The sequence below is a fragment of the Parvibaculum sp. genome (assembly GCF_045863935.1).
In the GTDB taxonomy this organism is placed as follows: Bacteria; Pseudomonadota; Alphaproteobacteria; order Parvibaculales; family Parvibaculaceae; genus Parvibaculum.
Window position 1 is genome coordinate 134026 of sequence record NZ_BTVP01000001.1, and the last position, 54281, is coordinate 188306.

The window sequence follows — 54281 nt, forward strand, 5'->3', positions numbered from 1 at the left end:
TCCACCATGATCGCCGCGATCCACGACTGGGTCTCCTCGCTCTCGCGGCACGGTTTCGAGCGCATCTATTTTTTCAACGGGCATGGCGGCAATGTCGCGACCATCGAGGCGGCCTTTTCGGAAATCTATGCCGACCGCTCGCTCGGCGCCGCCGCTTCCAATCGCGGCCCGGTGAAGTGCAGGCGCGCGAACTGGTGGGACTTCAAGCCCGTCATGGCGTTCTGCCAGCAGCGCTACGGCTCGGCGCATGGCGTCCATGCGACGCCGTCCGAGATCGCGGTCACGCAGTTCCTCCATCCCCACGCGATCAAAGACATCGGGATGTCGCCGAAGGTCGCGCCCTGGGGCCGCTACACGGACGCCGAAAGCTACCGCGCCGCCTTCCCCGATGGGCGCATCGGCTCGGACCCCTCTCTCGCCGACCCGGCGGATGGCGAGAAGCTCATCGCCCTTTCGGTCGAGGGCCTGATCGCGGATTTCCGGAAATTCGAGGCGGCGTAAGGGGTTAGCCAAGGGACTTGAAACGTTAATACGTTCGTTATAACGTTCTTCCGTCCTCTTTGACAGCCGGAGACCCTGGTCATGATTTCGCTCAAGCTTACGCAGATCGGCAATTCCGTCGGCGTCGCCCTGCCAAAGGCGGTGCTCGAGCGTCTGCATGCATCCAAGGGCGACAATCTCTTTCTCATCGAGACGCCGGATGGCTACATGCTGACGCCCTATGATCCGGCAATGGCGGAACAACTTGAAGCCGCCGAAGCCGTCATGCGTGAAGACCGGGATGTGCTAAAGGCGCTTGCGAAGTAACGGCGGATGGCCGATCGCCCCGAACCTGTTTGGCTGCTTCGCAATGCCGTTCTCGCTTTCCATTCACGCCAACTGGCGGAACATGGCGGCGGCGCGGGCATGCGTGACGAAGGGCTTCTCGATTCCGCGCTTAACAGGCCACTCAATAAATTCGCCTATGAAGAGCCCGACCTCTTCGATCTGGCAGCGGCCTACGCTTATGGCATCGCGACCAATCACCCCTTCGTGGATGGAAACAAGCGCACCGCCTATGTCGCGGCGCTGACCTTCCTTCGCCTGAACGGATACCGGCTCGACGCCAGCGCCACCGAAAAGTACGAAACCTTTATTCGGCTGGCTTCGGGCGAGATGAAAGAAATGGCGCTCTCCGACTGGTTCAGGCGGTGCAGCGGGAGGATATCGAAATGAAAGAGAAAATCCTCAGTACAAAGAGGGACGTTGCCGGTTGTTCGGGGTGCAGGCCGGAAGTTCTGGAATGTTTCTGCGAAAGTCTCCGGAGAAATGCGGCGCTTTATGAGCGGCTGGCGGGGAGTGCGCCCGCCTCCTAGCCCACATGCCTGCCCGTTCCGTCGCCGGCCGGAACCCAGTGGCGGGCGCGGTTCACCTTCATCTTCGCATCGACAGCTTCCAGAAGATCGAAGCCGAGCGTGGTGCCGAGCCGGTTGAGAAGAATGAGAACGTCTGCCGTCTCGCGCGCGGCCTCTTCGGTGTCGCCCTTCTCCAGCGCCTCGATGAGTTCCTCCATCTCGATGCTTGCGCGCCTTGCGAGCGCAGCGGGATCGCTCACCGGACCGAATGTCTCCTCGCCCCACAGGGCAATGGTCGACTGCGTTTCGCGCCGGCTTGTCATGAGCTTCCTCTTCTTTCGTCTGTATACGTCTTATACAGCAAGTTGACATCTGGACCACCCTCCCCCTCTTCGCGTCTTGCAGGCGCTCGCAAGGACGAAAGAAAGACGGGGATTACTTTTCTCGCCGCTTGTCCCGGCGAAAGCCGGGGTCACCCGCGTGCCACAGCGGGGACAACTCCGTCTCCCTTGTGCCACGGCGGGGATAAGTCGCGGCAATCGAGAGTGGTGACGGTGACAGGGAAAGAGACCGCGCCGTCTCTCTCATCGTCACCTCGAAGCGTCCGAAATCCATTCGTGACGTTTCGATGACATTTCGATGACAGTCGCCCCGCTTTATCCCCGGCGCCGGGGATTAAGCGGCGATCCGCACCATGCCGTCCTTCACCTCGACAGGCACCGCCTCCAGGCTCTTCCCCGCGCAAGGCCCGCTCGTGCAGAACCCGTCCTCGATGCGGAAAAGTGCTGCGTGATTGCCGCAGAGAATTTGTGTCTCGTCCTGCGTGAGAAACCTGTCCGGCCAGTTGTCGAGGCGTGTCGCGGCATGCGGGCAGCGATTGAGATAGGCGTAGACGGCGCCATCCTTCCGTATAAGGAAGATGTCGAGGCGCGATGTGCCTTCGCCCGACGCCAGTCCCTTCGCGCCCGGCTCGTCGATCTCGTCCAGCGCGCAGAGTGCCGTGCCCGGAAGTGGATCGCCGCGTTTCCTCACGGCGCCTTCTTCAGCCCGCCCATCTTGCAGACGAGTTTCCATTCCTCCTCGCGCACGGGCTGCACGGAGAGGCGCGAATTGTTGGCGAGCACCATCTCGTGAAGTGCTGGCTCCTTCTTCACATCGTCCAGCGTCACGGGCTTCGGCATGTCTTCCACCGCCTCGATCACGACAAGGCCGAACTTTCCCTTCTCGTCCGTCGGGTCGGGGCGGTGTTCGCCGATCACGCGCACGATGCCGACGATCCGTTTCTCATCCACCGAATGGTAGAAGAAACCGAGGTCGCCCTTTTTCATCGCCTTCATGTTGTTGTTCGCCTGGTAGTTGCGAACGCCGTTCCAGGGTTCGCCCTTCGCGCCCTTCTTTTTCTGGTCGTCCCATGACCAGGTGGAGGGTTCGGATTTGAAAAGCCAATAGGCCATCGCGTTTGTCTCCGCCTATTCCGGTGCGCCGAGGACCCACTTCCAGGCGCGAATCTCCGTGCTCTGGAAAAGGCCGGCCGTCTTGTAGGGATCGCTTGCGGCGAGCGTTTCCGCTTCGGCCTTGTCTGCGGCCTCAATGACGATGAGCGAACCGTTCATCACGCTCTGGTCGTCATTCGTGAAGGGCCCTGCGATCTTCAGGCGGCCGGTTTCCTTCCAGTATTTCAGATGCGCGTCGCGATTGGCGAGGCGCAGGTCCAGCGCGTCCGGTTTGTCGGTGCAGACGAGGCAGAAGAGCATTCGGTGTTTCCGTTTCTGGCGTCAGTTTTCGGCGCGGAAGGGGCGGGCGAGAAGCGCGGCGATCACATCGTCGACCGTCGCCTTCGCCGTCACGATAGCGGCGACCGCTTCGGCGATCGGCATTTCAATATCGTATTTTCGCGCAAGCGCAATGACGGCGGTTGCCGAGTGCACGCCTTCGCTCACCGAGTTGCGCGCGCCCATCACCTCCTCGAGCGTCTTGCCCTCGCCAAGCGCGATGCCGAGCGACATGTTGCGCGACTTCGGCGAGTTGCAGGTGAGGATCAGATCGCCGAGACCGGAGAGACCGGCGAGCGTTTCCATATGCGCGCCCATCGCAAGGCCGAGCCTGGCCAGTTCCGCGAAGCCGCGGGTGGTGAGTGCGGCGCGCGCGCTGTCGCCGAACTTCTTTCCCTCCACGATGCCGCAGCCGATCGCGAGCACGTTCTTCACCGCGCCGCCGATCTCCGCGCCGATGAGGTCGGATGAATAATAGGGGCGGAACGTCGGCAGGCCGATCGCGTTGCCGAGCGCTTCGGCCACCTCCTCGTCCTCGCAGGCAAGCGTCACCGCCGTCGGTAACCCACGCGCGACCTCGGCCGCAAAGCTCGGACCGGAGAGGACGGCGGGCATCGCCTGCGGCATCGCCTCGGCCAGAACCTCCGTAAGCAGATAATTGGTCGATTGCTCGACGCCCTTGGCGCAGAGCATGACGGGTTTTCCTTCCGCGACATCGGGCGCCAGTTTTTCAAGCACACCGCGCATGTGCTGCGCCGGCGTCACCATCAGGATCGCGTCCGCCTCCGCCGCCTCGCTCAAGTCTCCTGTCGCGCGCAGCTTCGGGTCGAGCGCGATGCCGGGCAGGAAGAGGCGGTTTTCATGGGCGCCATTGACGCTTTCCACGACTTCCGGCTCGCGCGCCCAGAGCACCGCTTCGCGTCCCGCCATGGCCGCGACCTGGGCCAGCGCGGTGCCCCAGGCGCCTGCGCCGACGACAGCTATCTTGTTGTATTTATTGCTCAAAATGGCTCTCCCCGGCGCTCTTGCGTGTGGCGGCAGCTAACGATTGAACGATTCGTTGAATATTTACTCCGCCGCCTTACAATCATGTGTATGACCACTCCAGACGATCCGCACCAGAAAATCATCGCGGCGGCCAAACGCCGCTTCACGCATTACGGCTATACCAAAACAACGATGGCCGAGCTTGCCGTCGATTGCGACATGTCGCCGGGCAATCTCTACCGCTATTTTGCGGGCAAGCTCGATATCGCCGAAGCGATCTGCCGCGAGGCTTCGATGCAGACGGCGGAGGATCTCTCGCGCATCCTGACGACACCGGGACGCAGCGCTTCGGAGCGGCTCCACGACTTCCTCTTCACCGATCTCCGGGAGACTTTCCACAAGCTCGAGGAAGATCCGAAAATTGTCGAGATGGCGCAGATCGTCACCGCCGAGCGCCCCGAATTTCACAATGAGGGGCTGGCGCGCGAACGCGAGGTGCTGTGCCGCATCGTCGAGCTCGGCAATCTTTCGGGCGAGTTCAGCGTGCCCGATCCCGATTTCGCGGCGGAGATGATCCAGGCGGCGACGCTCAAATTCAGCTACCCGCAGCTCTTCACCCGCCTGCCGCTACCCAAGCTCGAACGAGAGCTCGAAGGCGTCTATCAGATTATGGTGGCGGGGCTCAGGGCCGGCGCCGCGTGCTGCGACCCGGAAAAAGTCTCCGTCGAGGCTTGAGTCGTTCCAGACTCTTTCATTACCCCTTGGTCCCGTTGCATTGCATCAATGCGATGCTTGCGGCGCACTATCTATTAAGCCACTGATTTTACGTGAATAAGGGTGTCTTCGCGCTGGTTTGTGTTGCAGTGCGGCAACATAAATCCTGACGATTGAATATTTTTGATTTTGTTCATTGTTTTTCATTCAGGCGTCTCCTACATCCAGCCTGTCAGCGGGCGACCCCGGAAAAAAGCCCGCTCACCGGCATCAGGAGACGAGCCATGACCTATCTGAACAGCAAGCTGACGAACCGCGTCATCACCCTCGCCATCGCCGGCTACACGCTGGCCTTCGCCGCCCAGATCGCCGCCCAGTACGCGGCCTGATCCGGCAAAACGAACGTCACATCGGCGGCGCTGCCGCCCGGATGCGAGAAGGAAGATCGACATGACGCAGAAGCCGAATATCCGCCAGACCGCGGAGCGCGTCGTCGCCAAAGCCGCCGCCGCGCTGCTCGTGGCCTACACGCTCGTACTGATCGTGCAGACCTCGGGCGTCGCCCGCATCGTCTGACACACAGTTTTCCTCGACCGGGCCTTATCCCTCCCCTCAAGCAAGGCCCGGTGATCCCCGAGCCCTCCCCCCGGAGGGCGCTTGGCCCCGCCGCTTCCCCCAGCGGCGGGGTTCTTTTTTGGTCTCAGGCGAGGTGCTGCTTCGCGAAGCGGACGATATGCGCGATGGCCTCGCGGCCTTCCGGCAGCATGTCGGCATTGAGCTGCCAGACGTGCCAGACTTTCGGCCAGACCTCGATCGCGGTTTCGGCGCCCGCTGCCTTCAGCGATGCCGCCATACGGATTGAATCGTCCCGCAGCATTTCCTTCTCGCCGACCTGGAAAAGGGTGGGCGGAAAGCCCGTGACGTCGCCATAGAGCGGCGAGACGAACGGGTCGCGTTCGTCGAGGTCCGGGAAGTAGGCGGGCTTCAGGCTGTGGAAGATCTCCGGTACGAAAAGCGAATCGGCTTCGGCGTTGGTGCTGTAGGATTCGCCGCTCGCAGTCATATCCGTCGCGGGCGAAAGACAGATCAGCGCTACCGGCAGGTGCAGGCCCTCGGCCTTCAGCCGCAAGGCAAGGGCAAGCGTCAGATTGCCGCCAGCGGAATCGCCACCCACGAGGATCGATTTCGCGGGGACGCCCTTCTCAAGGAGGCCCCTATAGGCAGCCACGCAATCGTCGAGACCGGCAGGATAGGGGTGCTCGGGCGCCAGCCGGTAATCGATCGCATAGACGGGTATGCCGATGTCCTTTGCGAGCCGCCAGGTGAGCGGGCGGTGCGTGCGCGGCGAGCCTGCGACGAAGCCGCCGCCGTGAATATAAAGGAACGCCGCCCCTTCCCTGGCGCCCGGCGCTGAAAGTCTTTCCGCCGCGACGCCGCCAAGCGTCAGCTCTTCGAGCGCGATATCGGCAGGGAGCTTCGACATGCGCGGCTCCATCTGCAGCATGACCGGCCGCAGGAGCTGCACGTCGGGATTCTTGCGGAAGCGGCGTTTCACCTGCCAGCGCATCAGCAGGTTGAGCAGCGATAGCTGAAAACTCATTCGGGGAAGTCCTCTCAGGCCTTTACGCCGGCGCCCCGCGCAGGCGCCGCATCGGGATCGAGCGGCCAACGTGCGCGCGGACCGGCGTCGATTGGGTCCGTCAGTCCGAGCGCAAGCCTTTCCGCCCCCGCCCATGCGATCATCGCGCCATTATCCGTGCAGAGTTTGAGCGGCGGCACAACAAATTCGTATCCGCATGCGTGAGCCGACACCATCAATCGTTCGCGCAACAGCATGTTGGCTGCAACGCCGCCCGCGACGACGAGGCGGCGGTGGCCGGGCGGAATCGCCTCGCTGGCGAGCGCCATCGCGTTTTCGGTGCGCTCCGAGAGGACGTCCGCGACCGCGCATTGAAACGAGGCGGCGATGTCGGCCTTGTCCCGGTCCGTCAGGGTTCCAAGGCTTTCCGCCGCCTGGCGCACCGCGGTCTTGAGGCCGGAAAAGGAAAAATCGTAGCCGGGCCGGCCCTTCATGGGACGGGGCAGGGAAAAGCGCGACGGGTCGCCGTCGCGGGCCGCGCGCTCGACCGCCGGTCCGCCCGGATAACCGAGCCCCAGCAGCTTCGCGACCTTGTCGAAGGCTTCGCCCACCGCATCGTCGATGGTCGTGCCAAGACGGCGATACCGGCCAACGCCATCCACCACGAGAAGCTGGCTGTGGCCGCCGGAGACGAGCAGCAACAGATAGGGAAAGGGAAGGGCGTCCGTCATGCGGACGGTCAGCGCATGGCCTTCGAGATGGTTGAGCGCGATGAAGGGAAGCCCGCGTGCGGCGGCGATGCCCTTGGCGGTCATGAGGCCCACGATCACGCCGCCGATCAGCCCCGGCCCCGCCGTCGCCGCGATGCCGTCGAGGTCGTCCCAGCCGCACCCCGCTTCTTTCAGCGCCCGCGCGATGAGCCCGTCCAGATGTTCGACATGGGCGCGCGCCGCGATCTCCGGCACGACGCCGCCGAAGGGGGTGTGCTCCTCGATCTGCGAGAAGACGACATTGGAGAGAATTTCACCCGGCGTTTCGCGGCCACGCCAGCGCACGATGGCGGCGGCGGTCTCGTCGCAACTTGTCTCGATACCCAGAATGGTCAGAGGTTCTGCCACAGAAACGCTCGAAAAAAGGCCCGCACCCTCTCTCATCGGCGGGCCGAACGGGCTATAAGGAGCCCCGGCGGCTGAGAGCCGCCCGGGATATTCCGCTGGCATACAACCTTAGAGACCCTGCATGCAACGCCGCTACCGCATCGGCACACGAGGATCGAAGCTCGCCCTGATACAGGCAAACGAAGTTGCCCGCCGTATTGCGCTTGCGAGCCATGCGCCTGTCGAGGAGGTGACGGAGATTGTCGTCATCAGCACGGCGGGCGACCGGGTGCAGGACCGCGCCCTGTCGGAAATCGGCGGCAAGGGGCTCTTTACGCAGGAAATCGAAGAGCAACTGGCCGATGCGCGGATCGATGTCGCTGTCCATTCGATGAAGGACATGCCGACCGTGCTGCCCGATGGGCTTATTATCGATTGTCTGCTGGAGCGCGCCGATCCGCGCGATGCCTTCATTTCGCTGACTGCAGGGTCGCTCGCCGAATTGCCCGCAGGCGCGCGCGTCGGAACCTCCTCGCTCCGCCGCGCCGCGCAATTGCGGGCACGACGGCCTGACCTCGAAGTGGTGCCGTTCCGCGGCAATGTCGATACGCGGCTTCGAAAGCTCGGTGAGGGCGTTGCGGATGCAACCTTTCTCGCAGTGGCGGGCCTCACCCGCATGGGCCTTGCCGACAAGATCACCGCGCCGCTCTCGCCCGAAGACATGCTGCCTGCCGTTGCGCAGGGCGCGATCGGCGTCGAGCGCCGCATCGCCGATGACGAGGCCGCACATCTCCTGGCCAAGCTGCACCATGTGGAAACGGGGCTTCGCGTCGCGGCGGAGCGGGCGTGCCTCGCGGTTCTCGATGGTTCCTGCCGCACGCCAATTGCGGCTCTCGCCGAAATAACGGGCGAGCGCATGAGGCTTCGCGCGATGATCCTGACGCCCGACGGTGGAGAGATCCACGAGACGGAAAGGGAAGGCCTTGCCGCCGATGCGGTCGCCTTGGGCGAGGATGCTGGCGTGGAGCTCAAGGGGCGAGCCGGTCCCGATTTCTTCGATACGGTCTGATCTCGTGCGCCTGCTCGTCACGCGGCCGGAGGAAGACAGCACGCCGCTTGCCGATGCGCTGGCGGCGCTCGGCCATGAGGCGGTGATGGCGCCGCTGCTCACAATCCGCTTTCTGGACGATGCGCCTTTGCCGGAAGGGGCGTGGCAGGCGCTCCTCGTCACCAGCGCGAATGGCGCGCGGGCGCTGGGACGGCGCAAGAATGCGCAGCCGCTCCTGCAGCTTCCCGTCTTTGCCGTCGGCGCCGCAAGCGCCGATGCGGCACGGGCGGCAGGCTTCGTTCATGTCGAGACGGCGGGGGGCGATGTGGAGACGCTGGCCGAACACGTGGCCGAAGTTCTCGTTCCAGAGAAAGGACCGCTTCTCCATGTGGCGGGAAGCGTGGTCGCGGGCGATCTTGCGGCGCTGCTCGGCGCAAAAGGATTTCAGGTGGTGCGGGCCGTACTCTATGAGGCTGCGATGGCGCGCACTTTGCCCGACGTCGCCCGCGAGGCTCTCGAAGCGGGGAAGCTTGACGGGGTCATCCTCTATTCGCCACGGACAGCGCGGGCCTTTGCGTCGCTTGTCATCGACGCGGGGCTAGAGGCCTGTGTGAAGGGTCTTGCCGCCTATTGTCTGTCGCCCGCCGTAGCCGCCGCGCTTGAGTCTCTTCCATATCTTACGGTGAAAATTGCGCGACGGCCGGACCAGGCGGGTTTGCTCAGTATTCTGCCTGCCTGATTCTGCCTGCCTGATTTTCCCGGAACTTCGCCCTGACCCGCGCGCTTTGAGCCTCTATAGTGACCGCAAGCGGCGGATTCCCCCAGAAGGCCTCAGATGAGCAATCCAGACGACAGCAGCAAGGACGGCGAAAACGTCTCCGGATCGGAACCCGGCGAGGAAACGCAGGCGGAATACCTGAAGCCCGAGGGCGAAGCGCCCCCGCGTTCGGCGAGGCGTCAGAAGGAGCCGCGTATCCTCGAAGGCACGGCCGAACATGTTTCCGAAGCCAAAGGCGGCGACCCCGAAAGCGGGCGGACGGAAAAGACGCAAGGTCCGAAAGCGGCGCGCTCCGCCGTTCCGCTCTTTCTTGCCGCCGGGATTGCCGGCTTGGGCGGCGCCGCTGTCGCGCTTGCGGCCGTCTGGTCGGTCGGCCTGCCCGAGCGAGCGGGAGACCGGGATGCGCTGGGCGCTTTCGAACAGCGTATCGCTGCGCTGGAAAGCGGAGCCGATGCGCGCGCGAACGAGACGGGAGCGACGATCGCCTCTCTCGGCGAACGTATTGACCGGCTCGAAAAGGATATCGCCGCAGCGTCGGAAACGCCGAACAGCGCGGCGGCACTCCGCGAGCAGATCGACACGCTTGCCGCCGATGCGCAGCAACTCAAAACGGCGCTCAACGACACGCGCTCCACGATGCGCGAACTCGAAGGCAAGGTCGGCGAGATGTCACAGAACCTTCCGCCGGCCGGTATCGCGGATCAGGTCGGCAGCATCGACGCGCTGGTGCGGGCACTCGATCTCCGTCTCGCCGCGCTCGCACCCGACGTCCAGAAAATGGAAGAGCGCGTTGCCGTGCTCGAGCAAGCGGAAGAAGATCCCGACGCCGCGGCCCGTGCCGCGCTCGGTCTGGCGCTCGCCAATCTTGCGCGCGCCGCCGAGAGCGCCGGTTCCTTCGAAACGGAGCTCGGCGCCGTAAAGGCCTTTTTGCCGGACGAGCCCGCGCTTGGCGATCTCTCCGAAGCTGCCGCCACAGGGGTGCCGACGCGCGCTGCGCTCGAAGCGCGTTTTCCCACGCTTGCCCAGAATATTTTCGATGCCGAACGGCATGCGGGTGAAGACGGCTGGTGGTCGCGCTTCGCCGCCAATGCCAAATCGCTCATCACCGTCCGCCGCACAGGCGAGATTTCCGGCGACACGACCGAGGCAAAAGTCGCGCGCATGGAAGAACGGCTGAAGGTTCACGATCTTGCCGGTGCGGTGGCGGAAGCAGAAACGCTCGAAGGACCCGCGGCCGAAGCAGCGGCGCCGTGGATTGCGGATGCAAGCGACCGGCTCAAGACGGACAAGCTCGTTCGCGAACTCAGCGCGCGCGTTGCGGAGCAACTTGCAAAGACGAGGGGCTGATCCCCATGCTGCGCGCGCTCTACACCTTCCTGATCGTCGCGGTGCTCAGCGGCATTGCGATCTGGCTCGCCGACAATCCGGGCGAGCTCGTGATGCATTGGCGCGGCTACGAAATTCGCACGAGTTTTGTCGTCGGCGTGGGGGCGATGGCGCTTGCGGCATTTCTCGTTCTCCTTGCCTACCGGATCGTGGTGAGCTTCATCGAGACGCCGGCAAGCGTTTCGGCCTATCTCGAGAAACGGCGGCAGCAGAAGGGCTTCCTCGCGCTTTCGCGCGGCATGGTCGCGGTGGCGGCGGGCGACGCGCAGGACGCGAAGCGCTACGCGGCGCAAGCGCACAAGCTTCTGGATGCACCGCCTCTCACGTTGCTCCTCGCCGCGCAGGCGGCGCAGCTCGAGGGCGACGAGGCAGGCGCGACGAAGCATTTCGAGAAGATGCTCGCTGCACCGGAGACGGAATTTCTCGGCCTTCGCGGTCTTTTCATTCAGGCGCGCCGGGCGGGCGACCGCGATGCAGCGCTTGCCTATGCGCGCCGCGCGTTCGGCCTGCGTCCGCAGACGCCCTGGGCCGCACAGGCCGTGTTCGAGATCGAGGCGGCGGAAGAAGACTGGGACGGTGCGCTCAAGACGCTCGACCGCGTGGTGAGCGCAAAGCTCATTCCGCGCGACGATGCACGCCGCCGCCGTGCCGTGTTGCTCACGGCGCGCGCGATGACGGCGGCAGAAGCCGCGCGGGGACAGACGGGCGAGGCGCGCAAACCCGCGCTCGATGAGGCCTCGAAGCTCGCACTCGACGCCGTTTCGCTCGAACCGCGTTTCGTGCCGGCTGTCGCGCTTGCCGCCGCGCTCTGCGCGGAGACGGGCCGCATTCGCAAGGGCATGAAACTCATCGAGGATGCGTGGAGCGCCGTGCCGCACCCGGATCTCGCCGATGTCTGGCTCGACATGATCGAGGACGAGAGCGGCTATGCGCGCGCAGAACGCGCGAAAGCCCTTGCTGCACGCAATCCCGAAAATGTCGAGAGCCATATCCTCGTCGCCCGTGGCGCGATCGGCGCGCGCGATTGGCAGGCGGCGCGTGAGGCGCTTGCGCCCCATGCGGGACCGTCGGCGAGCGAGCTGCCTACGCAACGTGTCTGCGAACTGATGGCGGAGATCGAAGAAGGCGAGTATGGCGATCGCGGCGCGGCGCGCGGCTGGCTGACGCGAGCGCTGCATGCGCCGCAGGATCCGCACTGGACGGGCAACGGCTATCGCTCGGCGAGGTGGTCTCCGATCAATCCGGTCACCGGCGAATTCGATGCTCTCGAATGGACGGCGCCATCGGGCGTGCTGGCGCAGGAGGAGGTTCCCGCAGTTGCCGGGAAAGCCGAGGAAAGCGTCGCTCCGGCCGAGAAGGAAGAGGCACCGGAAGCTGCCGTCGACACGGTCCGCGCGCTTGAAGAAGCCGGGAATGCGAGCGAGGTGCTTGCCTTCCAGCCGCCCCTGCCCGACGATCCCGGTCCGGACGATGAGGGCGAGGACGACAAGGGCGAGGACAGGCGGGAGGGGGAACGCAAATGGTAAAGCGGATATTGGCGGGCACGGCGACGCTCGTTCTGCTGGCGCTGGCGGTGATCGTGATCTCGGTGGTGCAGTTCGATTTGCCGCGCGAGAAACTTGTCGGCAAGTACGCAGGCGGCGCATCGCAGTTTGTGACTTTGCCGAGCAGCGCCAGCGCGCATGTGCGCGACGAGGGCAATCCCGGGGGCCCGGTGCTGGTGCTTGTGCACGGCTCCAATGCCTCCCTGCATACCTGGGAACCCTGGGTCGCAGAGCTCGGCGACACCTATCGTATCATCAGCATGGACCTGCCGGGGCACGGGCTGACGGGGCGCGTGCCCGGCGATAATTATACGCGCGACGGCATGGCGTCCTTCGTTCACGAACTGATGGGTACGCTCCATGTCGAGCGTTTTGCGATCGCGGGTAATTCGATGGGCGGCGGCGTCGCCGCGCTCTATACGCTTGAGCATCCGGATCAGGTGTCGGCGCTCATCTTGGTCGATGCGGCGGGCATTCCGGTGAAGCGCGACGATGACGACGTGCCGCTCGCCTTCAAGATCGCAGGCATGCCCGTTATCAGCAAGGTGATGCGCTACGTGCTGCCGCGCTCGCTGGTCGAGGAGGGCGTGCGCAAGGTTTTCGTCGATCAGTCGAAGGTGACGGACGAAATGGTCTCGCGCTATTTCGATCTGTCGCTGCATGAGGGCAATCGCGAGGCGACGCGGATGCGCTTTGCAAACAACGCCTCGCGCGACGAGGAGGCTTTCGCGGCGCGGCTTGGCGAAATCGGCGTGCAGGTGCTCGTCATCTGGGGCGACAAGGACGGGCTCATTCCCGTCTCGGCGGCCTACGCGTTCAAGGAGCGTATTCCCCAAGCGGAACTGGCGATTTTCGAGAATGCCGGTCATGTTCCGATGGAAGAGGTGCCCGCGGAGAGCGCCGCGGCCGTTCGCACCTTCCTTTCGAAGGGGCAGGCCGAGGTTGCGGCCGGACCGTCGGAGGCGCCTCAGGAGGCCCGCGATGCCCCCCTGCTGGAAAGCACGACAGCGGAATAGGGCCTCAAATGACGCCGGGCCTCTTTCTTCCTGTTGCCAAAGCCTCGGTGGCGGGGTATCTGAGGGCCCTCGCAGGCTGGCGGTTTTCGCCGGTCCCGGCGCCGCTTTAGCTCAGTTGGTAGAGCACCTCATTCGTAATGAGGGGGTCGGGTGTTCGAGTCACCCAAGCGGCACCACTTTCCCGTTTCCGTCGTTCCGGTTTTCCGTTCTGGTGTCCCGCGGCCAGTCCCACTAGATTCGCGCGCGTGCTGCCGTGCGCAGAGCGCATCCGGCGCAGATGAGGTTCCCCATGAGCGATGCTTCCTCGGACAAGATTGCCCGCTTCGACGGCCGCATGGTCATGGTCGGCTTCGGGAGCATCGGACAGGGCGTGCTGCCGCTTCTCCTTCGTCATATCGACATCCAGCCGGACCGGATCACGATCGTTACTGCCGAGGAGCGGGGCCGGGCGGAAGCCGAGGAACTTGGCGTCAAGTTCATGGTGAGCCCGCTCAGGCAGGGCAACTATCTTTCCATTCTCGAGCCGCTTCTCGCGGCGGGAGATTTCCTCGTCAATCTTTCCGTCGATGTCTCGAGCCTTGCGCTGGTCGAGTTCTGCCGTTCCAAGGGCGCGCTCTATCTCGATACCTGCATCGAACCATGGAGCGGGCAATACACCGACACGAAGCGTTCGCCCTCGCAGCGATCGAATTATGCGCTGCGGGAGAGCGCGCTGGCGCTGCGCGACAAATATGAGAGCGGGCCGACGGCGATCCTCACGCATGGCGCCAATCCGGGTCTCGTCTCGCATTTCGTCAAGCAGGCGTTGCTCGACATCGCAGGCGAGACGGGTGTCGAGACGAACGTCCCGAAGAATCGCGAGGAATGGGCCCGTCTTTCGGCGCGGCTCGGTATCAAGGTCATTCACATTGCAGAACGCGACACGCAGGTCTCGCCAATCCCGAAAGCGATCGGCGAATTCGTGAACACCTGGTCCGTCGACGGCTTTGTCGGGGAGGGATGCCAGCCGGCCGAACTTGGCTGGGGTACGCATGAGAGGCACTTTCCGCCTGACGGACATTCGCATTCGAGCGGGTCGCGCTGTGCGATCTACCTCGCGCGGCCTGGCGCGTCGACGCGGGTCAGAAGCTGGACGCCGAACGAAGGCCCCTATCACGGCTGGCTCATCACGCATGGCGAGTCCATCTCGCTAGCGGACTATCTCACGATGCGGGACGGCGACGAGGTGAAGTGCCGGCCGACCGTGCATTACGCCTATCACCCCTGCCATGTCGCCGTTTTGTCGCTCCATGAACTCGCAGGCAAGAACTGGAAGGCGCAGCCGCACAAGCGGCTGATGATGGAGGAAATTTCAGAAGGCGCGGACGAACTCGGCGTGCTCCTCATGGGACATGCCAAGGGCGCCTACTGGTACGGCTCGAACCTTTCAATCGAGGAAGCGCGGCGGCTCGTGCCACATAACAATGCGACGAGCCTGCAGGTGACGGTGGCCGTGCTCGCAGGCGTCGTCTGGGCGATAGAGAACCCGCAACGCTGGATCACCGAGCCCGAAGAGATGGACTTCGCCCGCATCCTTGAGATCGCACGCCCCTATCTCGGCCAGATGGTCGGCGCCTATAGCGACTGGACGCCGCTTCTCGACCGGGGACTTCTGTTCAAGGAAGACCTCGACGAGGACGATCCCTGGCAGTTCAAGAATTTCCGCGTCGTCTGACGCGTTGTGATTGTGCCTGCAAACGGAAAGGCCGTTCCTTCGCGGGAAGGAGCGGCCTTTCGCCTGTCGGAGGCTGCCCGCCATCTTGTACGCGCCGGGGAAGGCAACCCTCAGACGAGTGGCAGGCGCGGGCAGTCTCTTCAGCCGTGTTGCGGTGCGCCGCGATAACGCAGGCCCGCTCTGCTCGCCCGGGGCTTGTCCTTGTGGCCTTCGGCGGAGTGGTAGCTTGCGCCGCGATAGTTCAGAACAACGTCCTTTGACGGCGCCACATTGCGATCGCCGTGATGGGTGGCGCCCCTATAGGTCAGATCGGTCACGGAAGCCTCCTGTGCTGGACTGCATTTCTTGACGGACAATATGAGTAAGATGTGTAAGTTTGTCAATAAGCTTAAAAGCGGGAGATACACATTCTTTGGACAGGCTGCCGCTCCGCTGCTAGAAAAGGGCCAACTCCTTGCGTTTCCGGCGTTTTTTCCGGGTCCTCGGGGCGGCATGTAACGCCCCGACAGTGTGTACGAGGCTTTGAATATGGAAAAACTTGACCAGAGAATTCAGCTGGTGGCTTCGGTCGAGTTCAACAACGTGGTTGACCGATGGCGCCGCGAGCAGGCGGACCTGCCGTCTCGGTCGGAGGCGATCCGGCGGCTTGTCCTTCACGGTCTCGAATATGAGAAGAGCTTTCCCATGCGCATGATCACCGCCATCATCCGGCCCCATAAATATGAGGAATTGCGCGACGCGCTGGTCGCCATCGGGATCGAAGGCATCACCGTTACGCAGGTTCAGGGCTTCGGCCGGCAGCGCGGGCATTCGGAGATCTATCGTGGCGCCGAATACCAGGTGATGGAGGTGCCGAAGGTCCGCATCGACGTGGCCGTAAGCGCCGAGCTCGTCGAGAAGGCCGTTCGCGTGATCGAACGTGCAGCCAGCACCGGCAAGACCGGCGATGGCAAGATTTTCGTTCAGCCGCTCGAACAGGTCGTGCGCATCCGCACCGGTGAGACCAACGAAACGGCGCTCGGCTAACCCGCCACAGCGCCGTTTTCGATCATTCTTGCTATCTCGTCTTCGCCGAACCCGAAATCGGCGAGGACTGCCCTCGTGTGTTCGCCGGTCAAGGGCGCGCGGCGGGGCTTGCGCTTTTCCTCACCTGCCATCCGGATCGGGCTGTCCACCGTTCTCAGGCCGCCCGCGCCTTCGATCTCGGGCAGAAAGCCGTTGGCCGCGACCTGCCGGCATTCGAGGTGATCGCCCGGCTGGGTGATCGGCCCGAAGGTGATCGTCGCTTCCGTAAAGCGCAGCTGCCATTCCTTCCAGTCGGCGGTGAGAAAGACCTCCTCGAGCAGGCTCACCAGTTCGCCCGTGTTTTCCCTTCGCGCTTCGGGCGTTGCGAAACGGGGATCCTCCAGCCATTCCGGGCGTTCGATGCATCTGGCGAGGAGCGGCCATTCGCGCTGATGGTTCAGCAGGGCGAGCATGAACCAGCGATCGTCGCGGCATTTGTAGAGTTCCGTCAGGGCGCCGCGCTGTCCGCGGCGCAACCGGACGGAGAAATCCGCATCGCACATCACGGCCTGCATCCAGAGCCCGTTCGACCAGAGGCCGTTGGCGAGCAGCGAGGTTGAGACCACACCGCCCTTGCCTGTCTTTTCGCGCCGATAAAGGGCCGCCATGATCGCGCCGAAAAGCGCGACGGCCGTCGGATGATCGCCCATGCCGGGAACGGAAATCGCGGGTTCGACCTCGGGATTGGCGCGAACGCTGTCCATGAGGCCCGAACGCGCCCACCATGCGGTGGCGTCATATCCCGTCCGGTCCTTTTCGGGGCCTTCCTCGCCATAGGGTGTCAGCGAGGCATAGATGAGGCGCTCGTTGAGCGGCAGGACATCGTCCGGCGTCAGGTTCAACCTTTCGCGGATGGGGCCGGGAAAATTGGTGATGAAGACATCCGCCTTCGCGATCAGCCTTTCAAGGACCGCGCGCGCCGCCGGGTTCTTCAGATCGAGGGCGACGCTTTCCTTGTTGCGATTGTCGAGGAGCCAGAAATAGTCCTCATCTGTCGGCGGCATGCCGGGCACGTTGATCAACTGGCGGTAGCTGTCGCCGGTTACCGGCGGCTCGATCTTGATCACCCTTGCGCCGAAATCCGACATGATGGTCGCGGCCGCCGGGCCCGCGATGAAACTCGCGCAATCGATGACCAGAAGGCCGTCAAACAGACCTTTTTCCACTCTCTTCGTCCTCCCCTACGCCCGTTCCGGACGTTCTTGTTCTTTCACGCCCCAGAATGGGGAGCTTGCGCGGACAAGTCGATATGTCCGGGGCCTTACTGAACTCGCGGATTTTACTAACGCCGCGTTTACCCGGCCGCAACGATCCCGTCCCTATTCTCAGGGAAACGCAAGCAGGCGGGAAAAATCACCAGATGCAGAGCCAGCGACGCATTTCGTACGGCCGCCGGAAGTCGCTTCTGGCAGACTACTCGGCAAATCTGGGCGAACTCGTCTCGCGCCAGAAGGCCGAGGCTGCATTGCGTTCGGCCAAGGCGGAATCCGACATGGCCAGCCGCACGAAGTCGGAATTCCTCGCCAATATGAGCCATGAGCTCAGGACGCCGCTCAACGCCATCATCGGCTTCTCCGAATTCATCCAGCATATCGGGGCGAACGGACAGCCCTCCGACAAGACGGTGGAGTATGCTTCCCATATAGCGGGCGCCGGCCGCCACCTGCTCAATATCATCTCGGACATCCTCGACATTTCGAAAATCGAAAGCGGGACCTTCCAGCTCGCGAAGGAGAACTGCGACCTCCGGGAGCTGATCGAGGCCTGTATCGTGCTTATCGAACCGCGTATCCGCGAGAAGAAGCAGGTGCTGGAAATCAAGGCCGACCCGGTCCTGCCGCAGGTGCCCGTCGATGTACGCCGTGTCAAGCAGGTGCTCATCAACCTGCTTTCCAACGCGCACAAGTTTACGGCAGAAGGCGGGCGCATCGTGCTCGTTGCGACGCGGACGCCCGAGGATGGCGCGACGATTGCCGTCGCCGATACCGGCATCGGCATGACGAAAGAGCAGATCGCATATGCGATGACGCCCTTCGGACAGGTACAGGCGAGCTATGCGCGCGGGCATGAGGGAACGGGGCTCGGCCTTCCGATTGCCGCGGCGCTTACGAAACTTCATGGCGGCGAGTTCCAGATTTACAGCGAACCCGGAAAAGGAACGACCGTGTTCTTCACCCTCCCGCCACTTCGCGATGGCGAGAAGACTTTGCATCATCAGGATCATTTGTCATGACGACCTTGCCCAGCACCGACGCAGAAGCACCTGCGGATGCGAGCGATGGCCCGGAGGCCCCGCCCTTTCTCGACCGGCGAGGAAAGCCAGCGGCGGCACCGCAACGGATTGCGCATATCGTCTCGGTATCGGGATCGCAGGCGATCGCCGTTCTCGAGCGCGACCGGCACTCGCCCGATGGCGGACCGCGCGTCGAAATCGGTCAGCTTGTGAAGGTGCCGACACCGCTTTCGACGGTTGTCGGCCTCGTCTCCGCGGTCAGCGCGCCCACGCTGGCAAGTGGCGGCGATGCCGAGGACATAAGGCTCATCGAACTCAACCTCGCCGGCGAAGTGGTCGACGACCCGGATGACGGACGGCTCTCGTTCCGCCGCGGCGTGTCTCACCTGCCGACGATCGGCGACCCCGTTCTGTCGGCGGATCGATACGACCTGACGCGCGTCTATACGCAGCCGAACGTGGCGACGATCGAGGTCGGCACTCTCTTCCAGGATGCCGCCGTTCCCGCGCGCTTCATCATCGACGATCTTCTGGCGAAGCATTTCATCGTTGTCGGTACGACGGGGTGCGGCAAATCCTGCGCGCTGACAGCCATTCTGCAGCGTGTCCTCGAAGATCATAATCATGCGCATATCGTCATGCTCGATGTGCACAACGAGTATCCAACGGCCTTTGGCGAGCGTGCTGAACTCATCAATCCAAGCAATCTTCACCTGCCGTTCTGGCTCCTGAATTTTCAGGAGCTTTCCGCTGCGTTGACGAGCGGCGATACCTCTCACGATGCGGAAGTCGAGATCCTGAGCGATGCCGTGATTGCCGCGAAACGCCGCTATTCCGACGCTTCGTCACAGAGGCAGATCGCGCGCCGGCCTGGCGACAATGGCGGCGTGACGGTCGATGCGCCGACGCCGTTCCGTCTCTCCGATGTCGTCGCCTTCATCGACGAGCAGCTCGGCAAGCTCGACCGGACGCAGAAGACACTCCCCTTCCGGAGGCTCAAGAGCCGGATCGAGACGCTGGCGAGCGATCAGCGCTACAGCTTCATGTTCGGCAGCCTGCAGGTGCAGGATACGATGACCGACATCCTCGGGCGATTGTTCCGAGTACCGAACGACGGCCGTCCGATCACGGTCATCGATCTGTCGACGGTGCCACCGGAAATTCTCGATGTCGTGATTTCCGTCATCTCGCGGCTTGCCTTCGACCTTGCCGTCTGGAGCAAGGGCGGCTTGCCGATGCTCCTCGTCTGCGAGGAGGCGCATCGATACGCACCGGCGAATGCGGGCGAAAGTTTCGCGCCGACGCGGCAGGCGCTGTCGCGCATTGCAAAGGAAGGCCGCAAGTACGGGCTGTCGCTTGCCCTTGTTACGCAACGTCCCTCGGAGCTCGATACCACCATTCTCTCCCAGTGCAGTACGGTCGTCGCGATGCGTCTTTCGACCGAGCGCGATCAGCAGGTGATGCGCGCCAACACCCATGACGGGGCGCTCGACCTGCTCGACTTCCTGCCGCTTCTCGGCGACCGCGAGGCCATCGTTCTGGGGCAGGGCGTCGGCATGCCGATGCGCATCAGGTTCGCCGATATCGCCCCCAGGGGCGTGCCGCGGAACCTCAACAGCGGCTTCTCGCAATCCTGGAGCCGGCCCAATCTCGACCGGGCCGGCCTCGAGGCGATCGTTTCGCGCTGGCGTCAGGCGGGCCGCGAGCGGAACGGTTCCTAGGAAAACATCCGCGACACAATGCCCGCGATGGCAGGGCGCCGCCGCGGATGCGCGCCCTCCGGACTCTGTTATGCTTGCGGTCTTGCATCCCACTGTCCAGAGAGGCTCACCATGTTTCGCCCGCTCCTGCCGGTTCTTCTGCTGCTCGCGCCGATCCTTGCCTCCTGCGGTGAGAACGCGACGAGCGACATAGCGGTGAACGATGTCTGGGCGCGGGCAAGCGTGACCGATACGGGCGCTGCCTATGCCAGGATCGAGAACAGGGGCGGGGCAGACGACACGCTGATCGAGGCGCTGTCGCCCGTGGCGGAGCGGGTCGAAATTCACGACATGACGATGGAAGGCATGGTGATGAAGATGCGCAAGCTCGACGCGCTCCCGGTTGAGGCGGGAGAGACCGTGACGCTTGCGCCGGGCGGCAAGCACATCATGCTGATCGGGCTTCACGGGCCCATCGAGGAAGGCGCATCGGTTCCGCTGACGCTGGTCTTCGAAAAGGCGGGCAGGATCGAGACCGAAGCCACGGTGCGCGCCGCCGGTCAGGGCGGGCGTTGAGGTGTCGGGAGTTCTCTCTCAGCATCGTCTTTGCCGGGCTTGGGGCGACTGATTCGGATCCGGAAATTGCTGCACTGCATATAATCAGTGTGCGGCGCAATATTCTTACGAAACCGGGCTCCGCGCTCTCCAGCGGACATTACGCGCGTGTCATAAATGCCATAGAGAGCATCAATATTGCATTCGTGTGTGGCAACCTCACCCCGCAGGCTTGACTCAAACCTCCAATAAATGTCGGCTAGTGCTCGAGGGATGCTGACTGACCGGGGGGAAACAGTCGAAATGCTTTCCGATTCCTCCTCCCGGCCAGGCTGCAAAGTTAGTGAAGCCATCGAGGATCGAGGAGGATCGCTCCATGAAAAAAAGAATTGCCCAAAGAGTGTTTTTGGGCGGCATGACGGGTGCGGCAATGCTGCTGGCCGTCGGAACGGCTCATGCCGTCGAATTCAAGTTCGGGGAAGCCAATCTCCAGATCGACAATCTGGTTTCGGTCGGCACCGGATTCCGGACCTCCAAACAGGATTGTACCCACGTTGCGAAGCCGAACGGCGGCTGCTCCGCCGGAAACGGCGCCGGCATGGGCATCAACGACGATGACGGCAACATCAATACAGACCAGTGGGATCCCTACACCGCAAGCGTCAAGATCACGACCGACTTCGATCTTCAATGGCAAAATTACGGGGCATTCGTTCGCACCAAGGCGTTCTACGACTATTGGGTGAACGAGGAACTCGGCACCAGGAACAACCGGTTCGGCAGCCGTCCCATCACCGACGCGGCGCGCGGCGATCAGGCGCGCGATTTCGGCGGAAGAAGCTTCGACCTTCTCGATGCTTTCGTGTACGGCAATTTCGACGTTGCGGGCATGCCGTTGAATGTCCGCGTCGGCAAGCAGGTTGTGAACTGGGGGGAAAGCCTCTTCATCCAGGGCGGTATCAATTCCTTTCTGCCGATCGACGTGACGGCCATTCGCACGCCCGGTTCGGAACTGAAGGAGGCGCTGATGCCTACGCCTTCCGTGTTCGCGTCCATCGGGCTGCCGGGCAGCGTAACGGTCGAGGCTTTCTGGCAGTTCGGGTGGCAGAAAACGGAACCGGACGCCTGCGGCACCTTCTTCAGCACCTCCGACGCCGCCTGCGAGGGCGGTGCATACGTCATGCTCGGCGACGAATATCCGGGTCAAGTCCAGATTCCCCGTCGTGCGTCCGAGGAGGGCGACGATACGGGCACCTTCGGCGTTGCGATCAAGCATTATGCCGAAAACCTCGGCATGGGCACCGATCTCGGCCTGTATTTCACGCAGCAGAGTCTGGTCCTGCCGATTGGCACGTTTACGCTGGGCGATTTCGGCGCCGCGACGGCAAGTATTCTCGGTGCTCCGGTTTCCGACATAGCGACCTTTTGCGGTGCTTTCGGACAGGCGACCCTTCTTGGCTGCGCAACAACTCCGATTCCGGCGCTTGGCGGGATAACGGCCCTGAAAGCCGGTGTCGGCGCCACCGCCGGGACAAAGAACTACCTGATCCAGTATCCCGAAGACGTCAGAACCATCGGCGCGAGCTTCAATACCTCGATTCCGCTTTTCGGCGGGTCGGCCTTTTTCGGCGAAATGGCGTTCACACCCGATATGCCGTTTGCGCTCAGCGATCCGGAAATCAACTCCGCCGAGCTGGATGCGATCCGTGCCTGCGAATTTGCGGGAGGTCCGGTCGGCTGTTTGAGCCAGGGAAGCCAGAATGCCGGCTTCGCTTATGCGCCGGGCGACACGATCCGGGGCTATGACGAGTTCGATGCCATAACGGGTCAGCTTGGAATGATCAGCACGCTCAACCCGTCGGCGGCTCTTCCGTCCCTGATCGGTTCGGATCTGATGATCCTGATCGCGAATGTCGGGTTTCAGTATCTTCCCGATCTTGCGGACAGCACGAACCGGCTGGCCGCGCCACGCTCGGCGACCACGCATCCCGATCTGGCCACCGCGTTGATCCTTGGCGATTCGGCTTGCGGTGCAGCCGCGGCCAACCCCCTGGTTCCGGATTGCAAACTTGCCTACGCAACATCCAGTTCCTGGGGTTACCGTCTCGCGGCGACCTCGGACTACAACAACGCTTTCGGAACGGCGTGGACGCTCACGCCCACCATTCAGTGGGCACATGACGTGAATGGCGTATCGGCCGGTCCGGTCGGCCCCGGTTTCGTCGAAGGAAAAAAGACCGTCAGTGTCGGCGTTACCGCCAATCTTCAGAATACGTGGCGTGCCAATATCCAGTACACGAACAGTTTTGGAAACGAGTTCAAGAACTTTGCCAGCGACAAGGACTTCGTTACCATGACGGTCTCCTACGCGTTCTGATCTTTCGAAACGCGTAGGCGAAATGGAACCCGGCGGTGGCGACACCGCCGGGTCTTTTCTTTTGGGGGCATGCCGTTTTTCTTCTGTTCGTCTTTGCCGGGCTTGACCCGGCAATCCAGAAGGCGCGTAGCGGCACCTAATCTTCGCAAGGACTCGCTTCTTCGGAACCGCCCGCCCAGGTTTTGTGAAGAGTGACGCTGTCTTTGGCAGCCTCCGGGCCGCCGGCCTCCTTGATTACAAGGGAGGGTCCGGGGGAGAGGAGTGTGGGGAGGCGCGGCCCGCAAGCGCAATGCCCCGCCATACTGCGCTGCAGAGCGGCCGGACGGCGCGGGAATCATCCGTAGGCGGAATGAGCGCGCTTTCGCCGCCGCGCCGTCCGCGGGGCGTTCATTAAAAAGATTTAATGCGCACAAAGGCCAAACTGCCCGAAAATCGGGGCGAATAGAGGCGCGAAGGACACAGAATCCGCAGCGTGCGATTTGCGAGCTTCGGCCAATTTGCTATCATCCCGTTTGAGTAAGGCGGGGAAACCGGCCTCGGTGAACAGTATATAAAGCCAAAGGGCAAACGCTGGCGCCGAAAGCCTTATAAGAAATCCAGTGGAGGGAACGTATATGAAAAGGACTACCTTGTTGGTGTCCGCCCTTGCGACAGCCGTGTTCGCAACCGGCGCGCTCGCCAAGGTTCCGGAAGCCCAGGTGAATCGTCTGGGTCAGGACCTCACCCCGATGGGGTCGGAGAAGGCCGGCGATGGCGATATTCCTGCATGGACCGGCGGCCTTGCCACCGTGCCGAGCAATGTCAGCTACAAGCCGGGCGACAAGCTCGCCGACCCCTTCGCCAGCGATCCGGTCAAATACACGATCACCGGCGGCAATGCGGATCAGTACGACGATGTCCTGACACCGGGTTACAAGGCCCTGCTGAAGGCCTATCCGACCTACAAGATGAATGTCTACGAATCGCGCCGCTCCTGCGCCTTCCCGGACAAGTTCTATCAGGCCAACAAGCGCAACGCGGCTGTCGGCGAACTCGTCGGCGGCGGCGCGGGCGTCAGCGAAGCCATTTTCGGCTCGCCGTTCCCGATCGCGAACAACGCGCTCGAGATGATCTGGAACCACACGCTGCGCTATCGTGCTTTCAAAGTCGTGCGTCAGTTCGCGGCGGCGCCGGTCACCCGCAGCGGTGACTACACGCTGCAGATCGTGCAGGACGAAGCCATCCTGCAGTGGTCGGATCCTTCCGCATCGCGCGCCGAGGATCTCGACAACATCTCGCTCTATTACATCGCCAACACCATTGCCCCGGCCCGTGCCGCGGGTAACGTGATCCTGGTGTATGAAGCCCTGAACGCCCAGATTCAGCCGCGCCAAGCCTGGCAGTACAGCCCGGGCACCCGCCGCGTGCGTCGCGCGCCGAACATCGCGTATGACAATCCCGGCACGAACTCCGACGGCCTGTCCACCTCGGACAGCTTCGACGGCTACAATGGTGCTCCGGACCGCTACGACTGGACCGTGCTCGGCAAGAACAAGCGGCTGATCGCCGTCAACGCCTATGTGGCTGAGTCAACTCCTTACAAGGAGTTCCTGAGCCCGCTTCACCTGAACCAGGACAAGGTGCGTTACGAACTGCGCCGTGTCTGGGAATTTGAGGGCAAGCTGCGCCCGGATACGCGCCACGTCTACTCGCGCCGCGTCTACCACAATGACGAGGACGCCTGGCAGATGGCGGCCGTGGAGCTTTATGACGGCCGTGGCCAGCTCTGGCGCGTGCAGGAAATGCAGCAGATCCAGCGCTACAACGTGCCGCTCTGCGGTTCGGCCGGCGAAATCGTGTACGACCTGCAGGCGGGCCGCTATCTGGCGCTCTCGATGCAGAACGAAGAGCCCCCGGTGAACTACTTCGCCGACGAGCTGGACAAGAACCGCTACACGCCGAACGCGATCCGTCAGCTCGGCGTCCGCTAAAGCGGACTGGAAATGGCAAGGGCCGGGCCCCGGAAACGGGGTCCGGCCTTCTGCTGTGCGAATGGCCGTCTCCAGCTGCCGCCCCGTTTAACCTTGTTTTACGGGCGGTGCCGGAATCGGGCGAGAGTCCAAGACGGATCGCGAAATTTGCGCTATAAGAACGGAAAACGGCTATAACAAACCAAGAAAACAGGAAGCGCGCCGCCTGGCGGCATCGGGGCTCGGGGGAAACCGGGAGCGGTGCAGTTGCGGCGGCCAGAAACGCCCGAGTGCAGGAGCCTAGGTAAAATGTCTTCGTTTTTTTCCCGGATCGTATCGAGCGGGGCACCGCGTCTGCGGCTCATGTCCCTTGCCGGCGCGTGCGCCATTGCGCTGGCGCTCACCAGTTTCGGCCCGCGGCCTGCTGCCGCCCAGGAGGAGGCCGCTTCGTCCGATGTCGAGTATGCGGTTCCGTCCGATCTTGCGGCCGAATCGCTGCTGCTTGACGCGACCTATGCGGGCGACCGGCTGGTCGCCGTCGGCGAGTTCGGCCACGTCGTGCTGTCGGACGATCGCGGCGTCACCTTCCATCAGGCCAAGACTGTCCCGACGCAGTCGACGCTGACCGGCGTGACTTTCGTAAACAAGGATCTCGGCTTTGCCGTCGGTCACGATGCGACGGTCATTCGCACGACGGATAGCGGCGAGACATGGGAGCTCGTCTACAACGACAGCGAATCCGAAATGGCCTTCATGACGGTCTATTTCGAAAACGAGAAGCGCGGCTTTGCGATGGGCGCCTTCTCCTTCATCGTCGAAACGAATGACGGTGGGGAGACTTGGGAAGAGCGCTCGCTGAGCGACGGCCTGCTCGACGACTACCATCTCAACAAGCTCTTCTCCGACAAGGATGGCGATCTGTTCGTCTCCGCCGAGTTCGGCGTCGTCTATCATTCGACCGACAAGGGCCGCACCTTCAACCGGATCCAGACTCAGTATGAAGGCTCCTTCTGGGGCGGGTTCGGCATGTCGGATGGTTCGGTCATGGTGTTCGGCATGCGCGGCAACGCGTTCCGCTCCTATGACAAGGGCCAGACCTGGGAGAAGGTCGACACCGGCACGGACAAGTCGATCGCTGGCGGCGTGCAGCTCGGCAGCGGCAAGATCGTCCTTGTAGGCCTGCAGGGCTATGTCGGCTATAGCGACAATGGCGGCAAGAGCTTCACGGAAGTGACTCGCTCCGACCGTCTCGGCTATGCGGCGGTGACCGACGGTCCCGACGGGCAGATCGTTGTCTTCGGCGAGCCCGGCGCGAAGGTGATGCCCGACGACATGGAAAAGGCACGTGAAGCCGTCGGCGCAAAGATCACGGCGCAGGCCGACAGCGACAGCTGATCGGGCTCCCGACTTCCGGCAATCGAGAACCCCGGCCCTGGTGCCGGGGTTCTTTTTTGCGCTGCTTCCGGAACGCTTTTCTTTGGACCGCGCGCGGGCCACAATCGATCCAAGAGCTCGCACAAGAGCCGGGCCGAGGGAGAGAGCATGACGGAGAAGATCGATTTCGCGCGCTATACGCGTATCAAGGCTAGCCGAAAAGGCCGCGTGCTGACGCTGGCGCTCAGCAATCCGGCGCTGATGAACGCCGTGGACGGCGAAATGCACCGCGAGCTTTCCCGCATCTTTCTCGATGCCGCCGACGATCCGGATTCGGACGTCGTCGTTCTTACCGGCGAAGGCGATGCCTTCTCGGCGGGCGGCGATTTGAACTGGATGAAGCGCGGCTTCGAGGCGGGCGAGAAGGGGCCCGATGCGGCCGAGGCCAAACGCATCGTCTTTTCCCTCCTCGATCTCGAAAAACCCATTATCGCGAAAGTGCGCGGCCCTGCCGTCGGGCTTGGGGCGACAATCGCCCTCATGTGCGACGTGATCTTCGCAAGCGACAATGCGCGCTTCGCCGATCCTCATGTGCGTGCCGGCATCGTGGCGGGCGATGGTGGCGCGATCATCTGGCCACAACTCGTCGGATATGCGCGTGCCAAGGAATATCTGATGACGGGCGATCCTGTGCCTGCCGTGGAAGCCGAGCGCATCGGTCTCATCAATCATGTGGCGCCCGATGCCGAGCTCGATGCCCGCGTCGAGGCCTTTGCCGACAAGCTGGCAGGCGGTGCGACCCAGGCGATCAAGTACTCCAAGGTCTCGGTGAATATCGGGCTGAAGCAGCTCGCTCATTCGATCCTCGATACGTCGATCGGCTATGAGATGCTCACCTTCACGACGGAGGATCACAAGGAAGCGGTGCGGTCCTTCCTCGAGAAGCGCAAGCCCGCCTTTACAGGACGTTGAGAGGTGGATGCCGCGATGACAGACATGCCGCTCAACTTCGACGAGCCCGAGCATGTGCGCATGCTGCGCGAGACGACGCGCCGCTTTGTAGAGGCGGAAATGCCGCGCGAGAAGGCGCGAGAATGGGACAGGGGAAATATCTATCCCGCCGAGACAATGAAGAAGCTCGGTGCCATGGGCCTGATGGGGCTCACGGTCGAGGAGAGGTTCGGCGGTGCCGGCGTCGACATCTATGCGACGATGGCCGTGATCGAAGAAATTGCGAAACGCTCCGTCGCGGTTGCCTGCCCCTACATTATGGCGGTTTGCTACGCGGGCATGAACCTCGGCGAGAGCGCGAACGAGGAGCAGAAGCAGGAGCTGTTGCCGAAAGTCGCAGCAGGCAACCTTCTCTTCGCTTATGGACTTTCGGAACCCAATGTCGGCGGCGATCTTGCAACGGTGGAGACGACAGCGCGGCGCGAGGGTGACGAACTCGTCATCAATGGCACGAAGCGCTGGTGTACCGGCGCGCATATCGCTGACTATATATTCTGCCTGTTGCGTTCAGGACCGAAGGAAGACAAATACAAGAATCTTTCCATCGTGCTGATCCCGCCCAAGCTTCCGGGCATCACCATCACGCCGCTCGGGCATCTCGGTATTCGCGGTGTCGAAACGAAGGACGTGATCTTCGAGGATGTGCGCGTGCCTGCCGCGAATATTCTTGGCGGCGAGGCGATGTGGAACAAGGGCTGGAACCAGCTTGCGGGCCGTGCCCTCGAAGTGGAGAAGCTCGAACTTTCCGCCTGCGCGCTCGGTCTTGCGGAGGCTGCACTTGCGGACGCCTGGCGTTACGCCGAAGAGCGCGTGCAGTTCGGACGCGCGATCGCCGGGCATCAGGCGGTGCGTCACACGCTGGCCGAAGCGCAGACGAAAGTTCGCGCCATGCGGCTCATGCTCTACAGCGCCGCCTGGCTCGCCGATCAGGGACGGCCTTGCTCTGTCGAAACCTCGATGGCAAAGCTCTTCTGCTGCGAAGGCGCGGCGGAAGTCACGCAGATGTGCATGCGCGTCACGGGCGCCTACGGACTTTCCGACCAGATGGACATGGAGCGCTATGTACGTGACGCAGTCAGCCTGCCGATCGTCGGCGGTTCGTCCAACATGCAGAAAAACAATATTGCGAACCGGTTGAAGCTCGGGGCCTGAAAAGGGAGGGCGGCATGACCGCAACGGAGACGGCGAAGAAGACAGGTGCAGACCTCCTCGCGGCTGCCGAACGCTTTGCGCCAGAGATTGCGGAGCGCGCGGCGGAGATCGAGGCAAACCGCTTCCTGCCGCAGGATATGGCGAAACGCTTCGCGGAAGCAGGTCTCTACCGGCTCTGCGTTCCGGAAGTCTATGGAGGGCTCGAGAGCCATCCCGGCGAGCTTGTGAAAGTGGTCGAGCGGATTGCGCAGGACGACGGATCGGCGGCATGGTGCGTCTTCATCGGCGCGACATCGGGTGTCGTTGCCGCCTTTCTGGAGCCCTCCGAAGCGGAACGGATTTTCGGCGATCCATTCACCATTACCGCCGGCGTTTTCGCGCCGCGGGGCAAGGCGGTGCATGCAAACGAGGGTGGCGTCGACGGCTACCGCGTCACCGGCCGATGGCAGTGGGGCTCGGGCTCGCGCAATGCCTCGTGGATTTCCGGGGGTGCGCTCATCATCGGCGATGACGGGAAGCCCGAAATGGCCGCGGAAGGCCTGCCACAAAACCGGATGATGATGTTCCGGGCGGAAGACGTGCTGCTTCACGATACGTGGGACGTCTCCGGCCTTTGCGGGACGGGCAGCACGGATTTCGAGGTAAAGGATCTCTTCGTGCCTGCAGCCCGGGCGGTAAGCCTCGTCAGCGACAAACCGCTTGCGCGTCCGCTCTATTGTTTCCCGACCTTCGGGCTTCTCGGGATCGGCATTGCGGCGGTCTCTCTCGGTCTTGCGCGTGGCGCGATCGATACGCTGGTGGAACTTGCGGGCGGGAAGACGCCGCAAGGTTCGTCGAAGCCGCTTGCGCTTCGCGCCAAGGCGCATCTCGACGTTTCGCAAGCGGAGGCGCTGACGCGTTCGGCGCGTGCCTTTCTGATGGAGACCGTCGAAGCGGCATGGGACGCGGCTACGAAGGATGGCGAGATCACCGTCGCCCATCGTCGCGACATCCGCCTTGCGACGACGCATGCGGTGCAGTCGGCGGCGCGGGCTGTCGACCTCATGTACACGCTTGCCGGCGGCAGCTCGGTCTATCGCAATTCGCCTCTGCAGCGGCAGTTCCGCGACGTTCATGTCGCGACCCAGCACATGATGGTCTCGGACGCGACCTACGAGTTGACGGGGCGGCTGCTGCTCGGTGTGCCGACCAATACCGCCATGCTCTAACCCAATGAAATAGAAGAGTCTTTTCGTGGCTTTCGCCGCTCCGTGCGGCGCTGTAGGGTCGCCGCATTCCGAAACATCAAGGACAGGAAGACTATGGCAAAGGAAAGAAAGGGCCGCGTTGAAGGCAAGATGGCTTTCGTGACCGGCGGGGCGCAGGGGCTCGGCAAGGCGTCCGCCATCATGCTCGCGCGCGAGGGCGCAAAGGTGACGCTCGCCGATATCAACGAGAAGGGTGCGGCGGAAGTTGCGGCCGAGATCAATTCCGAGCATCCGGGCGCGGCCTTTGCGGTCGGACTCGACGTCACGCGCGAAGACCATTGGAAGGAAGCGCTTGCCGAGGCCAACAAGGCGATGGGCGGCATCAATGTGCTTTTCAACAATGCCGGTATCGGCGGCGGCACGACGGTCGAGGACACCGATTTCGAGACCTTCAAGAAGGTCCAGGCGGTCGACGTCGATTCCGTCTTTCTCGGCTGCAAATATGCGATCCCCTACATTGTGCCGCATGCACCGGGCTCGATCATCAACACGTCGTCGATCGCGGGGCTGATCGCCGGGCACAACATGGCCGCCTACAACGCGGCGAAGGCCGGCGTCTGGCTGCTGTCGAAGTCGGTCGCGCTTCATTGCGCGAAGCGGGGCTACAGGATCCGCTCGAACTCGATCCATCCGACCTTCATCGACACGCCGATCCTCGACGGCATGGCGCGCGGAATGTCGAAGGAGGAGCTTGTGAAGAAGCTCGCGAAGCAGGTGCCGCTCGGTGTCGTCGGAGATCCGGACGACGTCGCCTATTGCGTTCTTTATCTGGCCTCGGACGAATCGAAGTTCATCACCGGCTCCGAAATCAAGATCGACGGCGGCATTAGCGCCATGTAAGGGCTTTCATGGCAGGCTGATCGGGTTGCGCCCCGGCTCTTGCGCCGGAGCCGGGGCGGCCCCAAATTGGTCAGCAGCCATGACACGCCGCATTCTCATCGTGCTCCATCAGGAGAGGTCCAGTCCCGGCCGGGTCGGTCAGGCGCTGGTCCGGCGCGGATGCGAACTCGATATTCGACGTCCCTCGCTCGGCGATCCCCTTCCAGCCAGCATGGAAGGCCACCACGCGGCCATCATTTTCGGTGGGCCGATGAGCGCCAATGACGACCTGCCCTTCATCAAGGCGGAAACCGGGTGGATCGGCGTTCCGCTCAGGGAGGAGAAGCCCTATCTGGGTATCTGCCTCGGGGCGCAGCTCATGGCGCGGCATCTCGGCGCCCGTGTCTATAGTCGCGAGGACGAGAGGGTCGAAGTGGGCTACTACCCGATCCGGCCGACGGGCGAAGGCCAGCATCTCTTCGACAATCCGCAATATGTCTATCAGTGGCATGCGCAGGGCTTCGATCTTCCCTCAGGAGCGGTGCAGCTTGCGGAAGGCGACGAGTTTCCCGTCCAGGCGATGCGCTACGGGGCTCAGGCCTATGGCATCCAGTTCCATCCCGAACTCACCACGCCGATGATGGATGCCTGGCTCACCTTTGCGAGCCACAGGCTGTCCCAGCCGGGCGCGCAGCCCGTCGAGCTGCACCGGAAGGGACGGGCGGAGCATGACGCCGCGCTCAGAGCCTGGCTCGGCCGCTTTCTCGATCGCTGGCTGCCGGCGGAAGCAGACGTGCCAAGGGGCGAGGCTGAGCCGGCCTGAGGCATGCGGGTGGATTTTCTGGGGGCTTCCGGAAAATGGTGGAGCCGAGCGGGATCGAACCGCTGACCTCCTCATTGCGAACGAGGCGCTCTCCCAACTGAGCTACGGCCCCGGAGCCCTGCGCTTTTTCATGCGCCGGAGGCCGCTTATTAGGCGGCAGCGAGCGAGGTGTCAAGAGAGGCGTCCGCGGAAGCAATCGGGAGAGCCCGAATGTCCTTTGTCCTTGTTGCCCCCGGACCGGAGCCGGCGCCGTCCGGCGGTCCGGTTTGTGCGCCGCAAGCGGGACCGGGCGGCAAAGCTCTCCTTGAACAGGCCCTCCCCGGCGGTTACATCTCATGGAGGCGAGCTATCCGGCACCCCGTTTCCGGCTGTTTCCCGGCCGTCCGCGTGAGCCGTCCCCTCCCAAAAACCAGCAACCGGCGAGCCCCCATGATTGCTCTTCTGAACCTGATCGACACGCTCATCACTCTCTATATCTGGGTGATCATCATTGGCGTTGTGCTGAGCTGGCTCATCGCCTTCAACGTCATCAACACGCATAATCGCTTCATCTATATCGCGGTGGACACGATCAACCGGCTTACCGAGCCGGTCTTGAGGCCGATCCGCAATTTTCTGCCCAATCTGGGCGGTCTCGATGTGTCGCCGGTCATCCTGCTGCTGGCGCTCTTCTTCGTGCAGAATCTCATCCGCTACGACGTTCCGATGTGGCTCGGCGCTGGCCGCTACTGACGCCCGATGCTTGTCAGGCCTGCAGCGGGCGGCGTGACGGTTCGGTTGCGGGTGACGCCGCGCGGCGGAAGCGACCGGATCGATGGGCGCGGAGAGGATGCGAACGGAGAGCCGCATCTCAAGCTCCGCGTCTCGGACGTGGCGGAGAAGGGCAAGGCGAACGCCGCCGTGCTGAAACTTCTCGCGAAGGCCTGGGGGGTGCCGCGCTCCTCGCTCTCGATTGCATCGGGCGAGACGGGGCGAAACAAGACAGTTGCGGTGGCGGGCGATCCCGCGGACCTCAAGGCCCGGATAGAAGCCTGGCTCGAAAGCCTCCCGGAAAGACCGAAGTGATGCAGACGCGGACTTGTCGCGGGACTGCCCTCCTTATTATAGTGCCGCTGCCCTTGCGTGACTGGCGAGAAGAGGTGGAGCGAACCACCGTGGAGCGCAAGGGCTATGCGCCGCTCGCCTGGGCACCCTATCCAGACAACGAGGTGCCCTCATGACGCGTTCGGTAAAAGCTTCCATCATCGACGGCAAGACCATTTCCGCGGAACTGCGCGCCCGCGTGGCGGCGGAGGTTTCGCGGCTGAAGCAGGAGTATGGGCTCACGCCCGGCCTTGCCGTCGTGCTTGTCGGGAACGATCCGGCGAGCGAGGTCTATGTCCGCAACAAGGGCATCGCGACACGCGAGGCAGGCATGAACTCATACGAGTACAGGCTGCCCGCCGAGACGAGCGAGGCGGATGTTCTCGCCAAGGTGCGCGAGCTCAATGCCGATCCGAGCGTACACGGATTTCTGGTTCAGTTTCCGGTGCCCGACCATATTTCCCAGCAGAATGTGATCGATGCGATCGATCCGTCGAAGGATGCAGACGGGCTCCACCCGCTCAATGCCGGGCGGCTCGCGAGCGGCTTGCCCGCGATGGTTCCCGCGACGCCGGAGGGCTGCCTCATCATGGCGAAGAAGGCGGGCGGCGATCTTTCAGGCAAGCATGCCGTCGTAATCGGGCGCTCGAACCTTGTCGGCAAGCCCGTCGCGCAATTGCTGCTCAGGGAGAACTGCACCGTCACGATCGCGCATAGCCGTTCGCACGATCTACCGGCCATCGCGCGCGAAGCGGACATTCTCGTTGCGGCGGTGGGTCGGCCGCAAATGGTGAAGCGCGACTGGGTGAAGCCCGGCGCCATCGTCATCGATGTCGGCATCAATCGCGTTCCCGCGCCGGAGAAGGGCGAGGGCAAGACCAGGCTCGTCGGCGACGTCGCCTTCGATGAGGTGGCGGAAGTCGCGGGCGCGATCACGCCCGTTCCCGGCGGCGTCGGTCTCATGACGGTTGCCTGCCTGCTGCGCAATACCGTGATTGCCGCCTGCCGGGCCAAAGGCATCGAACTGCCGAAGGATTTTTGACGCTCATGGAAATGCGCAAGCTCGGAAAGCTCTGGCCTGTCAGCGCGCTCACACTTGGTGGCGGCGGGCTTGGCCAGATATGGGGCGAGACCTCGCGCGAGGAAGCCGTCGCAACGCTTCGCCTCGCCGTCGAGCGCGGGATCACGCTGATCGATCTTGCGCCGCTCTATGGCCGTGGCGAAGCTGAGGCGGTGGCGGGTGAAACCTTCGGCGCCGGCTGGCCGGACGGCGTTCGCGTCACGACGAAATGCATGGTGGGGCAGCGACATCTTGCCGGCATCGCGGAGCGTCTCGAGAAGTCGGTCGTGCGCAGCCTCTCGACGCTGAAGCGCGAACAGGCGGACATCTTCATCCTGCACTCGAATATCTGTCCGGACGATTACGTTTACGGGCGCGATCCGGCGTTCGAGGATTATGGCGTCGTGCCCTGGTCGGCCTTCGTCAACGAGGTCGCCCCCGCCTTCGAGGCGCTAAAGGAGAAAGGCCTCATTGGAAATTGGGGCATCACGGGCACGGGACTGCCGCGCAGCATCATGGATGCACTTCGAGGCACGCCGAAGCCGGCCGTCGTGCAGGCCGTGACGAACCTCCTCGATTCGCCCGGCGGGATGCGGCGATATGAAGAGCCACCAGAGCCGCGCAACATCATCCGCACCGCGAAGAACAACGACGTCGGTGTGATGGGGATTCGCGCGGTGCAAGCGGGTGCGCTCACCGCGGCGATCGACAGGCCGCTGGCGGCAGACGATCCGGAAGTGCGTGACTATGAGAAGGCGGCACCTTTCAGGACGCTTTGCCGCGACCTCGGCGAAGACCCGGCCATCGTCGCGCATCGCTATGCGCTCCACATGCAGGGCGTCGACACGCTGGTGCTCGGTGTCAAGAATCGTGCAGAGCTTACCGCCATTCTCGATGCCGAGGCACGCGGGCCGCTGGAAGAAGAGACGCGTAAGCGCATTGATGCGCTGCGGCTCAACTTCCAGATGCCGCGCATGCCGATCGACGGGGACGGAACGCTCTAGATGTGCGAACCGGTCCTGCCTTCACCTGTTGTCGAGTTGCGCCCGCACGGCGTGCAGTCCCTCGCGGGTGATGAGATAAGGTTTGCCTTCCCGCGACGCGATCAGCCGTCTTTTTCTCAAGCGCCGGAATGTGGCCAGGGTGCAGTCGGCAAGCACCCATCCCTCGCGAGTGACGCAGGCGGCTTCGACGATCTTGCCCTTGCCGTCCTTCTCGACGCAGATGTGTCCGCCGCGCGCGAGCGCGTGCAGCGTGCGCTGCTCGAACTTCGAGATATTCATGAATAGAGTTCCGGAGAAAAGCCAAAGCGAGGCGGGCCTCACACCGCGTGCAGGCAATCGCGCTGCGCGGGTGGGCTCCCGTCCTGTGGAACGGCCTGGCAAAAAGGGGGCTTCCCTCTCAGCGGCCGCGCTTTTCTCCGAATACAGACATCAACGCTCCATCTGGCGTGAAGCTCTATCAGTAATCGCGGATGTGGCAGCGGGTCAATTCCGGCGGCGCACCGGCCTGTTTCTTTTGTTCACATTGTGTCTCATGCCACACATGGCCATGGCTCAGGCAGCCATGGCGCAGGACGACCCTGAAGCGGGCATGATCGGCTGGCCGCAGGCGGAGATGCGCCACGCACTCGACTATTTCATCGAACGGCGCATGAGGGAGCTCGATATTCCGGGCGTTGCGCTCGCTGTCATCGCCGATGGGCGCATCGTCTACGAAAAGGGCTATGGTTACGCCGACGCGGACGGCGATCAGGATGTGACGCCAAATACGCTTTTCGAAGTCGGAGGTCTCGGTCTGCCGCTCGAGGCCTACGCGGCGATGCTGCAGGTGCGTGAGCGAAAAATGTCGCTCGACACGCCATTGTCGGACTATCTGAAAGCACCTTGGCTGCCCGACGAGGAAGCGTCCGCGACAGTGACGCTCCGCCATGTGCTCAACCATCGGTCGGGACTTTCGGATCGGGTGCGGCTCGGGTCGCGCGGCCTGTCTTTCGAGCCGGGGACCGAGTTCGGCTATTCGGGCATGGGATATGTTTACCTCGCCGATGTGATGTCGGAGATCGAGGGCGTTCCCTTTGACCGCCTGATGCGGCAACGCCTGTTCCGGCCGCTCGGCATGTCGTCTTCGGGCTATATCATTCCCGAAGGGCTTGTCGGGGAAGTCGCGCGCGGTCACCACGCGCTCTGGATGCCGATCTCCGCGTTCGCAGGCCCGATGGCCGCCATCTTCGCGATCCTCGCGATCGCGACCGTTCTGGTGCTACGGCTCGGATTTCACCGGCTGAAGCTCGAGCCATTCGACCTCGTTCCCGCCGCTGTCATAGCCCCGGTTGGCGCCAGCGCCATTCTCTATTATCTGCAAGGCGGCTGGGCGCTCCTCTTCTGCCTTGGCTATTTCATCGTGTGGCTGGCGGCGATCGCGCTCATCGTTGCCGCGGTTCAGTATCTCCGTTTCATCTTCGATCGCGGGTGGTCGGACGGGGTGCTGTCGCGGGGCGTGCGGCGCTCTTCGTTCAGCCCGGTCCTCTTTGTGGCCGTGCTGCTCATGAGCCTGTTTTTCATGACCTGGCAGGTGCCTCTGCCTGCGCGAGACGGCGACGACTTCAATGCCGCGCTGTCGCTTCGCTCGAGTGCTCATGATCTTGCTCTCTTCGTCACGGGCTTTGTCGACGGAGCGCTTGTCGGGCCACCGTTGCGCGCGACCATGATCGAGAGTCGCGTGACGGTTGCCGAAAGAAAGGGAGACCGGTTCGGCTGGGGGCTCGGTTTCGGCACGCGCGAGCACGAGGGCGGCCTGACCCTCTGGCAAACCAGCACCAATATCGGTATGCGCGGAATGATGGTGATCGATCCTTCGCGGCGCGCCGGCGTCGTCATTCTCACGAATGCGGACAAGGGAAAAATACTGATGCAGGAAGTCTCGGGTCATGTGCTCGGGCCGGAAGACCCGTGGCGGCTGCCCTGAGGCTGGGCTAGTCTTTTCCGGTGTTCCGGGAGGGGTCATGGAAAAATTCGAAACGATCTTCGCCCGCGCCGCGAAAAGACATGGCGGTGCCAAAGCCGTCGAAGCGGAACTGCCGAAGCCGAAAAACGCCGCCGCCCTCCGCAAGATCGGGGACGACCGCTGGCTTTCGGCCATGACCAAGTCCGTCTTCCAGGCGGGCTTCGTGTGGAAGATGATCGAGAACAAGTGGCCGGGCTTCGAGGAGGCCTTCGACCATTTCGACCCGCACCGCATCGCCTTTTATGCCGATGAAGATATCGAGCGGCTCGCGGGCGATGCGCGCATCGTGCGCAATGGCGCGAAGATCGTCGCGACACGAAACAATGCGCGCTTCGTCTGCGATCTGGCAAACGAACACGGCTCGGCCGGTGCGTTCTTCGCCGCGTCGAAGCCGGAGGACTTTGCCGGCCTTCTCGACACTCTCAAGAAGCGCGGGGACCGTCTGTCCGGTGCGTCTGCCCAGTTTTTCCTGCGGCAGATGGGCGTCGACGGCTGGGTGATGTCGCCTTCGGTTGTTGCGGCGCTTGTGAAGGCGGGTGTCATCGACAAGGCGCCGACTTCGGCGAAGGCCATGCGTGCGGTGCAGGAGGCGTTCAACGTCTGGCGCAAGGAGAGCGGCCGTCCGCTCATGGCGATCAGCCGCGTGCTGGCGCTTTCTGCCGATCCGGATTAGCTCTTCTTCCCAGCCTCGATCGCCTTCATGATCAGCTCGCGAGCGATGCTCGCGTCCCTCCAGCCGTCGACCTTCACCCATTTGCCTTCTTCGAGATCCTTGTAGTGCTCGAAGAAGTGAGTGATGCGCTGGATCAGAATGTCCGGCATGTCGGTGTAGTTCTGGACGTTCTTGTAATAGGGATTGAGCTTCTCGACCGGCACGGCGAGGATCTTTTCATCCTGCCCCGCCTCGTCATGCATCATCAGAACGCCGATGGGACGTGAGCGGATGACCGCGCCGGGCACGACCGGAATGCGGCTCACCACGAGCACATCGACCGGGTCGCCGTCATCCGACAGCGTGTGCGGCACGAAGCCGTAGTTGCAGGGATACTGCATGGCCGTGTGCATGAAGCGGTCGACAAAGAGCGTGCCGGATTCTTTGTCCATCTCGTATTTCACCGGGTGGCCGCCATGCGGCACCTCGACGATCACGTTGATATCGTCCGGCGGATTCTTGCCGATCGGGATTGCGTCGATACGCATTATTTCTCAACTCTCTTGTCACGGGCCGCGAGCAGGCGCAGGCGCAGCGCATTGAGCTTGATGAAGCCCGCGGCATCCTTCTGGTCGTAGGCGCCGGCGTCGTCTTCGAAGGTGACGTGTGCTTCGGAATAGAGCGAATAAGGCGAGGAGCGGCCGACGACGGTAGCCGAGCCCTTGTAGAGCTTCAGGCGGACCGTGCCCGTCACCATTTCCTGGCTCTTGTCGATCAGCGCCTGCAGCATCTCGCGCTCGGGGCTCCACCAGAAGCCGTTATAGATGAGCTCGGCATAGCGCGGCATGAGCTCGTCCTTGAGATGGGCCGCGCCGCGGTCGAGCGTCAGACTCTCCATGCCGCGATGGGCGGCAAGCAGTACCGTGCCGCCCGGCGTTTCGTAGACGCCGCGCGACTTCATGCCGACATAGCGGTTCTCGACGAGGTCGAGGCGGCCGATGCCGTTCGCGCCGCCGAGTTCGTTCAGTTTCGTCAGCAGCGTTGCCGGGCTCATCTTCACGCCGTCGATGGAGACGGCATCGCCCTTTTCGAAGCCCACCTCGATGTAGGTCGGCTTGTCGGGCGCTTCCTCCGGCGAGACGGAGCGGGAATAGACATATTCCGGCGCTTCCTCGGCCGGGTTTTCCAGCACCTTGCCCTCGGCCGAGATGTGCAGAAGGTTTGCGTCCACCGAGAACGGCGCCTCGCCGCGCTTGTCCTTGGCGATCGGTATCTGGTGCTTCTCGGCAAACTCGATGAGCTTCGTGCGCGAGGTCAGGTCCCATTCGCGCCAGGGCGCAATCACCTTGATGCCCGGATTGAGCGCGTAATAGCCGAGCTCGAAGCGCACCTGGTCGTTGCCCTTGCCTGTCGCGCCATGGCAGACGGCATCGGCGCCGGTTTCGGCGGCAATCTCGATCTGGCGCCTGGCGATCAGCGGCCGGGCGATGGAGGTGCCGAGCAGGTAGACGCCTTCATAAAGCGCGTTCGCCCGGAACATCGGGAAGACATAGTCGCGCACGAAGGTCTCGCGCAGGTCCTCGATGTAGATTTCCTTTATGCCGAACATCTCGGCTTTCTTGCGCGCCGGCTCCAGTTCCTCGCCCTGACCGAGGTCGGCGGTGAAGGTCACCACCTCGCAGCCATAGGTTTCCTGAAGCCATTTCAGGATGACGGAGGTGTCGAGGCCGCCCGAATAGGCCAGCACCACCTTTTTCACGGATTTGTCGGCGCTCATGTCGTCACCTTATTGAGGGTCGATTTTGCGGCGCACTATAGGGAAATCCGCCCTTGCGGCAAGGGGAGGGGAGAGGGGCGCGACGAACCGGGCTTTGCCTGCCATAATCGGCCGGCAAGAGGCCAATTTCGGGGGTATCCCATGGATTCGTCGGTCGTTCTTCTCGTCCTGCTCGGTCTCGTGGCCGTTGGCGGCTATGCCTGGTATGCGAGCCTCATCACGCGGCGGAACGAGGTCAGGGAGGCGATGGGCTCGATCGACGTGCAGCTCCGGCAGCGCTTCGACCTCCTGCCCAACATTGTGGCCCTGGCGGCGAAGTTCATGACCCATGAGAAAGAGCTGCTGGAGGGGCTGACGGCGCTGCGCGCCAGGGTGGCCGCTCCCTACGCAAAGGACAATCCGAAGGCCGTGGAAGAGCATCTCGATGCTTCCCGGAAGCTCGAGGCGGGCATGGCGCGGCTCTTCGCGGTCGCCGAGAACTATCCCGAACTCCGCTCCGCCGAAACGGTGACGCGGGCTCAGGCGACATTCGAGGAAGTGGAGGGCAACATCGCCGCCGCGCGCCGCTTCTACAATTCGGCCGTGACGCGGCTCAACAATGCGGTCGAGATTTTCCCGGGCTCCGTGATCGCGCGGCTCGCGAATGTACAACCGTTCCCCTTTTACGAGGTCGTGGACGCGGCGGCGCGCGAGCCTGCCGATGTCAACAAGCTGATGCCGTGAGTTCCTCATGACGCCGGGTGCGGATTTCGACGGTTTCTTCGCGCGCGAGATCGCACCCTTCATCGAGAAAAAGGAAGCGGAGCGGAAACTCGTGGTCCAGCACGCGCTGTGGCGGGCCCTGCCGGTCATCGCGGCGGGGCTTCTTGCCTTTGCCGTTTCCTCGCAGGTCATCGAGAGCGAAGATGCGCGAGGCTTCGCCCTTTTCGGCAGCTTCGCCGTCATGATCGTCGGTGCGCTGATGCTCACCTCCGTCATAACCTGGGGGCGGACATTCGCGGAGGAACTCTCGGCGAAAATCTTCGGCCATTTCGGCTATCTCTATTCGCCCGAGGCGCCGGAGAACTTTCTCGCTCCCTTCAGGCAGTGCAGCCTCCTGCCGGGCTATGACCGCGCTTCGACCGAAGACCACGTGCTTGGCGAGATCGATGGCGTTCCCTTCGAGCTTGCGGAAGCCTTTCTCGAAAAGAAGGTGCGCCGCGACAAGCGCGACGAATACGATCTCGTCTTTCGGGGGCTTGTCGCGCGTTATGCGTTCCCGAAGCGCTTTTCGGGACGCACGATCGTCCGCGGCGACAGGGGCTTTCTGAATGCGCTCGGCCATGCCGGCGCCGGCGGCGAAAGGGTTCATCTCGAGGACCCGCGCTTCGAAGAGAGGTTCGACGTCTTTTCGAGCGACCAGGTGGAAGCGCGTTACCTGCTCACGCCGGCCTTCATGGAACGGCTCGTGCGGCTTGCCGATGCGAGCGACGGGCCGATGCAGGCCGCTTTTGACGGCAACGATCTTCTTCTCGTGATCGATGGGCGGCGCGGCTACTTCGCGCAGCCTTCGCCGTGGAAGGATCTGCGCCAAAGCGATCATATCCGCGCCTTTGTCGAGGACATCGCCTTCATCCGCGAGATCGCGGAGACGTTGAAACTCGACGCGGAGACGAAGGTGTGAGCGCGCAAAGCGGATTGCGCTGCAGGCTCTTTCCGCGCGCGGCGATCTGCGGCAGGCTCGCGCATTCATTCCCGGAGGTTCCATGCAAGTCGAGTTCTGGTACGAGTTCGCAAGCACCTATTCATACCCGGCGGCGATGCGCGTCGAGCAGGCGGCGAAGGATGCGGGCGTCGGGCTCGTCTGGCGGCCTTTCCTGCTCGGGCCGATTTTCGGCGCGCAGGGCTGGAACGACAGCCCGTTCAACATCTATCCCGCCAAGGGCCGCTACATGTGGCGCGACATGGCGCGCATATGCGAGGCGCAGGGTCTCACGCTGAAGGAGCCTGTGCGTTTCCCGCAGAACGGGCTGAAAGCCGCGCGGCTTGCGCTGCTCGGACAGGACGAAGATTGGGGACCGGAATTCACGCGCCGCGTCTATCTCGCGAATTTCGCCGGGCAGCAGGACATTTCCGACGAGGCGGTGCTTTCCGGCATTCTCGAGGCGCTCGGTCTCGATGCGGGCGCCCTTCTCGCGCGCTCGAATGAACAGGCGAACAAGGACAGGCTCAAGGCGCAGACGGAAGAAGCGATAGCGAAGGGCATATTCGGCGCGCCGAGTTTCGTGGTGGGCGACGAACTCTTCTGGGGCAATGACCGGCTCGACGCCGCCCTCGACTGGGCGAAGCGATAGGCGGGGCCAATCGCGCAAAGCGTCAGGGGCCACTGTGATTGCCGCTTGCGAGGTTCGTTGCCGCTCCCGATCTCCGCTGCATATGATCGCAACCGGAGAGCCCCTATGAGCACGATCGTTTTCCACTCGCAGCCCATGAGCGTCTATCTCTGGACGGCAACTCTTGCCGCCGAGGAGAAGGGCATCGACTGGTCGGTGAATGTGATCGAAGCGGGGAGCGCCACGCACCGCGCGCTCAATCCCTTCGCGAAATCGCCCGTACTGGAGCATGGCAAGGTTCGCCTCTACGAGACGCTCGCGATCATGCACTACATCGACCGCGCTTTCGACGGCCCGGCGCTCCAGCCCGGCGACGCGCTCGGTCAGGCGCGGGTGCTGCGCTGGGCGAGCCTCGTCAATTCATTCATATTTCCGACGATGACAAACGGAATCGCGAAGGAGCGGCTTCTCGTGCCCTCGCAGGGCGGAAAAACGGATGAGGAGCGCGTCGCCGAGGCGGTGAAAGAAGCGGAAATCCAGTTGGGCGTTATTTCGGCGGACCTCGAAACACATCCCTTTCTCGCCGGCGACAAGCTTTCCCTTGCCGACTGCTTCCTCTTCCCGCACATGCATTTCCTGTCGATGACGCCGGAGGGGCAGGCGCTTCTCCGGCACTTCCCGAAAGCCGCTGCATGGCTCGACATGATGCGAGCGCGGCCGAGCTTTGCCGCGACGGACCAACTTGCACGGCGGGCTGCCTGACTTACTTGAAACGTTTGGGGAGGTCTGCTTCGGGGATCAGCAGGTCGTCGGCGATGTCGAGCCAGACTTCCTCGATGAGTTCCGCCTTGCCCTCGCGTTGCGGAATGGCGCGATTGAGGTCTTTCGAGTAATCGGCAAAGGCCTTGTCGCGCGCTTGCTTCGAGGGCCAGCGCGCATAGGCGACGAAGTCGCCATTCTCCGCGCGGTGCAGCCGCGAGCCGCCGCCGCCATGATCGCGCATGATGTCTTCAGTGATCTCGTGCCAGCGCCGCGCGAAGTATTCTTCGTCTCTGGCTGCGACCTTCCAGCGATAGATGGCGGCTTTCATACGTTCAAGCCTCCGTCTGCCCTTTCCTGAACCGCTCGCTCGCGCGCCTCTTCACCGTTTCGCTTTTCAGCTGTCCGCAGGCCGCCATGATGTCGCGGCCGCGCGGTGTGCGCACGGGGCTTGCATAGCCGGCGCGATTGACGAAATCGGCGAATTTCTCGATCTGCGCCCAGTCGGAACATTCGTATGGGCTGCCCGGCCAGGGATTGAAGGGGATCAGGTTGATCTTCGCCGGAATGCCTTTCAGAAGGCGGACGAGTTCCTTCGCGTCCTCGATGCTGTCGTTCACGCCTTTCAGCATCACATATTCGAAGGTGATGCGCCGCGCGTTCGATACGCCGGGATAATTCCGGCAGGCGTCGAGCAATTCCCTGATCGGATATTTCTTGTTCAAGGGCACCAGCTTGTTGCGCGTCTCGTCGTTCACGGCGTGAAGCGAGATCGCGAGCATGCAACCGATTTCCTCGCCCGCCTTCTCGATCATCGGCACGACGCCGGAGGTCGAGAGCGTGATGCGGCGCTTCGAGAGCGACAGGCCTTCGCCGTCCGAGACGACTTCGAGCGCGTCGCGCACATTCTCGAAATTGTAGAGCGGCTCGCCCATGCCCATCATCACGATATTGGTGATGAGGCGGTCTTCCGAGTTCCGCCCGCCGTCCGGCCATTCGCCGAGCGCGTCGCGCGCGATCAGAATCTGTCCGACGATTTCGCCCGCCGTGAGATTGCGCACGAGCTTCTGCGTGCCGGTATGGCAGAAGGTGCAGGTCAGCGTGCAGCCGACCTGGGAAGAGACGCAGAGCGTGCCGCGTCCCTCTTCCGGAATGTAGACGGTCTCGATCTCAGGTCCCGGCACCCCCGGCACCGCGGAGGGAAGACGCAGCAGCCATTTCCGCGTGCCGTCGACCGATTTCTGCTCGGTCACGATGTCGAGGCGCGAAATGTCGAAGTTCTGTCCGAGCTTGTCACGCAGCTCCTTCGACAGCGTTGTCATGCCGTCGAAACTCGTCAGTCCGCGATTGTAGATGCCGTTCCATATCTGGCCGGCGCGCATGCGCAGGTGCTTCTCGGGCAGGCCGAAATCCTTGAGCGCATCCATGAGTTGCGGCCGCGTGAGCCCGACAAGGCTCGGCTTTGCGCGCGGCGCGGCACCCGCGGGCGCGGCCTCCCGGCTTTCATGCGCTATGTCGAGCGTGGTCATGTCGGTTCAACCGGTTCCCGGTCCTGAAAATACGCTTTGCCGCGCCTGCCGGAGCGGGCGCGGATCATCGCTTCTCATATCACAAAGGGCGCATTTGGCGCCAATCGGGGCGTCTGGCGGAACCCCAAGGCCCTACTTGCAGGCGTCGTCGATCTTCTTGAGCGCTGCCGAGGAACCTTTCAGCGAATAGGTGTCCGTCGTCAGCGTGTCCCGCTCCGAAGTGCCCTTGATTTCCATGGAGCTGCCGGATTTCAGCGCCTGCACCATCTTGCCCTCCTCGGAGGGGTTCTCGAGCCAGGCCCAGAAGCGGTGCTCGCCGCCCTCCTTGACGCCGGAGAACATCTGGAACTTGTCGGTGCCGATGGTGGCGAAAGGCCGGCTCGTCGACTTGAAGGGATAGCCCACGCGCATGCTGACTTCGTTTTTCGTCTTCCGCGCGGGGCGGTGCGTCACCATGAAATAGACGTCCCCCCGGCTTGCGCTAGCAGGCAGCATCTTCACGGGCGTCGTCATGGCGTAGCACATGCGGTCGTTGCCCGAGCCATAGGTATAGGCCGACCAGTCGTCATACTTGCCGAGGAGTTTCGGGGCGTCCTGGGCCTTGGCCCCGGCTGCGAAGCCTGCCACCCCGAAGGTCAGGGCAAGCGCGGCAATGGCCATGGTGAGGACTGGGGAAAGGGTCTTGCGTCGCGGCATGGTCTCTCGTCTGCTCCGAATGGGCTCCGGTCGTCCGGCCCCAATGATCTCCAAGGTGGCCTGACCATAGCGGTCGGCGCAGGCGATTTCCAGTTGCCGCCCCGCAAAGCCCCTTCACGGCCTGCCGGATTGTCCGCAGGCCGGGAGGGAAATTCACCGATTCATGTGGCGGAACCAAGGCAGAGAGCCGGTGAAACGCCCTCTGTCTGGCGGATATCCGCCCGCTCGTGCTAAGGGAGAAGCACCGGAATTTCCGAAACCCGAGAAACCGACAAGACTTGGAGGGAGACGACCATGAAAGCCGTGCTGTGCAAGGAATATGGACCGCCGGACAGCCTCGTGATCGAAGAGGTGCCGAGCCCGGAGCCGAAGAAGGGCGAGGTCCTGCTTGAAGTGCATGCGGCGGCGGTCAATTTCCCGGACGTCCTGATCATCGAGAACAAGTACCAGTTCAAGCCGCCGCTGCCCTTCTCGCCGGGTGGCGAGGTGTCCGGCATCATCACCAAGGTGGGCGAAGGCGTCACCAAGGTGAAGGTGGGCGATCGCGTCATCGGCTCGTGCGGCTGGGGTGGCTTTGCCGAAGAGATTGCGCTCGACGAAGCGCGGGTGACACCGATCCCGGACGAGATGGACTATGTGACGGCGTCCGCCTTTCTCATGACCTATGGCACGTCGCATCACGCGCTGAAGGACCGGGCCCATCTGAAGCCCGGCGAATCGCTGCTGGTGCTGGGCGCCGCGGGCGGCGTCGGTCTTGCCGCCGTCGAACTCGGCAAGGCGATGGGCGCGCGCGTGATCGCGGCCGCGTCGTCGGAAGACAAGCTTGCCGTCTGCAAGGAGCATGGCGCGGACGAGACGATCCTCTATCCCGCCGGTGCGCTCGACAAGGATGCGCAGAAGGCGCTGACCGACAAGATCAAGGAACTGACGGGCGGGCAGGGCGCAGACGTTGTGTACGACCCTGTCGGCGGCGACTATTCGGAAGCGGCGCTGCGGGCGACGAACTGGGAAGGGCGCTTCCTGGTGGTCGGATTCGCGGCCGGTCCGATCCCGAAAATTCCGCTGAACCTCGCGCTTCTCAAGGGCTGCCAGATCGTCGGCGTGTTCTGGGGCGCGTTCACGGGACGCGAGCCGAAGCGCCATCAGGAAAACCTGAAAGAACTGATGACGTGGTTCAAGGAAGGCAAGCTCCGCCCCCACGTCTCCAAGACCTACAAGTTCGAGGAAGCGGCGCAGGCGCTGAAAGACATGGCGGCGCGCAAGGTGAAGGGCAAGATTGTCATCGTACCGTCACGGTAACGTCACAAAACGGCGAAGCGGGGATAAATGCGCATGAGGGGTAGCGCAGGATGAGGCGGGCATTCGTGACGCTCGGCATCGCGTTCGGCGTCGCCGTCGTCGCGCTATTCGCCTTTCTCATTTATGTGCTGCTCGCCTCGGGCGACCCGAAATACTGGGAAGGAGAGATCGCGGCTTTCGAGCGCCGCGATGTCTCCAACCCGCCGCCCGAAAACGCCGTGCTCTTCGTGGGCGGACGCGATCTGAGGCTGTGGTCCTCATTCGCCGAAGACATGGCTCCCGTCACGATTATCCAGCGCGGTTTCGGCGGCGCACAGCTTTCCCACATCAATCATTACCGCGCGCGTATCGTGCTGCCCTACGATCCGCGTGCCATCGTGGTCATGGCGGGCGAGGCGGACCTGTCCGATGTGCGCGGAAGGCGGCCAGAAGACCTGCTCGACGACTTCCGGACCTTCGCATTGTCGCTGCGCGCGGAGGGCGAGAAATCCCCGATTTATTTCGTGTCGCTCAGACCGGCGCCCGCCCGCGAGGAACGCTGGTACGGCCAGCAGCGCGCCAATGCGCTGATCGCGGATTATGTGCGTGGCGAGAGGGAGATGTATTTCATCGACGTGTCTTCGGCCATGGTCGATGAACAAGGCAATATCCGCGAAGACCTCTATCGCTGGGACGGGCTCACGCTCAACGACAAGGGATACGAAACGCTCGGCCCGATCATCCGTCAACGGCTTATCGATGCCGGCTATGGCGGTCTTCGTTCGAGCCGCTGAAGAATAGAAAAAGATACAGGGAGAGAGACGATGGAGAATTTTTCGAAGGAAACGAAGGCGGGCTCGCTTCACGGCAGTTATGACGCGAAGTTCAAGGATGTTGCGGACGCCTTCATCGAAAATTTCGAGACGCGCAACGAAGTGGGCGCCAATGTCGCGATCACGCTCGAGGGCAAGACGGTCGTCGATATCTGGGGCGGCAGGAAGGAGCCCGGCGGCGCGGCATGGGAGAAGGACACTGTCTCCATCGTCTTCTCCTGCACCAAGGGTGCGACGGCGCTTTGCGCGCATATGCTCGCCGACAGAGGCAAGCTCGATCTCGATGCGAAGGTCGCGGACTACTGGCCGGAATATGCGAAGAACGGCAAGGAAGAGACGACCGTCTCGATGATGCTCGACCATTCGGCCGGGCAGCCGCATCTCAGGACGAAGCTCAAGGACGGCGCCTATTACGACTACGACTACATGGTGAAGCTGCTCGAAGAGGAAGAGCCCTTCTGGAAGCCCGGTGTGCGCAACGGCTATCACGGCGTCACCTTCGCCTGGACGGTCGGCGAGATCGTGCATCGCGCGGCGGGCAAGCGCATGGGCCGGTTTTTCGCCGACGAGGTGGCAAAGCCGCTCGGCCTCGATTTCCATATCGGCACGCCCGAAGAGGTCGAGAAGCGCATTGCGCCGATGATCTTCGCCGAACCCGATCCCGCGGCGATGAACTCCAAGTTCACGCAGGCGCTGATGAGCGATCCGGCAAGCCCGGCGCATCTCTTCCTGCTCAATGGTGGCAACGCCAATTTCAATTCGCGCGAGGCCCATGCCGCCGAGATCGGTTCGGCGAACGGCATCACCAACGGGCGCGGTCTTGCGGGCATGTATCAGCCGCTCGCGAATGGCGGCGGCAAGCTTGTCGGCAAGGACACGCTCGCCCGGATGGGCCGCGTCGCCATGGGGACGCATGAGGACGCGACGCTTCTCATCCCGACGCGTTTCGCGCTCGGCTACATGAAGTCGATGGACAATCGCAAGCTCAAGAACGAGCCGAATTCTTCCTGCATCATGGGCGATGCGGCGTTCGGTCATGTCGGCATGGGCGGATCGCTCGGTTTTGCCGACCCGGAAGCCCGGATGAGTTTCGGTTACAACATGAACCGGATGGGGTCCGGCATTCTGCTCAACGACCGTGGACAGGCGCTGGTCGACGCGGCCTATCGTTCGCTCGGTTATCGCTCGAATGCGAGCGGCGTCTGGGCGATGTAGAGGGCGACAAGCCGGCGTCCACCGAACTTCGTTCATCCCAACGGTCCGGTCCGCCTTTGTAACCAAATGGCGGGCCGTTCACGTTCCGGCTGAATCGGCGAGGAAGAAAGACGTGGATGGCCCGAATAAATCGGGCCATGACGCCGGAAGTTCGGGAGACGCCGTCTTTCAGTCCGTTCCGCTTTTTTCGGCGGGCAGGCCGAGCGCTTGCCGCGCGGCCTTGCGGTGGCGCGGCTTCATGTAGCTGGAGACGAGGCCGAGGGCGGCCATGAGCACCGTCGCGTCGTCGGTGAAGCCGAAGGCGGCGACGATGTCTGGAATGAAGTCGACGGGCATGACGAAATAGGCGAGGGCTGCGAGAAGCGTCGCGCGGACGCGCATCGGCGTTTCGGGATCGCGCGCGCAGAACCAGGCGGCCGCCGCCTCCTCGGCGAAGGGCACCTTGCCGGCAACGCGCGCCATCTTCTTCCAGAAGCCTTCGCGCACGGTCTTCTCGTTCCGCGCCATGACGGCGGGAAGTTCGTATTTCGGATCGGCGAGTTCCTTTTCGGCGCTCTCCGCGTCCATATCGCCTCGAGAAGAGGACATGCCTCCCTCCGTGCTGCCTGCCGCCCCTTTACCTTCGTGCGTCTCCAAGATGGGGCGAAGGGCGTCGGCTTGCAAGCCAAGGGGGACGTTACGTAAATCGCCGGATCACGCAGATTGCCCTTGTTTCCGCGATTTTTGGCTCGCTCTTTCGCTGCCGAATTTGTTAAATCGGCGCCAATCGGGCGGCCGGCAGAGGCACCCCGCATACAGGGAAACGCAGGACCGGCCCAAAGAGGTCCGCGCAGAGAAGGAATGACCCCATGAAACTCGACAGCAACATCAGCGCCATCATCACGGGCGGCGCATCGGGCCTCGGCGCGGCGACCGCGCGCCGTCTCGCCAAGGAAGGCGTGAAGATCGGCATTTTCGATCTTCAGGAAGACAAGGGCGAGGCGCTGGCGAAGGAGCTTGGCGGCGTCTTCGCGAAAGTGAACGTGACGGACGAAGCGAGCGTCGATGCGGGCTTCGAGAAGGTGCGCGCGGCGATCGGCCAGGAGCGCATCCTCGTGAACTGCGCGGGTACGGGCAACGCGATCAAGACCGCCTCCAAGAACAAGGAGACGGGCAAGCCCGAGCACTTCCCGCTCGACAAGTTCAACCTCATCATCCAGATCAACCTCGTCGGTACCTTCCGCTGCATCGCGAAGTCGGCCGCCGGCATGCTCACCCTCGACCCGCTGCCGGATGGCGACCGCGGTGCGATCGTGAACACGGGCTCCGTCGCCGCGCAGGACGGCCAGATCGGCCAGGCCGCCTATTCGGCCTCGAAGGCGGGCGTCGTCGGCATGACGCTGCCGATCGCGCGCGACCTCAGCCGCGAAGGCATTCGCGTGAACACGATCCTGCCGGGCATCTTCGACACGCCGCTGCTCGCGGGCGCGCCGGAGAAGGTTCGCCAGGCGCTCGGCGCGCAGGTGCCGTTTCCGGCCCGCCTCGGCAATCCGGATGAGTATGCCTCGCTCGCCTGCGAGATGATCCGCAACGGTTACTTCAACGGCGAGACGGTCCGTCTCGACGGTGCCATTCGTATGGCGCCGCGCTGACGCGCGGCTTGGGTCGCATGGCACCGCGCTAATACATTTCCAATAATTGGAAAAGCGAAGCCCCGGTGGAAACACCGGGGCTTTGTTGTTTCCGTCTCGTCCGGCGTTACTTCTTCACCGTCTTTCCTGCCTTGCCGGCCCACTTGTCCATGAGGGCAGCGAGTTTTACGTCCCTTTCCGACAGGCCATCCGCGTCATGCGTCGTGAGGACGACATCGACGCGGTTATAGACATTCGCCCATTCGGGATGGTGGTCGGCCTTTTCGGCGGCGAGGGCGACGCGCGACATGAAACCGAAGGCTTCGTTGAAGTCCTTGAACCGGAACGTCTTCTCGATGGCGTCGCGGCCTTTCACCTTCGACCAGCCCTTCAGCTTTTCGAGGGCCTTTTCCCGCTCTTTTCCCGTCAGCTTCGAGACCGCCGGATTGCCGCTCATTTTCGCCTCCTCGATGCACATGGTTTGCGGGCAGAGCCTCGCGCTCTTAAGCTCTGCGCGCAAGAGAGGATATGCCGATGGATTGGGATAACACGCGGGCGCCCTCGCTCGCCGATTTCGAACGGATCGCGGACGAGGCCTTTGCGCGGCTGCCGGAGGACTTCCGGATGCGTTGCGAGGGGCTCATCATTCGCGTCGAGGATTTTCCGGATGAGGAAGTGGCCGCCGAAATGGAACTTGAAAGCCCGTTCGAGCTTCTCGGTCTCTATCAGGGCATCAGCCATGTCGAGCGCTCGGTGATGGAGCCGGTGCACATGCCGGACATGGTGTTTCTCTATCGCCGGCCGCTGCTCGACTACTGGGCGGAATTCGACGAGCCGCTCGGGCATCTCGTCACCCATGTGCTTGTGCATGAGATCGGGCATCACATGGGCCTTTCCGACGAGGACATGCATGCGATCGAGGAAGCGGCGGGGCGGGAGTAACATCCGTCTTCTCACCCTCCCCTCGGGGAGGGTCAAACCGCGCAGCGGTTTTGGGGCGGGGGCCGAGTATCCGCGAACACACAAGCCGGCGCATTCATCGCAGCAGCGCCGCGACCCCGCCCCGAAATCTGCTTCGCTATCGCTCGCACATTTCGACCCTTCCCCAAGGGGAGGGTGGGAAGAAGAGCAATGCTTGCCGCTACTCTTCCTGCTCCCAATCGCGATCGGGATAGTGCTTCTCCGCCACGTAAGGGCCGCCGCCCGTGCTCGCTCTCGCCGAGAAGAGCGTGAAGCGCTCGACCGTGAAGGCCGGCGCGGCGAAGGGCGAATTCGCGCGGATGAAATTGTAGACGGCGCCTGTTTCGACGCGGCCGAGGCGGGCGATCGTGACATGGGGCGTGAAGTTGCGTGTGTCAGGTTTCAGGCCGATGCGCCGCGCGGCGCTTTCGTGGCGTCCCTGCAGGATGCGCAAGGGCTCGGACGGCCTGACGCCCGCCCACAAGGTGTGCGGGCGCGCGCCGCCGAATTCGCCCAAGCCCTCGATCTCGATGTCGAAGGGCTCGACGGGAATGTCCGACAACGCCTCGGCGAAGTCGCTTGCCACGTCTTCGGGGATATCGCCCGCGAAGCGCAGCGTGATGTGGAAGTCCGGCCGCTCGATCCAGCGCGCACCGTCGAGGCCCTGCTGCAGGCGCGCGAGGCGCTCTGCCGCTTCGTCGGGGATTTCGAGGGCCGTGAAGAGGCGGATCATGGGGTTCCGTTCAGGGGGCGGGGTTCGGCTGGTCGAGATGCGCGGCGTCGATTTCCTTTTCGAGTTCCTCGGTCCATTTCACGTCCACGCTGGTGACGGCGAGCTTCAACTGCTCCATCGTCGTGGCGCCGATGATGTTGGAGGTGACGAAGGGACGCGTCGTCACGAACTGGTTCGCCATCTGCGACGGATCGAGGCCGTGCTTCCTCGCAATGGCGAGGTAGCTTTCGATGGCGCGGTTCGCCTGCGGGCTTTCGTAGCGCTGCAAGCGGTTGAAGAGCGCCTTGCGCGAACCTTCCGGCAGGGCGCCGTTCTGGTATTTGCCGGTGAGATAGCCTTGCGCGAGCGGCGAGTAGGCGAGAAGGCCGACGCCGTCGCGATGCGCGATCTCAGAGCCGCCGAGCTCGAAGGTGCGGTTGATGAGATTGTAGGCGTTCTGGATCGACTGGACGCGCGGCAGGCCCTTCGTCTTTGCGTGATGCAGGAAGGTCATGGTGCCCCAGGGCGTTTCGTTCGAGAGGCCGATGAAGCGGACCTTGCCTGACTTCACGATCTCGTGCAGCGTTTCGAGGATTTCGCCGATCGGGTGGCACTCGCCCGCGATGTGCCGGTAGCCGAGGCCGCCGAAAAGATTGATCGGCCGGTCCGGCCAGTGAAGCTGGTAGAGGTCGATATAATCCGTCTGCAGACGTTTCAGGCTCTTGTTCACGGCCTCGACGATCTGCGCCTTGCTCTGTTCTGTGCCTGCGCCATCGTCTCGGAGCCAGGTCATCGGGCTGCGGCCCGCGACCTTGGTGGCGAGGATCACCTTGTCGCGGTTTTTGCGCGCCTTGAACCAGGTGCCGATGATCTTCTCGGTCGCACCTTGCGTCTGCGGCTTCGGCGGGACGGCATACATTTCCGAGGTGTCGAAGAAGTTGATGCCCTGCGCGATGGCGTAATCCATCTGCTCGTGGCCCTGCGCCTCCGTGTTCTGCTCGCCCCATGTCATGGTGCCGAGACAGATCGAGCTCACCTTGACGCCGGTGCGGCCGAGTTCGCGATATTCCATGAAGTTCCCCCCCTGGGTTCTCTATTCGTTTTGTTGGTCGATATGGTTTGCCGGCGGACGGCGCAGACAGGCGCGCCCGCATGAAATGAGACCGTCTCCGTCAGTTGGCGGCGCTGCGCTTTGCCCGCGCGCGCTCGATCAGCTTTTCGACGTCGGGCAGGATGCGCTCGACGATGATGGCGACACCTTCCGCCGTCGGATGGATGCCGTCGCCGAGATTGAGCGCCGGGTCGGCCGCCACGCCTTCGAGGAAGAAGGGATAGAACACGAGGCCTTCGCGCTCCGCAAGTTCCGCGAAGATCGGGTTGAATTCGTCGCCGTAGTCGCGCCCGAGATTGGGCGGCGCATACATGCCGGCAAGGAGGATGGGCAGGCCGCGCGCCTTCAGGCGGGCGACGATCTCGTCGAGGTTCCGGCGGGTGATGCCGGGGTCGATGGCGCGCAGCGCGTCGTTGGCGCCGAGTTCGACGATGACGGCATCGGCCCCAGGCCCCACCGCCCAGTCGAGGCGGGCAAGGCCGCCCGATGTCGTGTCGCCCGAGACGCCCGCGTTCACGACCTTCACGTCGTCATGCCCGGCTTTTGCAAGCGCGCGGCCAAGCTGCTCGGGGAAGCCTTCGTCCGGCCCGAGCAGGTAGCCCGCCGTCAGGCTGTCGCCGAGCGCGACGATGGTAAGTTCGTCCGATGCCTGGGCGGGAGGCGCCGCGAGAAGGGCGAGAAGGAGCGCGGTGCCCGCGAAAAGCTTGCAAAGCGGTCCCAAGAGGCCATATCGCATAATATCGTTTGCCTTCCTTCGAGACCCGCTCCACCACAAAGGCCTAAAGCGTTTGCCCGACACAATCATCGAACTCGACAGCGTGAAACTCAGCCTGCCGAGTGCGGCCGGTCCGGTCAACATTCTCCGGGGGATCGACCTTTCCATCGCAAAGGGTGAAACCGCCGGTCTCGTGGGGCCGTCCGGTTCCGGCAAGTCCACGCTTCTCATGGTGCTGGCCGGTCTCGAAAGGCCGAGCTCGGGGCGCATCGTCTGCGCGGGCGAAGACCTTACGCTCCATGGCGAAGACCAGCTCGCACGCTTCCGCCGCGATCATATAGGTATCGTCTTCCAGTCCTTCCACCTCATCCCGACGATGACGGCACTGGAGAATGTCGCGATCCCGCTCGAATTCGCCGGGCGGAAGAACGCCTTCGAGCGGGCGGAGGAGGAGCTACGGCTGGTCGGTCTCGCGCACCGGCTCACGCATTATCCGGGGCAGCTCTCGGGCGGCGAGCAGCAGCGCGTCGCGCTTGCCCGCGCGGTGGCGGGCGATCCGGAAATCCTGCTTGCCGACGAACCGACCGGCAATCTCGACCAGTCGACGGGCGCGGAAATCATCGAACTCATGTTCGACCTGCACAGGCGCAAGGGCGCGACGCTCGTGCTCATCACGCATGACGAGGCGCTGGCGGCACGCTGCCACCGGATCGTGCGGCTGCGCGACGGGCTGATCGAAAGCATCGAGGCGGGAGCGCCGGCATGAGCGGCGTGGACGCGCCGCTCCGGCTTGCCTTCCGGCTGGCGCGGCGCGAGCTGCGCGGCGGGCTTGCGGGATTTCGCGTCTTCATCGCCTGTCTTGCGCTCGGTGTCGCGGCAATCGCAGGCGTGGGCTCCGTTTCGGCGGCGCTCACGCATGGGCTCGCGCAAGGCGGGCAGGATATTCTCGGCGGCGATATCGCGCTGCGGCTCATCCACCGCGAGGCGGGGGCGGAAGAGCTTGCCTATATCACCGAGAGCACGAGGGTTTCTGTGTCAGCCGAAATGCGCGCAATGGCGCGGAGCGCCGGAGAAGGGGGCGCGCGCGGCGCCGAGGGAAGCGAGGGACGCGGCCAGACGCTTGTCGAGCTGAAGGCGGTGGACGGCGTCTATCCGCTCTATGGCGAGATGACGCTCGAACCGGCCATGCCGCTTGCCGATGCGCTTGCCATGCGCGACGGGCGGCCGGGCGCCGTCGTGGAACCCAATTTGCTGAGCCGTCTTGGTGTCGGCGCCGGTGGCATCATCCGCATCGGCGAGGAAACATTCGAACTGCGTGCGACGATCGCGCATGAGCCGGACCGCGTGTCGGACGGTTTCGCGCTCGGACCGCGCGCCATGATCTCGCGCGAGGCGCTTGGCGGCACGGGCCTCGTGCAGCCCGGCAGTCTCGTCCAGTACCAGTACCGGATTGCGCTGCCCGCCAATGCGCGTACGCCGGAAGACATTGCGGCATGGACGGCGGCACTCAACGAACGCTTTCCCGATGCGGGCTGGCGCGTGACGGACCGCAGCGACAGCGCGCCGGGCGTGCGCCGCTTCGTCGAGCGCGTGGCGCTCTTTCTTTCGCTTGTCGGGCTCACCGCCCTCGTCGTCGGCGGTGTTGGCGTCGCCAATGCCGTCAAATCCTATCTCGACGGCAAGCGCGAGACGATCGCGA

61 protein-coding genes, 2 tRNA genes and 1 riboswitch (2 of these 64 only partly in view) are annotated in these 54281 nt (G+C 63.3%); of the genes, 41 read left to right on the forward strand and 22 right to left on the reverse strand.

All coding sequences use genetic code 11. From position 1 onward, the window contains the following. The 3 genes from ACKUUH_RS00695 to ACKUUH_RS00705 all read left to right on the forward strand — a co-directional run. Nucleotides 1-501 carry the 3' portion of a creatininase family protein gene (locus ACKUUH_RS00695; protein ID WP_407947918.1) on the forward strand. Its footprint begins 246 nt before the window's first position, so only the last 501 of its 747 coding nucleotides appear in the window; the start codon falls outside the window, past its left edge; the stop codon is at nt 499-501. A gap of 81 nt (nt 502-582) precedes the next feature. Then, entirely contained in the window at nt 583-807 is a 225-nt protein-coding gene (locus tag ACKUUH_RS00700; protein WP_407947919.1) for an AbrB/MazE/SpoVT family DNA-binding domain-containing protein, read from the forward strand. Between the two features lie 6 nt (nt 808-813). After that, on the forward strand, nt 814-1215 hold the full coding sequence (locus tag ACKUUH_RS00705) for a type II toxin-antitoxin system death-on-curing family toxin (protein WP_407947920.1): 402 nt from the start codon (nt 814-816) through the stop codon (nt 1213-1215). Between the two features lie 136 nt (nt 1216-1351). Here the strand turns inward: ACKUUH_RS00705 and ACKUUH_RS00710 are convergent, their stop codons facing one another. The 5 genes from ACKUUH_RS00710 to ACKUUH_RS00730 form a co-directional block, all read right to left on the reverse strand. Next, a complete protein-coding gene (locus ACKUUH_RS00710) occupies nt 1352-1657 on the reverse strand; it encodes a MazG-like family protein (protein ID WP_407947921.1) in 306 nt (101 codons plus the stop codon). Nucleotides 1658-2009: 352 nt separating this feature from the next. After that, nucleotides 2010-2366 carry a Rieske (2Fe-2S) protein gene (locus tag ACKUUH_RS00715; protein ID WP_407947922.1) on the reverse strand — a complete coding sequence of 119 codons (357 nt, stop codon included), beginning with the start codon at nt 2364-2366 and terminating at the stop codon, nt 2010-2012. Next, the gene (locus tag ACKUUH_RS00720) at nt 2363-2788 is read right to left on the reverse strand and encodes an EVE domain-containing protein (protein WP_407947923.1); all 426 of its coding nucleotides are present in this window, start codon (nt 2786-2788) and stop codon (nt 2363-2365) included. Before ACKUUH_RS00720 ends, ACKUUH_RS00715 begins: the two co-directional genes overlap by 4 nt. A 15-nt stretch (nt 2789-2803) precedes the next feature. Continuing rightward, nucleotides 2804-3088 (reverse strand): YciI family protein, encoded by a 285-nt coding sequence (locus ACKUUH_RS00725; protein ID WP_407947924.1) that lies wholly within the window; start codon nt 3086-3088, stop codon nt 2804-2806. A 21-nt stretch (nt 3089-3109) separates the two neighbouring features. Next, nucleotides 3110-4111, reverse strand: a complete 1002-nt coding sequence (locus tag ACKUUH_RS00730) for an NAD(P)H-dependent glycerol-3-phosphate dehydrogenase (protein WP_407947925.1) — start codon at nt 4109-4111, stop codon at nt 3110-3112. A gap of 90 nt (nt 4112-4201) precedes the next feature. On the opposite strand from ACKUUH_RS00730, the gene ACKUUH_RS00735 reads away from it, so the two are divergent. Then, nucleotides 4202-4828 carry a TetR/AcrR family transcriptional regulator gene (locus ACKUUH_RS00735; RefSeq protein WP_407947926.1) on the forward strand — a complete coding sequence of 209 codons (627 nt, stop codon included), beginning with the start codon at nt 4202-4204 and terminating at the stop codon, nt 4826-4828. 45 nt (nt 4829-4873) lie between these two features. Here ACKUUH_RS00735 and ACKUUH_RS00740 read toward each other — a convergent pair whose 3' ends face one another. Next, a complete protein-coding gene (locus ACKUUH_RS00740; protein WP_407947927.1) occupies nt 4874-5014 on the reverse strand; it encodes a hypothetical protein in 141 nt (46 codons plus the stop codon). A gap of 243 nt (nt 5015-5257) precedes the next feature. Here ACKUUH_RS00740 and ACKUUH_RS00745 point away from each other — a divergent pair, with 243 nt between their 5' ends. Continuing rightward, nucleotides 5258-5383 (forward strand): hypothetical protein, encoded by a 126-nt coding sequence (locus ACKUUH_RS00745; RefSeq protein WP_407947928.1) that lies wholly within the window; start codon nt 5258-5260, stop codon nt 5381-5383. Between the two features lie 124 nt (nt 5384-5507). On the opposite strand, the gene ACKUUH_RS00750 is transcribed toward ACKUUH_RS00745, so the two are convergent. After that, a complete protein-coding gene (locus ACKUUH_RS00750) occupies nt 5508-6407 on the reverse strand; it encodes an alpha/beta hydrolase (RefSeq protein ID WP_407947929.1) in 900 nt (299 codons plus the stop codon). Nucleotides 6408-6421: 14 nt separating this feature from the next. Next, nucleotides 6422-7492, reverse strand: coding sequence for a tRNA (adenosine(37)-N6)-threonylcarbamoyltransferase complex transferase subunit TsaD (gene tsaD, locus ACKUUH_RS00755; RefSeq protein ID WP_407948017.1), 1071 nt, complete (start codon nt 7490-7492; stop codon nt 6422-6424). Nucleotides 7493-7625: 133 nt separating this feature from the next. Here tsaD and hemC point away from each other — a divergent pair, with 133 nt between their 5' ends. From hemC to ACKUUH_RS00790, 7 genes are all read left to right on the forward strand, one after another. Beyond that, nucleotides 7626-8552, forward strand: a complete 927-nt coding sequence (gene hemC, locus ACKUUH_RS00760) for a hydroxymethylbilane synthase (RefSeq protein ID WP_407947930.1) — start codon at nt 7626-7628, stop codon at nt 8550-8552. A gap of 4 nt (nt 8553-8556) precedes the next feature. Continuing rightward, nucleotides 8557-9270, forward strand: coding sequence for a uroporphyrinogen-III synthase (locus ACKUUH_RS00765; protein WP_407947931.1), 714 nt, complete (start codon nt 8557-8559; stop codon nt 9268-9270). Nucleotides 9271-9366: 96 nt separating this feature from the next. Further along, a complete protein-coding gene (locus ACKUUH_RS00770; RefSeq protein ID WP_407947932.1) occupies nt 9367-10656 on the forward strand; it encodes a COG4223 family protein in 1290 nt (429 codons plus the stop codon). Between the two features lie 5 nt (nt 10657-10661). Continuing rightward, the gene (locus tag ACKUUH_RS00775) at nt 10662-12221 is read left to right on the forward strand and encodes a heme biosynthesis protein HemY (RefSeq protein ID WP_407947933.1); all 1560 of its coding nucleotides are present in this window, start codon (nt 10662-10664) and stop codon (nt 12219-12221) included. Then, nucleotides 12215-13255: an alpha/beta fold hydrolase gene (locus ACKUUH_RS00780; protein ID WP_407947934.1), complete on the forward strand. Its 1041-nt coding sequence runs from the start codon at nt 12215-12217 to the stop codon at nt 13253-13255. The genes ACKUUH_RS00775 and ACKUUH_RS00780 overlap by 7 nt, the downstream gene beginning before the upstream one ends. A gap of 100 nt (nt 13256-13355) precedes the next feature. Then, a tRNA-Thr gene (locus tag ACKUUH_RS00785) sits at nt 13356-13431 on the forward strand. A gap of 113 nt (nt 13432-13544) precedes the next feature. Then, nucleotides 13545-14969: a homospermidine synthase gene (locus ACKUUH_RS00790; protein ID WP_407947935.1), complete on the forward strand. Its 1425-nt coding sequence runs from the start codon at nt 13545-13547 to the stop codon at nt 14967-14969. A gap of 140 nt (nt 14970-15109) precedes the next feature. On the opposite strand, the gene ACKUUH_RS00795 is transcribed toward ACKUUH_RS00790, so the two are convergent. Continuing rightward, on the reverse strand, nt 15110-15286 hold the full coding sequence (locus ACKUUH_RS00795; RefSeq protein ID WP_407947936.1) for a DUF4278 domain-containing protein: 177 nt from the start codon (nt 15284-15286) through the stop codon (nt 15110-15112). 367 nt (nt 15287-15653) lie between these two features. Between ACKUUH_RS00795 and ACKUUH_RS00800 the strand changes: the two genes are divergently transcribed. Then, on the forward strand, nt 15654-15995 hold the full coding sequence (locus tag ACKUUH_RS00800; RefSeq protein ID WP_407948018.1) for a P-II family nitrogen regulator: 342 nt from the start codon (nt 15654-15656) through the stop codon (nt 15993-15995). Here ACKUUH_RS00800 and ACKUUH_RS00805 read toward each other — a convergent pair. Next, nucleotides 15992-17200: a CaiB/BaiF CoA transferase family protein gene (locus ACKUUH_RS00805; protein WP_407947937.1), complete on the reverse strand. Its 1209-nt coding sequence runs from the start codon at nt 17198-17200 to the stop codon at nt 15992-15994. The two genes, ACKUUH_RS00800 and ACKUUH_RS00805, sit on opposite strands and share 4 nt — an antisense overlap. A gap of 194 nt (nt 17201-17394) precedes the next feature. On the opposite strand from ACKUUH_RS00805, the gene ACKUUH_RS00810 reads away from it, so the two are divergent. The 11 genes from ACKUUH_RS00810 (at nt 17395) to ACKUUH_RS00860 (ending at nt 31274) form a co-directional block, all read left to right on the forward strand. Continuing rightward, nucleotides 17395-18267, forward strand: a complete 873-nt coding sequence (locus ACKUUH_RS00810) for a sensor histidine kinase (RefSeq protein ID WP_407947938.1) — start codon at nt 17395-17397, stop codon at nt 18265-18267. After that, nucleotides 18264-19988, forward strand: a complete 1725-nt coding sequence (locus tag ACKUUH_RS00815; RefSeq protein ID WP_407947939.1) for an ATP-binding protein — start codon at nt 18264-18266, stop codon at nt 19986-19988. Before ACKUUH_RS00810 ends, ACKUUH_RS00815 begins: the two co-directional genes overlap by 4 nt. 111 nt (nt 19989-20099) lie before the next feature. Beyond that, on the forward strand, nt 20100-20543 hold the full coding sequence (locus tag ACKUUH_RS00820) for a copper chaperone PCu(A)C (protein WP_407947940.1): 444 nt from the start codon (nt 20100-20102) through the stop codon (nt 20541-20543). Between the two features lie 355 nt (nt 20544-20898). Further along, nucleotides 20899-22899, forward strand: coding sequence for a DUF1302 domain-containing protein (locus ACKUUH_RS00825; protein ID WP_407947941.1), 2001 nt, complete (start codon nt 20899-20901; stop codon nt 22897-22899). Nucleotides 22900-23513: 614 nt separating this feature from the next. Next, nucleotides 23514-24869, forward strand: a complete 1356-nt coding sequence (locus ACKUUH_RS00830) for a DUF1329 domain-containing protein (RefSeq protein WP_407947942.1) — start codon at nt 23514-23516, stop codon at nt 24867-24869. A 288-nt stretch (nt 24870-25157) separates the two neighbouring features. Further along, a complete protein-coding gene (locus ACKUUH_RS00835) occupies nt 25158-26243 on the forward strand; it encodes a WD40/YVTN/BNR-like repeat-containing protein (protein ID WP_407947943.1) in 1086 nt (361 codons plus the stop codon). 147 nt (nt 26244-26390) lie between these two features. Continuing rightward, entirely contained in the window at nt 26391-27194 is an 804-nt protein-coding gene (locus ACKUUH_RS00840; protein WP_407947944.1) for an enoyl-CoA hydratase/isomerase family protein, read from the forward strand. Between the two features lie 15 nt (nt 27195-27209). Beyond that, the gene (locus ACKUUH_RS00845; RefSeq protein WP_407947945.1) at nt 27210-28385 is read left to right on the forward strand and encodes an acyl-CoA dehydrogenase family protein; all 1176 of its coding nucleotides are present in this window, start codon (nt 27210-27212) and stop codon (nt 28383-28385) included. Between the two features lie 14 nt (nt 28386-28399). Continuing rightward, a complete protein-coding gene (locus ACKUUH_RS00850; RefSeq protein ID WP_407947946.1) occupies nt 28400-29593 on the forward strand; it encodes an acyl-CoA dehydrogenase family protein in 1194 nt (397 codons plus the stop codon). Nucleotides 29594-29686: 93 nt separating this feature from the next. Next, nucleotides 29687-30472 (forward strand): SDR family oxidoreductase, encoded by a 786-nt coding sequence (locus ACKUUH_RS00855; protein ID WP_407947947.1) that lies wholly within the window; start codon nt 29687-29689, stop codon nt 30470-30472. Between the two features lie 25 nt (nt 30473-30497). Then, nucleotides 30498-31274 (forward strand): glutamine amidotransferase, encoded by a 777-nt coding sequence (locus ACKUUH_RS00860; RefSeq protein WP_407947948.1) that lies wholly within the window; start codon nt 30498-30500, stop codon nt 31272-31274. A 36-nt stretch (nt 31275-31310) separates the two neighbouring features. On the opposite strand, the gene ACKUUH_RS00865 is transcribed toward ACKUUH_RS00860, so the two are convergent. After that, a tRNA-Ala gene (locus ACKUUH_RS00865) sits at nt 31311-31386 on the reverse strand. Nucleotides 31387-31703: 317 nt separating this feature from the next. Here ACKUUH_RS00865 and ACKUUH_RS00870 point away from each other — a divergent pair. The 4 genes from ACKUUH_RS00870 (at nt 31704) to ACKUUH_RS00885 (ending at nt 34421) form a co-directional block, all read left to right on the forward strand. Further along, complete coding sequence (locus ACKUUH_RS00870; RefSeq protein ID WP_407947949.1) at nt 31704-32006, forward strand: YggT family protein; 303 nt, start codon at nt 31704-31706, stop codon at nt 32004-32006. Nucleotides 32007-32012: 6 nt separating this feature from the next. After that, nucleotides 32013-32339 carry a DUF167 family protein gene (locus tag ACKUUH_RS00875; RefSeq protein ID WP_407947950.1) on the forward strand — a complete coding sequence of 109 codons (327 nt, stop codon included), beginning with the start codon at nt 32013-32015 and terminating at the stop codon, nt 32337-32339. 47 nt (nt 32340-32386) lie between these two features. After that, a riboswitch (ZMP/ZTP riboswitch) is annotated at nt 32387-32470 on the forward strand. 20 nt (nt 32471-32490) lie between these two features. After that, entirely contained in the window at nt 32491-33399 is a 909-nt protein-coding gene (folD, locus tag ACKUUH_RS00880) for a bifunctional methylenetetrahydrofolate dehydrogenase/methenyltetrahydrofolate cyclohydrolase FolD (protein ID WP_407947951.1), read from the forward strand. Nucleotides 33400-33404: 5 nt separating this feature from the next. Then, entirely contained in the window at nt 33405-34421 is a 1017-nt protein-coding gene (locus tag ACKUUH_RS00885; RefSeq protein ID WP_407947952.1) for an aldo/keto reductase, read from the forward strand. Between the two features lie 21 nt (nt 34422-34442). Here ACKUUH_RS00885 and ACKUUH_RS00890 read toward each other — a convergent pair whose 3' ends face one another. After that, complete coding sequence (locus ACKUUH_RS00890) at nt 34443-34700, reverse strand: YjhX family toxin (RefSeq protein WP_407947953.1); 258 nt, start codon at nt 34698-34700, stop codon at nt 34443-34445. 268 nt (nt 34701-34968) lie between these two features. Here ACKUUH_RS00890 and ACKUUH_RS00895 point away from each other — a divergent pair, with 268 nt between their 5' ends. Next, the gene (locus ACKUUH_RS00895; protein WP_407947954.1) at nt 34969-36384 is read left to right on the forward strand and encodes a serine hydrolase domain-containing protein; all 1416 of its coding nucleotides are present in this window, start codon (nt 34969-34971) and stop codon (nt 36382-36384) included. A 37-nt stretch (nt 36385-36421) separates the two neighbouring features. Beyond that, the gene (locus tag ACKUUH_RS00900; RefSeq protein WP_407947955.1) at nt 36422-37096 is read left to right on the forward strand and encodes a DNA-3-methyladenine glycosylase I; all 675 of its coding nucleotides are present in this window, start codon (nt 36422-36424) and stop codon (nt 37094-37096) included. Here ACKUUH_RS00900 and ppa read toward each other — a convergent pair. Both ppa and ACKUUH_RS00910 read right to left on the reverse strand, forming a co-directional pair. Then, nucleotides 37093-37623, reverse strand: a complete 531-nt coding sequence (ppa, locus tag ACKUUH_RS00905; RefSeq protein ID WP_407947956.1) for an inorganic diphosphatase — start codon at nt 37621-37623, stop codon at nt 37093-37095. The two genes, ACKUUH_RS00900 and ppa, sit on opposite strands and share 4 nt — an antisense overlap. Further along, entirely contained in the window at nt 37623-38852 is a 1230-nt protein-coding gene (locus ACKUUH_RS00910) for an argininosuccinate synthase (protein ID WP_407947957.1), read from the reverse strand. Before ACKUUH_RS00910 ends, ppa begins: the two co-directional genes overlap by 1 nt. Nucleotides 38853-38993: 141 nt before the next feature. Here ACKUUH_RS00910 and ACKUUH_RS00915 point away from each other — a divergent pair, with 141 nt between their 5' ends. The 4 genes from ACKUUH_RS00915 to ACKUUH_RS00930 all read left to right on the forward strand — a co-directional run bounded on the left by ACKUUH_RS00915 (nt 38994) and on the right by ACKUUH_RS00930 (nt 41926). After that, a complete protein-coding gene (locus ACKUUH_RS00915) occupies nt 38994-39575 on the forward strand; it encodes a LemA family protein (RefSeq protein ID WP_407947958.1) in 582 nt (193 codons plus the stop codon). Between the two features lie 7 nt (nt 39576-39582). Then, the gene (locus ACKUUH_RS00920; RefSeq protein WP_407947959.1) at nt 39583-40515 is read left to right on the forward strand and encodes a DUF3137 domain-containing protein; all 933 of its coding nucleotides are present in this window, start codon (nt 39583-39585) and stop codon (nt 40513-40515) included. Between the two features lie 82 nt (nt 40516-40597). Then, a complete protein-coding gene (locus tag ACKUUH_RS00925; protein WP_407947960.1) occupies nt 40598-41185 on the forward strand; it encodes a 2-hydroxychromene-2-carboxylate isomerase in 588 nt (195 codons plus the stop codon). A gap of 105 nt (nt 41186-41290) precedes the next feature. Then, nucleotides 41291-41926 (forward strand): glutathione S-transferase family protein, encoded by a 636-nt coding sequence (locus ACKUUH_RS00930; RefSeq protein WP_407947961.1) that lies wholly within the window; start codon nt 41291-41293, stop codon nt 41924-41926. A 1-nt stretch (nt 41927) separates the two neighbouring features. On the opposite strand, the gene ACKUUH_RS00935 is transcribed toward ACKUUH_RS00930, so the two are convergent. The 3 genes from ACKUUH_RS00935 to ACKUUH_RS00945 form a co-directional block, all read right to left on the reverse strand. Next, entirely contained in the window at nt 41928-42254 is a 327-nt protein-coding gene (locus tag ACKUUH_RS00935; protein ID WP_407947962.1) for a hypothetical protein, read from the reverse strand. A gap of 4 nt (nt 42255-42258) precedes the next feature. Then, on the reverse strand, nt 42259-43452 hold the full coding sequence (gene rlmN, locus ACKUUH_RS00940; protein ID WP_407947963.1) for a 23S rRNA (adenine(2503)-C(2))-methyltransferase RlmN: 1194 nt from the start codon (nt 43450-43452) through the stop codon (nt 42259-42261). Nucleotides 43453-43584: 132 nt separating this feature from the next. Continuing rightward, complete coding sequence (locus ACKUUH_RS00945; RefSeq protein ID WP_407947964.1) at nt 43585-44148, reverse strand: hypothetical protein; 564 nt, start codon at nt 44146-44148, stop codon at nt 43585-43587. 294 nt (nt 44149-44442) lie between these two features. On the opposite strand from ACKUUH_RS00945, the gene ACKUUH_RS00950 reads away from it, so the two are divergent. The 3 genes from ACKUUH_RS00950 to ACKUUH_RS00960 are packed head-to-tail and all read left to right on the forward strand — an operon-like array spanning nt 44443 to nt 47474. Next, nucleotides 44443-45447: an NADPH:quinone oxidoreductase family protein gene (locus tag ACKUUH_RS00950; protein ID WP_407947965.1), complete on the forward strand. Its 1005-nt coding sequence runs from the start codon at nt 44443-44445 to the stop codon at nt 45445-45447. Between the two features lie 50 nt (nt 45448-45497). Further along, nucleotides 45498-46220, forward strand: coding sequence for a GDSL-type esterase/lipase family protein (locus tag ACKUUH_RS00955; protein WP_407947966.1), 723 nt, complete (start codon nt 45498-45500; stop codon nt 46218-46220). 30 nt (nt 46221-46250) lie between these two features. Beyond that, complete coding sequence (locus tag ACKUUH_RS00960) at nt 46251-47474, forward strand: serine hydrolase domain-containing protein (protein ID WP_407947967.1); 1224 nt, start codon at nt 46251-46253, stop codon at nt 47472-47474. A gap of 168 nt (nt 47475-47642) precedes the next feature. On the opposite strand, the gene ACKUUH_RS00965 is transcribed toward ACKUUH_RS00960, so the two are convergent. Next, on the reverse strand, nt 47643-47981 hold the full coding sequence (locus ACKUUH_RS00965) for a YkvA family protein (RefSeq protein WP_407948019.1): 339 nt from the start codon (nt 47979-47981) through the stop codon (nt 47643-47645). A gap of 341 nt (nt 47982-48322) precedes the next feature. Between ACKUUH_RS00965 and ACKUUH_RS00970 the strand changes: the two genes are divergently transcribed. Then, nucleotides 48323-49105 carry an SDR family NAD(P)-dependent oxidoreductase gene (locus ACKUUH_RS00970; RefSeq protein ID WP_407947968.1) on the forward strand — a complete coding sequence of 261 codons (783 nt, stop codon included), beginning with the start codon at nt 48323-48325 and terminating at the stop codon, nt 49103-49105. 106 nt (nt 49106-49211) lie between these two features. On the opposite strand, the gene ACKUUH_RS00975 is transcribed toward ACKUUH_RS00970, so the two are convergent. Beyond that, nucleotides 49212-49541, reverse strand: coding sequence for a 4a-hydroxytetrahydrobiopterin dehydratase (locus tag ACKUUH_RS00975; RefSeq protein WP_407947969.1), 330 nt, complete (start codon nt 49539-49541; stop codon nt 49212-49214). A gap of 77 nt (nt 49542-49618) precedes the next feature. Here ACKUUH_RS00975 and ACKUUH_RS00980 point away from each other — a divergent pair, with 77 nt between their 5' ends. Beyond that, nucleotides 49619-50026 (forward strand): metallopeptidase family protein, encoded by a 408-nt coding sequence (locus ACKUUH_RS00980; RefSeq protein WP_407947970.1) that lies wholly within the window; start codon nt 49619-49621, stop codon nt 50024-50026. Between the two features lie 199 nt (nt 50027-50225). On the opposite strand, the gene thpR is transcribed toward ACKUUH_RS00980, so the two are convergent. The 3 genes from thpR to ACKUUH_RS00995 form a co-directional block, all read right to left on the reverse strand. After that, the gene (gene thpR, locus ACKUUH_RS00985) at nt 50226-50777 is read right to left on the reverse strand and encodes an RNA 2',3'-cyclic phosphodiesterase (RefSeq protein ID WP_407947971.1); all 552 of its coding nucleotides are present in this window, start codon (nt 50775-50777) and stop codon (nt 50226-50228) included. Nucleotides 50778-50787: 10 nt separating this feature from the next. Continuing rightward, nucleotides 50788-51828 (reverse strand): aldo/keto reductase, encoded by a 1041-nt coding sequence (locus tag ACKUUH_RS00990; protein ID WP_407947972.1) that lies wholly within the window; start codon nt 51826-51828, stop codon nt 50788-50790. Between the two features lie 100 nt (nt 51829-51928). Next, nucleotides 51929-52603, reverse strand: a complete 675-nt coding sequence (locus ACKUUH_RS00995) for an arylesterase (RefSeq protein ID WP_407947973.1) — start codon at nt 52601-52603, stop codon at nt 51929-51931. 52 nt (nt 52604-52655) lie between these two features. Here ACKUUH_RS00995 and ACKUUH_RS01000 point away from each other — a divergent pair, with 52 nt between their 5' ends. Then, a complete protein-coding gene (locus tag ACKUUH_RS01000) occupies nt 52656-53348 on the forward strand; it encodes an ABC transporter ATP-binding protein (protein ID WP_407947974.1) in 693 nt (230 codons plus the stop codon). After that, on the forward strand, nt 53345-54281 hold the beginning of the coding sequence (locus ACKUUH_RS01005) for an ABC transporter permease (protein ID WP_407947975.1). Its footprint extends 1649 nt past the window's final position; the window shows 937 of its 2586 coding nt (coding positions 1-937); its start codon is at nt 53345-53347; the stop codon falls past the right edge of the window. Before ACKUUH_RS01000 ends, ACKUUH_RS01005 begins: the two co-directional genes overlap by 4 nt.

Bases quoted from the DNA above. Each gene is read 5' to 3' on its own strand.
- ACKUUH_RS00825 (WP_407947941.1), top strand. From the start codon at position 20,899: ATGAAAAAAAGAATTGCCCAAAGAGTGTTTTTGGGCGGCATGACGGGT.
- ACKUUH_RS00980 (WP_407947970.1), top strand. From the start codon at position 49,619: ATGGATTGGGATAACACGCGGGCGCCCTCGCTCGCCGATTTCGAACGG.
- ACKUUH_RS00890 (WP_407947953.1), bottom strand. From the start codon at position 34,700: ATGAATATCTCGAAGTTCGAGCAGCGCACGCTGCACGCGCTCGCGCGC.
- ACKUUH_RS00835 (WP_407947943.1), top strand. From the start codon at position 25,158: ATGTCTTCGTTTTTTTCCCGGATCGTATCGAGCGGGGCACCGCGTCTG.
- ACKUUH_RS00845 (WP_407947945.1), top strand. From the start codon at position 27,210: ATGACAGACATGCCGCTCAACTTCGACGAGCCCGAGCATGTGCGCATG.
- ACKUUH_RS00770 (WP_407947932.1), top strand. From the start codon at position 9,367: ATGAGCAATCCAGACGACAGCAGCAAGGACGGCGAAAACGTCTCCGGA.
- ACKUUH_RS00975 (WP_407947969.1), bottom strand. From the start codon at position 49,541: ATGAGCGGCAATCCGGCGGTCTCGAAGCTGACGGGAAAAGAGCGGGAA.
- hemC (WP_407947930.1), top strand. From the start codon at position 7,626: ATGCAACGCCGCTACCGCATCGGCACACGAGGATCGAAGCTCGCCCTG.
- ACKUUH_RS00915 (WP_407947958.1), top strand. From the start codon at position 38,994: ATGGATTCGTCGGTCGTTCTTCTCGTCCTGCTCGGTCTCGTGGCCGTT.
- ACKUUH_RS00780 (WP_407947934.1), top strand. From the start codon at position 12,215: ATGGTAAAGCGGATATTGGCGGGCACGGCGACGCTCGTTCTGCTGGCG.
- ACKUUH_RS00950 (WP_407947965.1), top strand. From the start codon at position 44,443: ATGAAAGCCGTGCTGTGCAAGGAATATGGACCGCCGGACAGCCTCGTG.
- ACKUUH_RS00960 (WP_407947967.1), top strand. From the start codon at position 46,251: ATGGAGAATTTTTCGAAGGAAACGAAGGCGGGCTCGCTTCACGGCAGT.
- rlmN (WP_407947963.1), bottom strand. From the start codon at position 43,452: ATGACCACGCTCGACATAGCGCATGAAAGCCGGGAGGCCGCGCCCGCG.
- ACKUUH_RS00790 (WP_407947935.1), top strand. From the start codon at position 13,545: ATGAGCGATGCTTCCTCGGACAAGATTGCCCGCTTCGACGGCCGCATG.
- ACKUUH_RS00800 (WP_407948018.1), top strand. From the start codon at position 15,654: ATGCGCATGATCACCGCCATCATCCGGCCCCATAAATATGAGGAATTG.
- ACKUUH_RS00930 (WP_407947961.1), top strand. From the start codon at position 41,291: ATGAGCACGATCGTTTTCCACTCGCAGCCCATGAGCGTCTATCTCTGG.
- ACKUUH_RS00745 (WP_407947928.1), top strand. From the start codon at position 5,258: ATGACGCAGAAGCCGAATATCCGCCAGACCGCGGAGCGCGTCGTCGCC.
- ACKUUH_RS00840 (WP_407947944.1), top strand. From the start codon at position 26,391: ATGACGGAGAAGATCGATTTCGCGCGCTATACGCGTATCAAGGCTAGC.
- folD (WP_407947951.1), top strand. From the start codon at position 32,491: ATGACGCGTTCGGTAAAAGCTTCCATCATCGACGGCAAGACCATTTCC.
- ACKUUH_RS00875 (WP_407947950.1), top strand. From the start codon at position 32,013: ATGCTTGTCAGGCCTGCAGCGGGCGGCGTGACGGTTCGGTTGCGGGTG.
- ACKUUH_RS00740 (WP_407947927.1), bottom strand. From the start codon at position 5,014: ATGAAAAACAATGAACAAAATCAAAAATATTCAATCGTCAGGATTTAT.
- ACKUUH_RS00945 (WP_407947964.1), bottom strand. From the start codon at position 44,148: ATGCCGCGACGCAAGACCCTTTCCCCAGTCCTCACCATGGCCATTGCC.
- ACKUUH_RS00775 (WP_407947933.1), top strand. From the start codon at position 10,662: ATGCTGCGCGCGCTCTACACCTTCCTGATCGTCGCGGTGCTCAGCGGC.
- ACKUUH_RS00735 (WP_407947926.1), top strand. From the start codon at position 4,202: ATGACCACTCCAGACGATCCGCACCAGAAAATCATCGCGGCGGCCAAA.
- ACKUUH_RS00900 (WP_407947955.1), top strand. From the start codon at position 36,422: ATGGAAAAATTCGAAACGATCTTCGCCCGCGCCGCGAAAAGACATGGC.
- ACKUUH_RS00965 (WP_407948019.1), bottom strand. From the start codon at position 47,981: ATGGCGCGGAACGAGAAGACCGTGCGCGAAGGCTTCTGGAAGAAGATG.
- ACKUUH_RS00870 (WP_407947949.1), top strand. From the start codon at position 31,704: ATGATTGCTCTTCTGAACCTGATCGACACGCTCATCACTCTCTATATC.
- ACKUUH_RS00925 (WP_407947960.1), top strand. From the start codon at position 40,598: ATGCAAGTCGAGTTCTGGTACGAGTTCGCAAGCACCTATTCATACCCG.
- thpR (WP_407947971.1), bottom strand. From the start codon at position 50,777: ATGATCCGCCTCTTCACGGCCCTCGAAATCCCCGACGAAGCGGCAGAG.
- ACKUUH_RS00705 (WP_407947920.1), top strand. From the start codon at position 814: ATGGCCGATCGCCCCGAACCTGTTTGGCTGCTTCGCAATGCCGTTCTC.
- ACKUUH_RS00920 (WP_407947959.1), top strand. From the start codon at position 39,583: ATGACGCCGGGTGCGGATTTCGACGGTTTCTTCGCGCGCGAGATCGCA.
- ACKUUH_RS00750 (WP_407947929.1), bottom strand. From the start codon at position 6,407: ATGAGTTTTCAGCTATCGCTGCTCAACCTGCTGATGCGCTGGCAGGTG.
- ACKUUH_RS00855 (WP_407947947.1), top strand. From the start codon at position 29,687: ATGGCAAAGGAAAGAAAGGGCCGCGTTGAAGGCAAGATGGCTTTCGTG.
- ACKUUH_RS00990 (WP_407947972.1), bottom strand. From the start codon at position 51,828: ATGGAATATCGCGAACTCGGCCGCACCGGCGTCAAGGTGAGCTCGATC.
- ACKUUH_RS00885 (WP_407947952.1), top strand. From the start codon at position 33,405: ATGGAAATGCGCAAGCTCGGAAAGCTCTGGCCTGTCAGCGCGCTCACA.
- ACKUUH_RS00820 (WP_407947940.1), top strand. From the start codon at position 20,100: ATGTTTCGCCCGCTCCTGCCGGTTCTTCTGCTGCTCGCGCCGATCCTT.
- ACKUUH_RS00935 (WP_407947962.1), bottom strand. From the start codon at position 42,254: ATGAAAGCCGCCATCTATCGCTGGAAGGTCGCAGCCAGAGACGAAGAA.
- ACKUUH_RS00725 (WP_407947924.1), bottom strand. From the start codon at position 3,088: ATGCTCTTCTGCCTCGTCTGCACCGACAAACCGGACGCGCTGGACCTG.
- ACKUUH_RS00955 (WP_407947966.1), top strand. From the start codon at position 45,498: ATGAGGCGGGCATTCGTGACGCTCGGCATCGCGTTCGGCGTCGCCGTC.
- ACKUUH_RS00700 (WP_407947919.1), top strand. From the start codon at position 583: ATGATTTCGCTCAAGCTTACGCAGATCGGCAATTCCGTCGGCGTCGCC.
- ACKUUH_RS00815 (WP_407947939.1), top strand. From the start codon at position 18,264: ATGACGACCTTGCCCAGCACCGACGCAGAAGCACCTGCGGATGCGAGC.
- ACKUUH_RS00720 (WP_407947923.1), bottom strand. From the start codon at position 2,788: ATGGCCTATTGGCTTTTCAAATCCGAACCCTCCACCTGGTCATGGGAC.
- ACKUUH_RS00710 (WP_407947921.1), bottom strand. From the start codon at position 1,657: ATGACAAGCCGGCGCGAAACGCAGTCGACCATTGCCCTGTGGGGCGAG.
- ACKUUH_RS00995 (WP_407947973.1), bottom strand. From the start codon at position 52,603: ATGCGATATGGCCTCTTGGGACCGCTTTGCAAGCTTTTCGCGGGCACC.
- ACKUUH_RS00810 (WP_407947938.1), top strand. From the start codon at position 17,395: ATGCAGAGCCAGCGACGCATTTCGTACGGCCGCCGGAAGTCGCTTCTG.
- ppa (WP_407947956.1), bottom strand. From the start codon at position 37,623: ATGCGTATCGACGCAATCCCGATCGGCAAGAATCCGCCGGACGATATC.
- ACKUUH_RS00970 (WP_407947968.1), top strand. From the start codon at position 48,323: ATGAAACTCGACAGCAACATCAGCGCCATCATCACGGGCGGCGCATCG.
- ACKUUH_RS00895 (WP_407947954.1), top strand. From the start codon at position 34,969: ATGGCTCAGGCAGCCATGGCGCAGGACGACCCTGAAGCGGGCATGATC.
- ACKUUH_RS00910 (WP_407947957.1), bottom strand. From the start codon at position 38,852: ATGAGCGCCGACAAATCCGTGAAAAAGGTGGTGCTGGCCTATTCGGGC.
- ACKUUH_RS00850 (WP_407947946.1), top strand. From the start codon at position 28,400: ATGACCGCAACGGAGACGGCGAAGAAGACAGGTGCAGACCTCCTCGCG.
- ACKUUH_RS00830 (WP_407947942.1), top strand. From the start codon at position 23,514: ATGAAAAGGACTACCTTGTTGGTGTCCGCCCTTGCGACAGCCGTGTTC.